General features: G+C 57.9%; 54 protein-coding genes (2 of these 54 cut by a window edge). 32 read left to right on the top strand and 22 right to left on the bottom strand.

Annotated features, from left to right (window positions below):
• The 8 genes from RBB47_RS08110 to recO all read left to right on the top strand — a co-directional run.
• Positions 1-76: the 3' portion of a bifunctional (p)ppGpp synthetase/guanosine-3',5'-bis(diphosphate) 3'-pyrophosphohydrolase gene (locus RBB47_RS08110; RefSeq protein ID WP_305985264.1), read on the top strand. It extends 2,171 nt beyond the left edge of the window; only the last 76 of its 2,247 coding nucleotides appear in the window; its start codon lies off the left edge, out of view; it ends in the stop codon at positions 74-76.
• A gap of 30 nt (positions 77-106) precedes the next feature.
• Positions 107-688, top strand: a complete 582-nt coding sequence (pyrE, locus tag RBB47_RS08115; RefSeq protein ID WP_305985265.1) for an orotate phosphoribosyltransferase — start codon at positions 107-109, stop codon at positions 686-688.
• Between the two features lie 32 nt (positions 689-720).
• Positions 721-1,323, top strand: a complete 603-nt coding sequence (locus tag RBB47_RS08120) for a DUF2062 domain-containing protein (RefSeq protein WP_305985266.1) — start codon at positions 721-723, stop codon at positions 1,321-1,323.
• A gap of 96 nt (positions 1,324-1,419) precedes the next feature.
• On the top strand, positions 1,420-1,851 hold the full coding sequence (gene acpS, locus RBB47_RS08125) for a holo-ACP synthase (protein WP_305985267.1): 432 nt from the start codon (positions 1,420-1,422) through the stop codon (positions 1,849-1,851).
• Positions 1,852-1,967: 116 nt separating this feature from the next.
• The gene (gene lepB / locus RBB47_RS08130) at positions 1,968-2,720 is read left to right on the top strand and encodes a signal peptidase I (RefSeq protein ID WP_305985268.1); all 753 of its coding nucleotides are present in this window, start codon (positions 1,968-1,970) and stop codon (positions 2,718-2,720) included.
• 30 nt (positions 2,721-2,750) lie between these two features.
• Entirely contained in the window at positions 2,751-3,458 is a 708-nt protein-coding gene (gene rnc / locus RBB47_RS08135) for a ribonuclease III (protein ID WP_305985269.1), read from the top strand.
• A gap of 82 nt (positions 3,459-3,540) precedes the next feature.
• Positions 3,541-4,467, top strand: coding sequence for a GTPase Era (era, locus tag RBB47_RS08140; protein WP_305985398.1), 927 nt, complete (start codon positions 3,541-3,543; stop codon positions 4,465-4,467).
• Between the two features lie 15 nt (positions 4,468-4,482).
• Positions 4,483-5,244, top strand: a complete 762-nt coding sequence (gene recO / locus RBB47_RS08145) for a DNA repair protein RecO (RefSeq protein WP_305985270.1) — start codon at positions 4,483-4,485, stop codon at positions 5,242-5,244.
• Position 5,245: 1 nt separating this feature from the next.
• Here the strand turns inward: recO and lepB (RBB47_RS08150) are convergent, their stop codons facing one another.
• Positions 5,246-5,956 carry a signal peptidase I gene (gene lepB, locus RBB47_RS08150; protein ID WP_305985271.1) on the bottom strand — a complete coding sequence of 237 codons (711 nt, stop codon included), beginning with the start codon at positions 5,954-5,956 and terminating at the stop codon, positions 5,246-5,248.
• A gap of 289 nt (positions 5,957-6,245) precedes the next feature.
• Here lepB (RBB47_RS08150) and parC point away from each other — a divergent pair, with 289 nt between their 5' ends.
• A complete protein-coding gene (parC, locus tag RBB47_RS08155) occupies positions 6,246-8,498 on the top strand; it encodes a DNA topoisomerase IV subunit A (RefSeq protein WP_305985272.1) in 2,253 nt (750 codons plus the stop codon).
• A 1-nt stretch (position 8,499) separates the two neighbouring features.
• Here parC and RBB47_RS08160 read toward each other — a convergent pair whose 3' ends face one another.
• Positions 8,500-9,411 carry an AraC family transcriptional regulator gene (locus RBB47_RS08160; protein ID WP_305985273.1) on the bottom strand — a complete coding sequence of 304 codons (912 nt, stop codon included), beginning with the start codon at positions 9,409-9,411 and terminating at the stop codon, positions 8,500-8,502.
• Here RBB47_RS08160 and RBB47_RS08165 point away from each other — a divergent pair.
• The 3 genes from RBB47_RS08165 to RBB47_RS08175 all read left to right on the top strand — a co-directional run bounded on the left by RBB47_RS08165 (position 9,410) and on the right by RBB47_RS08175 (position 11,531).
• Positions 9,410-9,817 (top strand): DUF2000 family protein, encoded by a 408-nt coding sequence (locus RBB47_RS08165; protein ID WP_305985274.1) that lies wholly within the window; start codon positions 9,410-9,412, stop codon positions 9,815-9,817. The two genes, RBB47_RS08160 and RBB47_RS08165, sit on opposite strands and share 2 nt — an antisense overlap.
• Before the next feature lie 95 nt (positions 9,818-9,912).
• Entirely contained in the window at positions 9,913-11,076 is a 1,164-nt protein-coding gene (locus tag RBB47_RS08170; RefSeq protein ID WP_305985275.1) for an iron-containing alcohol dehydrogenase, read from the top strand.
• A complete protein-coding gene (locus RBB47_RS08175) occupies positions 11,073-11,531 on the top strand; it encodes a thioesterase family protein (protein WP_305985276.1) in 459 nt (152 codons plus the stop codon). The genes RBB47_RS08170 and RBB47_RS08175 overlap by 4 nt, the downstream gene beginning before the upstream one ends.
• Positions 11,532-11,715: 184 nt before the next feature.
• Here RBB47_RS08175 and smpB read toward each other — a convergent pair whose 3' ends face one another.
• Together smpB and dapA are read right to left on the bottom strand one after the other, a co-directional pair.
• A complete protein-coding gene (smpB, locus tag RBB47_RS08180; protein ID WP_305985277.1) occupies positions 11,716-12,195 on the bottom strand; it encodes an SsrA-binding protein SmpB in 480 nt (159 codons plus the stop codon).
• 33 nt (positions 12,196-12,228) lie between these two features.
• The gene (dapA, locus tag RBB47_RS08185; RefSeq protein ID WP_305985278.1) at positions 12,229-13,107 is read right to left on the bottom strand and encodes a 4-hydroxy-tetrahydrodipicolinate synthase; all 879 of its coding nucleotides are present in this window, start codon (positions 13,105-13,107) and stop codon (positions 12,229-12,231) included.
• Between the two features lie 275 nt (positions 13,108-13,382).
• Here dapA and RBB47_RS08190 point away from each other — a divergent pair, with 275 nt between their 5' ends.
• A complete protein-coding gene (locus RBB47_RS08190) occupies positions 13,383-14,324 on the top strand; it encodes an alpha/beta fold hydrolase (protein ID WP_305985279.1) in 942 nt (313 codons plus the stop codon).
• Between the two features lie 138 nt (positions 14,325-14,462).
• On the opposite strand, the gene RBB47_RS08195 is transcribed toward RBB47_RS08190, so the two are convergent.
• The 10 genes from RBB47_RS08195 to phnC form a co-directional block, all read right to left on the bottom strand.
• Positions 14,463-15,623 (bottom strand): porin, encoded by a 1,161-nt coding sequence (locus RBB47_RS08195; protein WP_305985280.1) that lies wholly within the window; start codon positions 15,621-15,623, stop codon positions 14,463-14,465.
• A gap of 413 nt (positions 15,624-16,036) precedes the next feature.
• The gene (pbpC, locus tag RBB47_RS08200) at positions 16,037-18,169 is read right to left on the bottom strand and encodes a penicillin-binding protein 1C (protein WP_305985281.1); all 2,133 of its coding nucleotides are present in this window, start codon (positions 18,167-18,169) and stop codon (positions 16,037-16,039) included.
• Between the two features lie 6 nt (positions 18,170-18,175).
• Complete coding sequence (locus tag RBB47_RS08205) at positions 18,176-23,605, bottom strand: alpha-2-macroglobulin family protein (protein WP_305985282.1); 5,430 nt, start codon at positions 23,603-23,605, stop codon at positions 18,176-18,178.
• A 195-nt stretch (positions 23,606-23,800) separates the two neighbouring features.
• A complete protein-coding gene (parA, locus tag RBB47_RS08210) occupies positions 23,801-24,442 on the bottom strand; it encodes a ParA family partition ATPase (RefSeq protein WP_305985283.1) in 642 nt (213 codons plus the stop codon).
• A 131-nt stretch (positions 24,443-24,573) separates the two neighbouring features.
• Entirely contained in the window at positions 24,574-25,746 is a 1,173-nt protein-coding gene (locus RBB47_RS08215; RefSeq protein WP_371932761.1) for a lytic murein transglycosylase, read from the bottom strand.
• Positions 25,747-25,921: 175 nt separating this feature from the next.
• On the bottom strand, positions 25,922-26,446 hold the full coding sequence (locus RBB47_RS08220; RefSeq protein ID WP_305985285.1) for an isochorismatase family cysteine hydrolase: 525 nt from the start codon (positions 26,444-26,446) through the stop codon (positions 25,922-25,924).
• 74 nt (positions 26,447-26,520) lie between these two features.
• The gene (gene phnE, locus RBB47_RS08225; RefSeq protein WP_305985286.1) at positions 26,521-27,858 is read right to left on the bottom strand and encodes a phosphonate ABC transporter, permease protein PhnE; all 1,338 of its coding nucleotides are present in this window, start codon (positions 27,856-27,858) and stop codon (positions 26,521-26,523) included.
• Between the two features lie 11 nt (positions 27,859-27,869).
• A complete protein-coding gene (gene phnE / locus RBB47_RS08230) occupies positions 27,870-28,718 on the bottom strand; it encodes a phosphonate ABC transporter, permease protein PhnE (RefSeq protein ID WP_305985287.1) in 849 nt (282 codons plus the stop codon).
• 169 nt (positions 28,719-28,887) lie between these two features.
• Positions 28,888-29,799: a phosphonate ABC transporter substrate-binding protein gene (gene phnD, locus RBB47_RS08235; RefSeq protein WP_305985288.1), complete on the bottom strand. Its 912-nt coding sequence runs from the start codon at positions 29,797-29,799 to the stop codon at positions 28,888-28,890.
• Between the two features lie 55 nt (positions 29,800-29,854).
• Positions 29,855-30,688 (bottom strand): phosphonate ABC transporter ATP-binding protein, encoded by an 834-nt coding sequence (gene phnC, locus RBB47_RS08240; RefSeq protein ID WP_305985289.1) that lies wholly within the window; start codon positions 30,686-30,688, stop codon positions 29,855-29,857.
• A 394-nt stretch (positions 30,689-31,082) separates the two neighbouring features.
• Between phnC and RBB47_RS08245 the strand changes: the two genes are divergently transcribed.
• The 6 genes from RBB47_RS08245 (at position 31,083) to RBB47_RS08270 (ending at position 34,564) form a co-directional block, all read left to right on the top strand.
• A complete protein-coding gene (locus tag RBB47_RS08245; protein WP_305985290.1) occupies positions 31,083-31,709 on the top strand; it encodes a DapH/DapD/GlmU-related protein in 627 nt (208 codons plus the stop codon).
• 83 nt (positions 31,710-31,792) lie between these two features.
• Complete coding sequence (locus tag RBB47_RS08250; RefSeq protein ID WP_305985291.1) at positions 31,793-32,230, top strand: GFA family protein; 438 nt, start codon at positions 31,793-31,795, stop codon at positions 32,228-32,230.
• Positions 32,227-32,637: a VOC family protein gene (locus RBB47_RS08255; RefSeq protein WP_305985292.1), complete on the top strand. Its 411-nt coding sequence runs from the start codon at positions 32,227-32,229 to the stop codon at positions 32,635-32,637. The genes RBB47_RS08250 and RBB47_RS08255 overlap by 4 nt, the downstream gene beginning before the upstream one ends.
• Before the next feature lie 211 nt (positions 32,638-32,848).
• Positions 32,849-33,421: a helix-turn-helix domain-containing protein gene (locus tag RBB47_RS08260; protein ID WP_305985293.1), complete on the top strand. Its 573-nt coding sequence runs from the start codon at positions 32,849-32,851 to the stop codon at positions 33,419-33,421.
• 49 nt (positions 33,422-33,470) lie between these two features.
• Positions 33,471-34,082, top strand: a complete 612-nt coding sequence (locus RBB47_RS08265) for an HD family hydrolase (RefSeq protein ID WP_305985294.1) — start codon at positions 33,471-33,473, stop codon at positions 34,080-34,082.
• A 116-nt stretch (positions 34,083-34,198) separates the two neighbouring features.
• Positions 34,199-34,564, top strand: a complete 366-nt coding sequence (locus RBB47_RS08270; RefSeq protein ID WP_305985295.1) for an STAS/SEC14 domain-containing protein — start codon at positions 34,199-34,201, stop codon at positions 34,562-34,564.
• 81 nt (positions 34,565-34,645) lie between these two features.
• Here RBB47_RS08270 and RBB47_RS08275 read toward each other — a convergent pair whose 3' ends face one another.
• The 3 genes from RBB47_RS08275 to RBB47_RS08285 form a co-directional block, all read right to left on the bottom strand.
• A complete protein-coding gene (locus RBB47_RS08275) occupies positions 34,646-35,764 on the bottom strand; it encodes a hypothetical protein (RefSeq protein WP_305985296.1) in 1,119 nt (372 codons plus the stop codon).
• Positions 35,765-35,909: 145 nt separating this feature from the next.
• Complete coding sequence (locus tag RBB47_RS08280; RefSeq protein WP_305985297.1) at positions 35,910-36,698, bottom strand: class II glutamine amidotransferase; 789 nt, start codon at positions 36,696-36,698, stop codon at positions 35,910-35,912.
• Positions 36,699-36,713: 15 nt separating this feature from the next.
• Positions 36,714-38,180: an aminotransferase class V-fold PLP-dependent enzyme gene (locus RBB47_RS08285; protein ID WP_305985298.1), complete on the bottom strand. Its 1,467-nt coding sequence runs from the start codon at positions 38,178-38,180 to the stop codon at positions 36,714-36,716.
• Positions 38,181-38,284: 104 nt separating this feature from the next.
• On the opposite strand from RBB47_RS08285, the gene RBB47_RS08290 reads away from it, so the two are divergent.
• Positions 38,285-38,746 (top strand): Lrp/AsnC family transcriptional regulator, encoded by a 462-nt coding sequence (locus RBB47_RS08290; protein ID WP_305985299.1) that lies wholly within the window; start codon positions 38,285-38,287, stop codon positions 38,744-38,746.
• A 34-nt stretch (positions 38,747-38,780) separates the two neighbouring features.
• On the opposite strand, the gene RBB47_RS08295 is transcribed toward RBB47_RS08290, so the two are convergent.
• Positions 38,781-41,495 carry an SH3 domain-containing protein gene (locus RBB47_RS08295; protein ID WP_305985300.1) on the bottom strand — a complete coding sequence of 905 codons (2,715 nt, stop codon included), beginning with the start codon at positions 41,493-41,495 and terminating at the stop codon, positions 38,781-38,783.
• 220 nt (positions 41,496-41,715) lie between these two features.
• Between RBB47_RS08295 and RBB47_RS08300 the strand changes: the two genes are divergently transcribed.
• Positions 41,716-42,147, top strand: coding sequence for a hypothetical protein (locus RBB47_RS08300; protein WP_305985301.1), 432 nt, complete (start codon positions 41,716-41,718; stop codon positions 42,145-42,147).
• Positions 42,148-42,219: 72 nt separating this feature from the next.
• On the opposite strand, the gene RBB47_RS08305 is transcribed toward RBB47_RS08300, so the two are convergent.
• Positions 42,220-43,344 carry a Gfo/Idh/MocA family protein gene (locus RBB47_RS08305; RefSeq protein ID WP_305985302.1) on the bottom strand — a complete coding sequence of 375 codons (1,125 nt, stop codon included), beginning with the start codon at positions 43,342-43,344 and terminating at the stop codon, positions 42,220-42,222.
• A 37-nt stretch (positions 43,345-43,381) separates the two neighbouring features.
• Entirely contained in the window at positions 43,382-44,092 is a 711-nt protein-coding gene (locus tag RBB47_RS08310; RefSeq protein ID WP_305985303.1) for a GntR family transcriptional regulator, read from the bottom strand.
• A 127-nt stretch (positions 44,093-44,219) separates the two neighbouring features.
• Here RBB47_RS08310 and RBB47_RS08315 point away from each other — a divergent pair, with 127 nt between their 5' ends.
• The 6 genes from RBB47_RS08315 to dctP are packed head-to-tail and all read left to right on the top strand — an operon-like array spanning position 44,220 to position 50,013.
• Positions 44,220-45,374 carry an LLM class flavin-dependent oxidoreductase gene (locus RBB47_RS08315; RefSeq protein WP_305985304.1) on the top strand — a complete coding sequence of 385 codons (1,155 nt, stop codon included), beginning with the start codon at positions 44,220-44,222 and terminating at the stop codon, positions 45,372-45,374.
• Positions 45,374-46,264: an aldo/keto reductase family oxidoreductase gene (locus tag RBB47_RS08320; RefSeq protein WP_305985305.1), complete on the top strand. Its 891-nt coding sequence runs from the start codon at positions 45,374-45,376 to the stop codon at positions 46,262-46,264. The genes RBB47_RS08315 and RBB47_RS08320 overlap by 1 nt, the downstream gene beginning before the upstream one ends.
• Complete coding sequence (locus tag RBB47_RS08325) at positions 46,264-46,779, top strand: flavin reductase family protein (RefSeq protein WP_305985306.1); 516 nt, start codon at positions 46,264-46,266, stop codon at positions 46,777-46,779. The genes RBB47_RS08320 and RBB47_RS08325 overlap by 1 nt, the downstream gene beginning before the upstream one ends.
• A gap of 58 nt (positions 46,780-46,837) precedes the next feature.
• Complete coding sequence (locus RBB47_RS08330) at positions 46,838-47,428, top strand: TRAP transporter small permease (RefSeq protein WP_305985307.1); 591 nt, start codon at positions 46,838-46,840, stop codon at positions 47,426-47,428.
• Positions 47,428-48,921 carry a TRAP transporter large permease gene (locus RBB47_RS08335; RefSeq protein WP_305985308.1) on the top strand — a complete coding sequence of 498 codons (1,494 nt, stop codon included), beginning with the start codon at positions 47,428-47,430 and terminating at the stop codon, positions 48,919-48,921. The genes RBB47_RS08330 and RBB47_RS08335 overlap by 1 nt, the downstream gene beginning before the upstream one ends.
• Positions 48,922-48,948: 27 nt before the next feature.
• Positions 48,949-50,013, top strand: a complete 1,065-nt coding sequence (dctP, locus tag RBB47_RS08340) for a TRAP transporter substrate-binding protein DctP (protein ID WP_305985309.1) — start codon at positions 48,949-48,951, stop codon at positions 50,011-50,013.
• A 46-nt stretch (positions 50,014-50,059) separates the two neighbouring features.
• Here the strand turns inward: dctP and RBB47_RS08345 are convergent, their stop codons facing one another.
• A complete protein-coding gene (locus RBB47_RS08345; RefSeq protein ID WP_305985310.1) occupies positions 50,060-50,887 on the bottom strand; it encodes a helix-turn-helix domain-containing protein in 828 nt (275 codons plus the stop codon).
• 80 nt (positions 50,888-50,967) lie between these two features.
• On the opposite strand from RBB47_RS08345, the gene RBB47_RS08350 reads away from it, so the two are divergent.
• Positions 50,968-51,690: a phytanoyl-CoA dioxygenase family protein gene (locus tag RBB47_RS08350; protein WP_305985311.1), complete on the top strand. Its 723-nt coding sequence runs from the start codon at positions 50,968-50,970 to the stop codon at positions 51,688-51,690.
• A 61-nt stretch (positions 51,691-51,751) separates the two neighbouring features.
• Here RBB47_RS08350 and RBB47_RS08355 read toward each other — a convergent pair whose 3' ends face one another.
• Positions 51,752-52,234 carry a tetratricopeptide repeat protein gene (locus tag RBB47_RS08355; RefSeq protein WP_305985312.1) on the bottom strand — a complete coding sequence of 161 codons (483 nt, stop codon included), beginning with the start codon at positions 52,232-52,234 and terminating at the stop codon, positions 51,752-51,754.
• A gap of 69 nt (positions 52,235-52,303) precedes the next feature.
• Here RBB47_RS08355 and RBB47_RS08360 point away from each other — a divergent pair, with 69 nt between their 5' ends.
• The 4 genes from RBB47_RS08360 to egtB form a co-directional block, all read left to right on the top strand.
• A complete protein-coding gene (locus tag RBB47_RS08360) occupies positions 52,304-53,557 on the top strand; it encodes a cytochrome-c peroxidase (protein ID WP_305985313.1) in 1,254 nt (417 codons plus the stop codon).
• A 286-nt stretch (positions 53,558-53,843) separates the two neighbouring features.
• Positions 53,844-55,364 carry a methionine--tRNA ligase gene (metG, locus tag RBB47_RS08365; protein ID WP_305985314.1) on the top strand — a complete coding sequence of 507 codons (1,521 nt, stop codon included), beginning with the start codon at positions 53,844-53,846 and terminating at the stop codon, positions 55,362-55,364.
• 544 nt (positions 55,365-55,908) lie between these two features.
• The gene (locus tag RBB47_RS08370) at positions 55,909-56,106 is read left to right on the top strand and encodes a hypothetical protein (RefSeq protein ID WP_305985315.1); all 198 of its coding nucleotides are present in this window, start codon (positions 55,909-55,911) and stop codon (positions 56,104-56,106) included.
• Positions 56,103-56,774, top strand: the 5' portion of a protein-coding gene (gene egtB, locus RBB47_RS08375; protein ID WP_305985316.1) for an ergothioneine biosynthesis protein EgtB. It continues 594 nt past the right edge of the window; only the first 672 of its 1,266 coding nucleotides appear in the window; it begins with the start codon at positions 56,103-56,105; its stop codon lies beyond the right edge, outside the window. The genes RBB47_RS08370 and egtB overlap by 4 nt, the downstream gene beginning before the upstream one ends.

Here is a 56,774-nt window from a genome sequence, read left to right on the forward strand (position 1 = left end):
GAAACATCTCAATCGAATAATCAACCAATTGCGTTCCAAGCCTAATGTTTCAAGCGTCAGCCGGGTAAACGGCTAGGTTTGGTAACGACTAAGAGGATTGTCTTTCATGACCCGCGATGACGTTTTGTCCATCTTCCGTGAAGCCGGCGCAATTTTGGAAGGGCACTTTATCCTGACTTCCGGTCTGCGCAGCCCGGTTTTTCTTCAAAAGGCACGGGTGTTCATGTATCCGGACAAGACCGAGCGACTGTGCAGCGCCTTGGCAGACAAGATCAGGGAGGCCGGTCTCGGGCAGATCGATTATGTCGTCTCCCCTGCCCTTGGCGGGCTGATCCCAGGTTATGAAACCGCCCGCCACCTGAAGATCCCGGCAATGTGGGTGGAACGCGAAGACGGTGAATTCCGCCTGCGCCGTTTCGAGATGCCGCAAGGAGCGCGGGTTGTTGTCGTGGAAGACATCGTTACAACAGGCCTGTCAAGCCGCGAGACGGTAACCTCGTTGAAAGCTCTTGGTGCTGAAGTCCTCGGTGTGGCCTGCCTGATTGACCGGTCCGGTGGCGAAGCCGATGCATCGGTTCCGATCATCGCACTGGCCGAGTACAAGGTGCCGGCCTACGAACCGGACAATCTGCCGCCGGAACTGGCCGCCCTGCCGGCGGTCAAACCGGGGAGCCGCGGATTGAGCTGAACAACAAAACGTAGCAGGGCTGAAACACATTCATGCTGTTCCAACGCAGAGATAGGCCATCGCGCATTGAGCGCTTGCGCGTCGCCGTTTGGCCTCGGAACAGCTGGGCGCGGTCGACCCGGTATTTCGGCAAGAGAGTGCTTAGGCTTACAGCCACACCGCACGCAATCGCGGTAGGTTTCGCCGCCGGAGCCTTCGCGTCTTGCACACCCCTGGTTGGGTTTCATTTTCTGACAGGATTTGCCCTTGCCTACATTGTGCGCGGAAACCTGATCGCATCCGCGCTCGGCACATCGATCGGCAATCCGCTGACCTTCCCGTTCATCTGGGCCTTCACCTTCAAGATCGGACAGTGGATCCTGCACGGACGGGCTCCCAAAACCGATGCTCATCACGTGCATCAGCAATTCCAGGAAGGCCTTTTTGAAAAATCGTTCGACGCCCTTTGGCCAATGCTCAAGCCCATGTTTATCGGCGCCGTTCCGCTCGGTCTTGTCGTCGGATCGGTGTCCTACGTGATCGTCTATAAAAGCGTTGAAGTCTACCAGCGCCGCAGAAAGCAGACGCTTGCCAAAAGGGGCAAACACCCCTACGCGCAGCCCACATCTACAATGGAAGAAGACCGCAGCGCTTGAGTTTCGCGGCCCGGGACCCACTTTAGGATTGATGGGTTCTGACCCGAGGATACTGACTCATAAAGCTGAGAAGTCTAAAAAAGGGCTCTAATCCAGATGATCTTGGGCATTGGCAGCGACCTGATCGACATTCGTCGAATCGAAAAAACCCTCGACCGTTTCGGCGACAGGTTCACAAACAGAGTTTTTACCGAAATTGAAAGAGCGAAATCCGACAGGCGCAAGCTGCGCGCAGCGTCCTACGCCAAGCGTTTCGCTGCAAAGGAAGCCTGTTCCAAGGCTCTTGGCAGCGGGATCCGCATGGGTGTCGCCTGGCGGGAAATGGGTGTCGTCAACCTGCCTTCAGGAAAACCGACGATGTCGCTCACAGGCGGCGCTGCGCAGCGGCTTGCCGGTATGACGCCAGAGGGCTTCATAACGACCATCGACCTCACGATCACGGACGATTTTCCACTGGCGCAAGCATTCGTCGTGATATCCGCCTGGCCTCAGGATTGGCCATTGCCGCCATCCACAGGCCCTGCTTGAGCCCATTGCCAACTGCATCGCTTGCTGCATTGCTTCCAACGGCGTGAACCGCTAAGAGTTTCGCTCGGTGGCGGCCATGCGGAGCAGGACCGCAAAAACGTACTTTAAGGGATATTATGAGCGTGTCGGAAAACAAGAAGGATAACGAAGGCGGTCTTTACGAGACACTGAAGGTCGTCGTCCAGGCACTGTTGCTTGCCCTCATTGTCAGGACGTTCCTGTTTCAGCCGTTCAATATCCCGTCCGGGTCCATGAAAGACACGTTGCTCATCGGCGACTATCTGTTCGTGTCGAAATACAGCTACGGCTATTCCCGGTATTCGTTCCCGTTCGGACTGGTCCCCTTTTCAGGAAGGGTTTGGGCTGCGGAACCCCAGCGCGGTGACGTTGCCGTGTTCAAACTGCCGACCGATACCTCCATCGACTATATCAAGCGCGTGATCGGTTTGCCTGGCGATACCGTGCAGGTTCGCGACGGTGTCGTCTATATCAACGACGAACCGGTCAAAAGAGAACGGATCGACGACTATATCGAGACCTCTGCTTCTGGAGCCGTCCGGCGCGTGCCCCGCTTCAGGGAAACGCTGCCAAACGGTGTTTCATACGATACGCTCGACCTGACGACACGTGGGCAACTGGACAACACACGTGTTTTCGAGGTGCCGGAAGGCCATTATTTCATGATGGGCGACAACCGCGACAACTCCGTTGACAGCCGCGTTCTGTCCAAGGTGGGTTACGTTCCATTCGAGAACTTCATGGGCCGCGCCGAAATTCTGTTCTTCTCGATCGAGGAAGGCACGCCTGCCTACTATATCTGGACATGGCCGTGGACAGTGCGCTGGAACCGGATCGGAAAAACGCTCTGAGTCAGACCGGCTCGGGGCGTAAACAGGCGCATGACACAGAAACAAAAACAAAACGCGGTTTCGAGCCTGAAGGCGGCCTTGCACTATGAATTCAAGGACCTGGAACTGCTGCGCACCGCGCTGACACATGCCAGCGCTTTGTCACCGTCTGAAACCGTTGCCGGCAGCTATCAGCGGCTTGAATTTCTGGGTGACCGGGTGCTCGGCCTTGTGATCGCCTCCATGCTGCATGCCCATTTCCCCAAAGCGGATGAAGGCGAGCTCGCACGGCGTTTCAATCATATGGTCAAGCGTGAAACCTGCGCCGAAATCGCACAGGAACTCGGCGTCGGCGACGCCATGCGGATCGGCTTGGCGGAAGCGCAAACAGGCGGCCGCAAGAAATCAGCACTTTTGGCCGATATCTGTGAAGCTGTGATCGCGGCTATCTATCTCGACGGTGGTTTTGAAGCCGCGGAAAGCTTCGTCAAGCGCCTTTGGGAACCGCGTATGCTATCCTGGACCGGCCCGCTCCGCGATGCCAAGACAACGCTGCAGGAGTGGGCGCAGTCCAAAAGCCTGCCGACACCGCGCTACGAGGTGAGCGCGCGCGAGGGTCCGGATCATGCGCCCAATTTTACGGTCTCGGTGATTGTGCAAGGGCTGACACCCGGAGCGGGGCAAGGCGGTTCGAAACGCATCGCGGAACAAAATGCTGCCGAAGCGGTTCTTCGCCGCGAAGGCGTCTGGAAGGAATAACGGTCAATTGAGCGACGAAAACGACCCTGGCGATCCGCGCGACGAGGATGACGGCTTTGTACCACCGTCGGGACGGTTCGATATGCCTTTGCCTGAACCCTTGCCTGAGATGCCCGGTGGAACAAAGGCCGGTTTCATCGCGCTGATCGGCGCACCAAATGCCGGCAAGTCCACGCTCATAAACCAGCTTGTCGGCACCAAGGTTTCCATTGTGACGCACAAGGTGCAGACAACCCGATCCATTGTGCGCGGTGTCGCCATGCATGGTTCGGCGCAGCTCGTGTTCATCGATACGCCCGGGATCTTCAAGCCGAAACGCCGCCTTGACAGGGCGATGGTCGATACCGCCTGGGGCGGTGCGCGCGACGCGGACGTAATTGCCCTTCTGATTGACGCCCGCAAGGGCATCGACGAGGAAGCAGAGAATATTCTCAAGCGGCTGAAAAGCCAGCCTGCCCCCAAGGTGCTGATCCTTAACAAGACTGATGTCGCGAAACGGGAAAAACTCCTCGATCTGGCGCAGAAGGCCAATGAGTATCTGCATTTTGAACAGACCTTCATGATCTCCGCGCTGACAGGAGACGGCACCGCGGCCATTCTCGATCACTTCGCCTCGAAAGTGCCGGAAGGGCCGTGGCTTTACCCTGACGACCAGCCGTCCGATCTGCCACTGCGCTTACTGGCCGCAGAAATCACCCGCGAGAAACTGTTCGAGCGGCTGCATCAGGAACTGCCCTATATTTCGACAGTTGAAACCGAGCAGTGGCAGAGCCGCAAAGACGGATCCGCCCGCATTGAGCAGACGATCTATGTGGAGCGGGACAGCCAGAAAAGCATTGTCCTTGGCAAAGGCGGCCAGACGATCAAGGCGATTTCGAAGGCCGCCCGAGAAGAGCTTGCAGAGATCATCGAAGCCCCCGTGCATCTGTTCCTGTTCGTGAAGGTGCGCGGAAACTGGGCCGACGATCCGGAACGTTACAAGGAAATGGGTCTCGAATTTCCTAAGTGATTGGGGTCAGGACGTTTGGAATGGAATAGCCGCGGCGTGGTTCTGACCACCCGCAAACACGGCGAAAACGATATCATTCTGGAGGTCATGACACTCGATCATGGCCGGCACCTCGGCCTTGTCCGCGCTGGCCGCTCGCAACGCAACCGGCCCTTGCTTCAGCCTGGCAACGAATTGGATCTGACCTGGAAGGCCCGTCTTTCGGAACACCTGGGCGTATATCAGTTCGAGGCGGAAAACCTGCGCGCAGCCAATCTCATGAATTCCGGTGTCGGACTTGCCAGCGTGCAGCATCTCGCATTCCTGCTCCGCTTGCTGCCTGAGCGGCACCCCTATCCGCGGCTCTTCGATGCGTTGAACGTTGTCCTGGAGCATCTCGACGCGCCAGACGCAGCTGCCGCCGTGCTGATCCGTTTCGAGCTGGAATTACTCAAAGACCTGGGAACCGGTCTCGACCTGTCGTCCTGTGCGGCGACCGGGCAAACGGAAGATCTTGTTTATGTCTCGCCCAAGTCGGCGCGCGCTGTGAGCCGGGAAGCGGGCCTTCCCTACCATGAGCGGCTTCTACCGCTTCCGTCCTTTCTGGTGGAAGGACAGAGACAGGCCGGGAGTGAATTGACCTGGGTTGACGTGAGCGAGGGTTTTGAGCTGACCAGCCACTTCGTCACACGCTATCTACAAGATCGCGGTCACAGAGACGGCGGGACGAGAACACAACTCCTTGCGGCTCTTGAAAAGCGCTACAAAGAGGCGTTTCCCTGGAATTTCCAGCCGTAGGTCAATCCAGACCCGGTTTCATGGAGCGCCAGACAAATCGTCTCGACGGTCCGGAAAAATAAACGTGAGAAGCGACGCCGATGAGGTTTTCAGCGGGAATATAGCCTATGCGGGCCAGAACACGGCTATCGATGGAATTGTCCCTGTTGTCGCCGAGCACGAAATAGTGCCCCTCGGGAACAAGGTACTCTCGCGTGTCATCGAGCATACCGCTTTCTGTGAGATCCAGCGTTTCATAGTGGACGCCGTTCGGGAGCGTTTCCTGGTAGCGGGCAACCGAAGTGCTTCCGTTTGTCCTGGAGTGGTCACTGTAATCATCCAGGCGTTCGCGCAATATTGGCTCGCCGTTGATGTGCAGCAGCCCCGCCTTCATCTGGATCGTTTCTCCCGGAAGGCCGACAACACGCTTGACGTAGTCAATCGGAGGGTCGGTTGGCGCTTTGAACGTGACAACGTCGCCGCGCCTCACCTGTACACGCGGCATCTGGTCGGGACTGTAAGTGCGCAAAATCTCGTCAAACGGAAACGACACCGGAATTTGGACGTAGAAGCGATCGCCAATTTCAAGCGTTGGTTTCATGCTTCCCGATGGAGAAGAAAACGCCTTCAACCTGTCCGCCGACGCATTGAACCAGACATATCCGGTATCAGCTCCGACAGTTGCGAGTGCCAAAAGAAACGGCAGTCCCAAAGAGTACAATTTCAGTTTCAAGTTTTTGCTCGCACGAAAATGCTTCCGGTCAGGATCGGGACGTATGCATTAAAGCCCGAACTGGGGTGACAACCAACCAATTTTTGACGACGGTAAAAATGACACGGGCGCAAACGGGGGTATCAAGCACATCGGGTGACCTTGCCTCCGACCCACCGGTTCGGATCGGTGCTCTTTCTGCCCCGCACGCGCGGCAAAGCAGTTGAAATCCGTTGAAAATCTGCCGCTTTGGTCGCTGATCCCATGTTCACGAATTGCGTGGACGAGCCGAAGCAGTTAGCTAACAGATATGGGAAAAGAGACGACACCACCTCCGAGCGGCATTGAAGGGATTAACCTGCGGGAAGCGTTGGAAGAACGCTATCTCGCCTATGCGCTCTCAACGATCATGCATAGAGCCTTGCCGGATGTCCGCGACGGATTGAAGCCGGTGCACAGACGGCTGCTCTACGCGATGCGCCTGTTGAAACTTGACCCGGGGGCCGGGTTCAAGAAATGCGCGCGTGTGGTTGGCGACGTCATCGGTAAATACCATCCGCATGGTGATCAGGCCGTTTACGACGCCCTGGTTCGTCTAGCTCAGGACTTTGCACAGCGCTACCCGCTGATCGACGGCCAGGGCAACTTCGGCAATGTCGATGGAGATAACGCGGCAGCCATGCGCTACACCGAAGCACGCATGACCGATACGGCCAAGCGGCTGCTCGACGGGTTGGACGAAAATGCCGTCGATTTCCGCGAAACCTATGACGGTGAAGACAAGGAACCGATCGTCCTTCCCGGAGGATTTCCGAACCTTCTCGGCAATGGCTCTTCGGGGATTGCCGTGGGCATGGCGACATCCATACCGCCACACAATGCCTATGAGCTTTGTCAGGCCTGCCTCCATCTGATCAAGAACCCGAAGGCCGAGGTCGACGAACTGCTTGAATTCATCAAGGGTCCGGATTTTCCGACCGGTGGACTGCTGGTTTCCGATCAGGGTTCGATCCGCGAAGCCTATGCGACCGGGCGTGGCAGTTTCCGGGTTCGGGCACGCTGGGAAGTCGAGGATCACGGCCGCGGCCAATGGTCGATCGTCGTCACCGAGATCCCCTATCAGGTTCAAAAATCGCGTCTGATCGAGAAGATCGCCGAATTGCTGACCGCCCGCAAACTGCCTTTGCTGGATGATGTGCGTGATGAGTCGGCCGAAGATATCCGCATCGTTCTCGTTCCGCGTTCACGCAATGTCGACGCCAACCTGTTGATGGAATCCCTGTTCAAGCTGACCGACCTGGAAAACCGGTTCTCGTTGAACATGAACGTCCTGTCGATGGGCAAGGTACCCATGGTGATGGGTGTGAAACAGGTGCTGCGGGAGTGGCTTGACCACCGCAAGGAAGTCCTGATCCGTCGCTCCGAACACCGGCTGGGACAAATCAACCATCGGCTCGAGGTTCTGGAAGGCTATCTGATTGCCTATCTGAACCTTGACGAGGTCATCCGGATCATCCGCGAGGAAGATGATGCCAAGGCGGAGCTGATCAGAACGTTTGAACTGACCGACGTTCAGGCCGAAGCGATCCTCAACATGCGGCTCAGATCTCTGCGCAAGCTGGAAGAGCTTGAAATCCGCAAGGAGCACGAAAAACTCACCAACGAAAAGGACGAGCTCACCAAGTTGCTTGGGTCAGACGGCCGTCAGTGGACCAAGATCTCCAAGGAAATCGTCGAAATTTCAAAAGTCTATGGTCCTGAAACGGATATCGGCCGACGCCGGACGGACAAGTCGGAAGCGCCCGAAGCCGATCTGGTCGACATCCAGCAGGCCATGATCGAAAAGGAACCGATCACCGTCATCATTTCCGAAAAGGGGTGGATCCGCGCCCTCAAGGGGCATCAGAGCGACCTGTCCACGCTGTCTTTCAAGCAGGGAGACAAACTGAAACTGTCTTTCCACGCGGAGACGACGGACAAGATCCTCATCTTTTCAACGGGCGGAAAGTTCTTCACGCTCGGCGCGGACCGCCTGCCCGGCGGGCGCGGACACGGTGAACCGATCCGCTTGATGGTCGAGATGGACGAAGCCCAGGATGTGGTCAATGCTTTTGTCCACAAGCCCGGCCGCAACCTGCTCTTATCCAACAACGAAGCCAGAGGCTTTGTCGTTTGCGAGGACGACGTGATTGCCAACACCCGCAAGGGCAAACAGGTGCTCAACCTTACAGCGCCGGCGGAAGCTGCGCTGTGTGTCGAGGCAACCGGCGACCATGTCGCAATCATTGGCGAAAACCGGAAGCTGCTGGTCTTCCCGCTTGCACAAGTTGCCCAGATGGCGCGCGGACGCGGCGTCCGCCTGCAACGCTACCGGGACGGCAATATCTCCGATATCCGTGTCTTTGGAAGCGCCGAAGGATTAACCTGGACGGACAGTTCCGGACGCAGTTTCACGCGCACGCTCGAGGAATTGGCCGACTGGCGCGGTGACCGCGGACAGGCGGGCCGCCTGCCTCCGACTGGCTTCCCGCGTTCCAACAAGTTCGGCCCGGGCTCGCTCTAAGTCAGCTCCTGGCGCTTGCAGCAGTCAGCTGCCGCCATGCGCCCGGTGTCATTCCAAATGCGCGCTTGAAGTGCCTTGTCATGTGGCTTTGGTCGGAAAAACCGCTGTTCAATGCGACGTCCGCAAGAGGTTTCCCAAGCAAAAGCAATTGCTTAACATGCGCGAGCCGGCGCATCAGAAGGTACCGGTGCGGGCTTGTCCCGTAGGCCCGTTTGAACTGCCGGGACAAGGTGAAGCGATCGAGATTTGCCAGTTGTTCGAGATCGTTCACAGTTATGGGATCCTTGAAACTCTCCTTGATGAAATCGGTGCATCGCCGGAGCGCTCGCCAGTTCAACACGCCCGCACTGACACCACCGTTTCCTCCAAGGCTGCCAAGGGCGCTCGCAAGTTCGGCCAAAAGCGAACTGCGTTTCAGGTCGCCCATTTCAACGTCGATGTCTTCAAGACAATCAATGAGGATCTTCTGCAATCGCGGGTCGGTGGAAACGGGATCGGCAAGATGAGGCAGGCTGGTGACGCCGGTTGTCTCAAGAGCTGCCTGAATGTCCTCCGGCTGAACATAAATCATGCGGTACTGCAGACCGCTCTCTGTTCCGGCGCCGCCGTCATGCAGTTCATCGGGATGAATGACGATGATTTGTCCGGGCAGCGATGCGTGCACCTGGCCACGATAGCTGAAGGTTTGAACACCACGCAGCGTCAGACCGATTGCATAGGTGTCGTGCCGGTGCGGGTCGAACCCATTGCCCCGAAAACGGGCTTCTATCCGCTCGATCTTGTCTTCAACGGGCGCTATCCGGATTGAGTCCGTACCCGCTGTGCACAAACGTTCAAGACACCGCTCCTCTTCAGGCGCATTGCTTGGTCGAACCCCTACAGATCTCGTTCCTTTCGTGGAGTTCGCGCTCATGTTCGATACCAAATTCGTCATTGTTGTCCGTGAAGACCTGGCCGTCTGGCAGAAGCTGAATGTCACAGCGTTTCTGTCGACGGGCGTTGCCGCAGCCAAGCCGGAGCTTATCGGTGAGGCTTATCGCGACGCAGCAGGAAACAGCTATCACTCCATGAGCGTCCAACCAATCATCATTCTGAGCGCAGACACGAATCTCATGAAGAAAGTCCACCAGCGGGCGCTGCAAAGAGACGTCGCATCAAGTCTTTACATCGAAGAGATGTTTACGACGGGACACGACAGGGCCAATCGGGAGATATTCGGGACGTTTTCTCCCGAAAATGCGGCTGTAGTTGGCATCGCGTTTCATGCCGACAAGAAAGTCGCCGACAAGATCACCAAAGGCGCACGCATGCATGCGTAATCGTCTCCGCCAATTCGTGCAATTTTCCAAGATGTCCCTCTCGACGGATGGTGCCATTCTGGGCAATCTGTGAGGTGTGCGAGACAGGGGAAAACATGATCGGTCCGTTTACGTTCAATACAAGCCAGCGCATCGTTTTTGAGAACGGCGCGGCCGACAAGATCGATCAGCATGCCGCATTCTGCCTGGGGCCGCGCCCCTTCCTCGTTACTGATCCAGGCATTGTTTCACTTGGTCTCGTTGACGGAGCCAAAGACGCCCTTTCTCAGGCTGGGTTTCACGTCGGCAAGTACTCCGAGGTCGTTGCCGATCCACCCAGATCCCTGATTGAGCAGGCACTCGAAGCGGCGAAAGTCCACGGGGCTACGTCTATCATCGGTTTCGGCGGCGGGTCTTCACTCGATGTTGCCAAACTCGTCGCGCTTTTGGCTGGAAGCGGCGAAGACCCTGATAACGCTTGGGGTATTGGCAATGCGACAGGACCTCGCCTACCGCTTGTTCTTGTCCCCACAACCGCCGGAACCGGTTCGGAAGTCACCCCGATCTCGATCATCACCGTTGGTGAGGAGGAAAAACGCGGCGTAGTCTCACCTCTCCTTCTACCGGACTTGGCCATCCTGGACCCGCTTTTGACGTTAGGCCTTCCTGGCCCCGTCACCGCGGCCACCGGGATCGACGCCATGGTGCATGCCATTGAGGCGTATGCCTCGAAATCAGAAAACAACAATCCCGTTTCCAGAAGCCTTGCGATCGAGGCGCTGCGCCTGCTTGGCGCGAACATTGAAACCGCGGTGTTCTCGCCGGCAAACGAAGACGCCAGGAGCGCGATGCTGCTCGGCTCGATGCTGGCCGGGATGGCATTTGCGAACTCACCTGTTGCTGCAGTTCATGCCCTCGCCTATCCGCTTGGAAGCTCGTTCCACATTCCGCACGGGCTATCAAACGCGCTGGTCCTGCCTCATATTCTGAAATTCAACAATTCACTTGCAGCAGACACATATGCCGAGATCGCGCCGCATCTGTTCCCCGATCTGTCAACAACCGGCGATCCGGCCCTGAGAGCTGAGGAATTTGCAGACCGGCTGGCGGCCCTGTCTCACAAGCTCGGACTTCAAACCCGGCTAAGCGATGTTGGAATTGCCGAAGAACACCTTCCGAAACTGGCCAGTGACGCCATGAAACAGACGCGCCTTCTGGTCAACAATCCAAGGGAATTGACAGAAGAAGACGCCTTGGAAATCTACAGGGCCGCCCTATGAACTCCACAAGTTATCCACAGGCTGTGCGCCCATATCCACTTTCGAAGTCCGACTTCAGAGCGTTTCAAACAATCCCCACCCGGTGGATGGATGTGGACATCTACGGACACGTCAACAACGTGCAGTATCTGAGCTTTTTTGATACTGCCGTAAACGGCTGGTATGTCGCCAATGGCTTGCTTGAGCCGCGGAAGAGCTCCGAAATCTTTCTCGTTGTCGAAACCGGCTGCAACTACTTTGCCGAGTTAACATTTCCAACCGTCGTTTCTGCGGGTCTGCGAATCGAGAAACTCGGCTCCAGCTCTGTGGTTTTTCGGGTAGGATTATTTGCCGGCAAAGAAACTGAAACAGCCGCGCACGGGCGCTTCGTTCATGTGCTCGTAGACAGGGAATCCCGCCGTCCAGTCCCCATTTCCGAACAAACCAGAAGCATTTTGGAAACTTTGACGGCTTAGGAAATCGGTGCCTTGCGAGCAACCCGCTGTCCAGCACCTGTCACCAGAAAATCCACGGGAGAACCTACTGAAAACCTGTGTGCGGACCTTGCACGATATACACAGTCGGTCCACATGTTATCCTCAGAATGTCAACGCCTGAACTCAACTGTTCACAGCAATTATTCAGCCTGTGGAAAAGCTGTTAGCCCAGGTTCTTCATGAGACGTGACTTCTCGCGCTGCCAGTCGCGCTTCTTTTCGGTTTCGCGCTTGTCATGCAGCTTTTTACCGCGCGCAAGGGCTAACTCGAGTTTCGCCCTTCCCTTATCGTTAAAATAGAGCTTGAGAGGGACAATGGTTTTGCCCTCTTTTTGAACGGCACCTGCAAGTTTCCCGATCTCGCGCTTGTGCAACAGAAGTTTGCGCGGCCGCCGGGGCTCGTGATTGAACCTGTTCGCCTGAAGATACTCGGGGATGTAGACGTTGTAGATCCAAATCTCGCCGCCATATTCGGCGGCATAGGATTCGGCAATATTCGCTTTGCCGTTGCGCAGGGATTTCACTTCCGTGCCCTTCAGCTCGATCCCCGCTTCCAGCGTATCCTCTATCTCGTAGTTGAATCGGGCTTTCCGGTTGTCAGAAATGATCTTTCGTCCCGGATCGCCTCCCTTTTTCGAAGCCATTTTTGTCCTTCAGGGCAATCGGCCCTGTGTCAATCAGTTGATCAGCCCCGCATGAGCCATTGCGTCGCGAATTTCCGCGCGCGTTTCCTCGGTGACCTTTACAAGCGGCAGCCGGAGTTCTTCCTCGATCTTGCCCAACAGTGAAAGCGCGTATTTCGCTCCGGTCGGATTCGGCTCAAGAAACAGCGCACGGTGGAGCGGTGCCAATCGGTCCTGATACTCAAGAGCCTTATGGTAATCTCCTGCCAGGGTCGCAGCCTGAAACTCCGCGCACATGCGCGGTGCCACGTTTGCCGTCACCGAAATGCAGCCAACGCCGCCATGTGCGTTGAACGCAAGTGCGGAAATGTCCTCGCCGGACAGCTGGATAAAGTCGGGACCACACAAATGGCGCTGCCGGCTCGCCTTTGCAAGGTCGGCGGTTGCATCCTTGACACCTTTGATGTTGTCGCAACTCTCATAGAGTTCCGCCATGGTTTCCGGCGTCATGTCTATGACGGAACGTCCCGGGATGTTGTAGACGATGATCGGCAAGCCAACGGCGTTGCTGACGGCGTTGAAATGCGCCTTCAATCCGGCCTGGTTCGGCTTGTTGTAGTAAGGCGTCACAATCAAAAGGCCATCCGCGCCAGCCTTTTCGGCATAGCGGGCGAAGTCGATCGCTTCCAGCGTGTTGTTTGATCCAGCGCCTGCAATAACGGGAACGCGTCCAGCTGCAGCTTCCACGCACAACTCAATCACGCGCTTGTGCTCGTCATGGCTGAGTGTCGGGCTCTCACCGGTCGTTCCGACAGGCACCAAACCGGTAGAACCTTCGGCTATCTGCCACTCCACGAAGTCCTGAAACCGTTTCTCATCAAGCGCTCCGTCCTTAAACGGGGTAATCAGCGCTGGAATGGAGCCTCTAAACATCTCGGTTTCCTCTTGGACGATTCTTCATGTTCCGGCGAGCGTACTCGACCTGTCTCAATGGTGGCGCAACATACTCATCTGCCGCAAAAGGAGCAATGCTTCCGGTTCGTTTCAGGCACCCCTGCGCGATTTTCTTTCACGTGTTGCGCTCTTTCAGCGACACCTCGCTGCTACGTTGGCTCAAGGGTAAGGACACTTCCTATTGGCAGCTTCTCAAAATCGGCACTATCTTCGATCAACAACATAATGGAATGGAAACGTTTTTGGAGATCGTCATGAGCACTGCGCCGCAAGAAGCGCTGACCGGCACCCTGCCCTCAACAGCATCAGAACCTGTCGAGTTTACCTGGAAGAGTTCTGATGGTCTGCAGCTTTCGGGCCGCGACTGGGCGCCCGCTGAAACCGGCACCGACGAAACCTGCGAGAAAATTCCGGTCGTGTGCCTGCCCGGCCTTTCGAGAAATTCTCGTGATTTCAATGATATTGCACGTTTTCTTCAAGCTTCAGGTCATCGTGTCATCGCCCTGGACTACCGTGGTCGTGGAAGAAGCGACTGGGATTCCGATTGGCGGAATTACGCGCTGCCAATCGAGGAAAACGATATCGCAGCCGCGCTCGACTTTCTGGGTCTGGAGCGCTTTGCGGTGTTGGGCACGTCGCGCGGCGGACTGCACGCGCTTGCCATGTCACTCAGATATCCGGCAAGCCGGATGGCGGCCGTGATCTTCAACGATATCGGTCCGCATATCGAGATGAAGGCGATTCACCGGATTGCGGCAACGCTCGGTCACAAGATGAAGAGCGAGTCGATGGAAGAGGTCGCCACCAACCTGGAGCATACGATCGGTCTTCAGTTTCCCTCATTCGAACGCGAGGATTGGCTCAAACTGGCGGGACAACTGGCGTCTGACCATGCCGGTCAGATCGTGATGGACTACGATCCTGCCCTCGCACACCAGCTGGCCAGTCTTGACGATGCCGCACCGGCGCCAGATCTGTGGCCGCTTTACGAAAAACTGAATGATCGCCCGGTTCTCATCATTCACGGCGAACACTCTGATCTTCTGAGCTCCGACACATGTAAACGCATGCTTGAAACGCATCCGAACGCCCGGCTCAAGACCATTCCAGGCCAAGGTCATGCACCTGTGCTTTGGGAAGCGGAAACGCACGCGGCTGTTGCAGCGTTTTTGGAGCAACTTCAGACTGAAAAATAGGCGAAAACGCCGCTCCGCTGCTTTCGAACTTGGGTTCAGCTCCGACAAAAGCCAAATCGGTTCGCGCTATGCTTCAAACAAAAAGAAAACCCGGCGTTTCCGCCGGGTTTTCCGTCAAACCTCTATGAAGAGGATTGATTAGAAGGTTTTCTGCGCACGTACGCGGAAGACCAACTCGTCCTGATCGCCAACGTTGTCGACGTCGGTGTTGGCATAACCAACGTCCGCACCGATACCGAAGGTGGAGACCGGCTCCCAAACAACCGAACCGTCGATTGCGTAGCGGGTCACGTCGTTGCCAGTGCCGGACATGTCGACTTCAGCGTAAGAACCGTCAAGCGCGAGGCCGATGGTCGGAGTCGCCTGGATGTAGATACCAGAGGACAGGGAGTAACCGCTGTTGGTGTCGTCGCCGGTGTAGTCGGAAACAGTGCCAGCAGCAATCGCGTTAGCGGAAGCCGAGATGCTGTCACCGATGTATTCCAGAGCGCCGTCAGCATAGAAACCCTGGAAGAAGATGTTGGAACCGGAGTTCGCGAACGGCAGGTTGAACACTGCACCAGCACCGATTGCCCAACCGATGTTGTCTTCGCTACCCGGGTTCGTGCTGTTGAATGCAGCATCCGGGTAAACCTGGTGAAGAGCACCAGAGATCTGTGCAGAACCCCAACCCTGGGAGATAGCCAGAGCAGCTACGAGATCCGGAACGCGAGTACCGCCGTAAGCGCCGGTTTCACGTGCACGACGATCTTCGAGAGCGACCGTTGCGGAGAAGCCGTTGCCGAAAGCAGCGGTGTAAGCCAGCTGGTTGACGGTTTCATCGGACCAGTCACGACCGATCGGACCCGACCAAACCTGACCGGTGAAGATGTCGAAGTTAGAACCGAGGTAACCAGCGGTGATGCCGCCCCACTGGATGTAGGCAGCGCCCATGTCGAAGGACTCAACCTGGTTGCTGATCTGACCTTCAAGAGTGAAGTAAGCGCGCAGCGTGCCGAATTCGGTAGCGGTACGAGCGTCGATGTACAGATAAGCTTCGGTCAGCCAGGTGTAACCGTCAGAGTCACGGTTGCTCCAGTTACCATCGTCCAGAACGTTGTTGATGGTGACCTGTGCACGAACACGACCGCCAACACGCAGGCAGGTTTCGGTGCCCGGGATGTAGTAGAAGCGAGCGCCGTAAGCGTCACAAATACGTACGTAGTCAACCGGCTCCGGAGCAACCGGCAGATCGGCCGCCTGAGCGGTGGTAGCGGTAGCAGCGGCTGCTACGCCGAGCATCAAGCTCTTGAGTTTCATTTTGACCTCCAATCAGTCATTTCAATCGGCACAAACAGAAGTGCCACTTGTCCCCGCGAATTTACTCTGCGTTTGCTTCCGACCGGAGGTTGGACGTCCGAGGCATGCAAACCAGTGCGGCGCGAAGCCGCTCGCAAGATGACCATACGCATCCGCATTGGCGGTTCAACACAGAATGCACTCTGTCGGGGGTCCCGGTGCTGTTTTCAAAAACCGGTGTTGCGCGAATGTCACAAAATCGGGGTCGATCTTTAGAAACTGTTAGGAAATGAGGGCTGTAACGGCCTGATTGCGTGGTGTGGACAAGCATCGAGGCGACCTGTTTGGCAGTGCATATCGGGTCGAGATTCGTGTTCTGTCGGCGCGGCAGACATCCCATTTCGGCGTAGTCGCGACTCTCGAATCGAATGTTTCTAGCGCATCAGGACGGTCACCGCCGCGCTCTTGCCACTTGCGTCAACAATGGTGACATCCGCAAAGCCCGGTGCATCAGGTTGCCATATAAGCTGCCTGCCACTTTGACCGGTTGCGGGTAATGGAGCACCGTTGACGAGAATCGAAAACGGCGCCGTTCCCCCCTTGAACTTGACCACGAGCGGTTGGGCCAACTGGAAACCACCTGAGTCGTTTGACAGCCCCAGATCCAGCTCGGCGCCGTTCGGGGGATAAGCTATTTCAAGGGCATTGTTTGAGATCCGCCGTTCGATGCGCTGCGGGATCCGGGCAAACTCAAGCGAGCTCGGCACGTCGCCCTCAAGCGCCGACTGGGCCTCCGCCGGATAGGCAGGCAACGGCGCCCTATTCAGTCCGAGAGACTGAAAAACCGAAAAAAGGACAGGCACGGCCGCCTTGGCCCCTGTTTGACCGGGAACGGGAGAGCCGTCCGGCCTGCCGACCCACACGGCGGCAACATGGCGGCCATCATATCCGACCGCCCAAGCATCTCTGTAGCCATAAGAGGTACCCGTCTTGTAGGCGATATGCTGGGTCTCGGCACTGTTGATCTGCGGCATCCCGATCAGAATGTCGCTCACCAGGGCGGATGCCTTCGCTGTAAGAATCGGCGTCGCCTGCGGGCCTCCGGCTTCAGGAGCGCAGTCGGAGCGGCAAGAGCGGAGCACGACAGGCGCGCCTCCTCTGGCAACGGCGCCATAGGCCTGAGCAAGATCTTTCAACGACAGGCCAAGACCGCCGAGACTGATCGCAAGCCCGATGGACTTGCCCTTCTCCAGCGCAGGCTGAACGCCCGTGCGCTTCAGCCGCGCGATCAGCCTTGCAGGCCCGACTGCTTCAAGCAATTGAACGGCGGGCGTGTTCAAAGAGAGCTGCAAGGCTTCACGAAGCGTCACCGTTCCCTGATAGGCCTGGTCGAAGTTCGTTGGCCGGTAACCGCCGATATTGGTCGGCCGGTCGATGATCAGGCTTTCCGGAACACCGATCCCCTCTTCAAAGGCCAGCCCGTAAATCAGTGGTTTGAGAGTCGACCCGGGAGAGCGAACTGCGCGTGTCATATCCACATGACCAAGACGGGTCTCGTCGAGAAGGTCTGGAGCTCCGATGCTCGCCAGGATTTCACCGCTTCCATGGTCGGCAACCACAACGGAAAGGGAAATGGGAGCCGGAAATTCCGCTACACGTTTTTTTGCAACGCTCTCAAGCGTCGACTGCAGATCGCGGTTGAGCGTCAGCCGATGAACATTTCGTTCTGGATGTTTCGACAGTGCGTCGCGGCTTTCGTGTGCTGCGATCAGAGGCATTGCGAATCGTTTGGTACGCACTGGCTCTGCTGCCGACGCAGCGGCCTCGTCCTGCGAAATCACGCCTGCAGCCTCAGCCCGCATCAAAACCCTGTCGCGAGCTTTCCGCGCATTTTCGGGGAACCTGTCCGGCCTCCGTGCTTCCGGGCTCTGCGGCAAAGCCACGAGGAGCGCGGCCTCGGCGGCCGTCAGCCGGCGCGGTTCCTTGCCGAACCAGGTGAGGCTCGCCGCACGCACGCCTTCCAGATTGCCACCGAAAGGCGCGCGCAAGACGTAAATCCTGAGGATATCCTCCTTGGAGAAGGCTTCTTCAAGCTGAACGGCCTTCAGGACCTGCTCGTATTTGCGCCGCAGGCTCTTGGTCGGTGCCTCATCCAGCAGTCTTGCGACCTGCATGGTGAGGGTCGAGCCGCCAGCAACAATACGGCCATGTCTTACGCTTTGCAGCGCTGAGCGGACAAACGCACGTCCATCTACTCCGCCGTGTTCGAAGAAGCGCTTGTCCTCAAAGGCAAGCAGCATCTTTACGTAAAGCGGGTCGATATCTTCCAGTTCAATAGGGAGCCGCCATTTCTCGTCATGGCTTGTAAACGCCCTTAGTAACCTGTCGTCGCGGTCGAGCACCACGACCGACAGCGGCAGGTCGCTGATCTCGGGCAGCGGCGGAAGTCGGACATAATCGTGCCGTACCTTGTAGGCTCCAGCCACTAGCAACACGACAAGGCAAAGCCCGGCGACCGCAACAGATCGCCGGTACGTCAGCCAGAAGTGCCGCAACCGCCTTTGCATGGGCGCTTACCGCGTCGGACCGAGCACCACGAAACGCGTCGTGTCGGTGATTGCACGCCGATCCGGCAGATACATGTCCTCAACCGAAGCCGGAGGATGAGCGAATTCTCCGGGAACAGCCGCGCGGGCGAGATAGGCGAAGGTCAATTCCTTCCCGCCTTGCCTTGTCTGATCGACGGCAACTTCGAACCTGTCCGAATAAAAGGCTGCATGCTGAGGCGAGTCGATCGTTGACAGGAAGGAGAGCCCTCCCAGGTCGCCGGAACGCACCAGACGCGGATTGTCGATCACCAGCCCGGCGGGCAAACGGTCAACGACCATCAGCCGGCCTGGACGATCCGTCAGCGCACGCACGGTGACAACAACTGCGACACGCGTGTTGACCGGCACCGCCGAAGCGTCCACCGGATTGCCGTCGAGATCATAGATCGTGCGTTCAACAGCATAGTCCTTGCCGCCAGCCGGCTCCGGTGTCGAAGGCTGACCAACCACGGAGACCAGCAGATCAATGGCTTTGGTTCCGTTGTTGGTCACCTGTGCCGAGGTTTGAGCAACGTCGCCGCCGGCAAGAGACCAGGCCAGCCTTCCCGGTGTTTCCTCACCGCGAACCGAGATTTTTGCTTCTTCTGCCGACTCGTTGAGCGACTGTGCCGCCAAAAGCATCCAGGCCATATCCTGTGTCGACAAGTGCGAATTGTTCCGCTGTGCCGACTTCAGGAAATCGATTGCTTCGTCCGTCAGGCGTGCACCCATGGACGCCGAGACCACATAGTCGGTGACACCGGCACTGTCGCGCAGCGGGGAACCATAGTCGCTCCTGTAAGTCTGCTGCCTGTCATCCGGCAGCGCGGCGAGCGCCGCGGTGAAACCGGTGGTCGCCCGATCCCGTTCGCCATATAGCGCCAGACTGGCGGCAACCTGTGCTTTTGCCAACGGCGTTGCAAAGCTCTGCAGCTTTGCATCGAGGTAGTAGCGCAGATCGCCCATCGAAGCGCGGCCGTTGCGGGCCAGCACATAGAGCGCATAGGCGATCCCCTCGCCCCCATTCTGGAAGTCGGACGCATAGGCGAGCCGGTTCTCCAGATTGTCCAGCGCGGTCGTGAAGGCGATGTCGGGAACCTTGTAGCCTTTCTCGCGGGCCCGGGTCAGGAAGTCTGTAACGTAGGCATCGAGCCAAGTGTCGCCGTCGCCATAGCTGTTCCAGAGACCGAAATCGCCCGAGGAGGACTGATTGGCAAGAATTGCCGCAATCGCCTTGACCACCCTCTCGCGGATCGCGTCGTCCCCGCCCAACCCGGCAGCTTCTGCGACTTCGCTTAAGTAAAGCAGCGGCAAGGCACGGCTGGTGGTCTGTTCAGTGCAGCCATAAGGGTACCTGTCGAGCGCAGCAAGAAGACCTGCAACATCAATGCTCGCTGCGCCACCTGCGGTCAGCGTTATGTCGACCGTGTCGGCCCGCAAGCCGTCGAAACTGTCGGCACTCAGGTTCAGGTTCCCACCTGCGGCAAGCTGAAATGCGGATCTGCGCACCACCGCAGGCTGGGTATCCTTGATATCAAGAGCAATCCGCTTGACCGTGCTTTTGCCGTCAGGACCGGTTAGCGATGCCACAAGTTCGCTGCTCATGGGCGCCGCACCGGCACTGACTGGCAAGAGCGCAAGGGCTTTCTTGCCGTTTTCAATCTCCAGGCTGCGCACCTGACGTGGCGCATTGTCGAGCGAAAGTCCTTCTGCAGCGGTGACTTCGAGTTCGTAGCTTCCCGAGGCGCCATCTACATTGTCAATTTCAATGGCGATTCGCGATCTGTCACCGGGAGCAAGGAAGGCCGGGGCGCTCGCGGTCATCACGACGGGCGACCGTACTTCGACTTCCTGGTCGGCATGGCCGACACCGTCCTTTGTCCAGGCCACCGCAATCAGCTTCAGCGCGCCGTTGAATGCCGGCACATCAAATGTGACGGTCGTTTCTCCGTTCGTGCCGACATCTACGAGACCGGAGAACAGGGCCACGGGTTCATCGTCGGGAGGTGGAGAATCAAGACGCAGCGACATGGCGTCGCCACCTGAGCGAACCCGGCCAACGCTGCCGGCCATCCTGTCGATCAACTGTCCGTAAAGATCCCTGATGTCCGTGCCCAACCGGCGCTGGCCGTAGTACCAGCCATCGGGGTCCGGTGTCTTGTAATCGGTCAGGTTCAAAATGCCCACATCAACGGCGGCAACCGTCAGATAAGCCTGGGTTCCAGCTTCCAGGTTGGCAAGCTTCACAGGCACATTCAGTGTTGTTTCTGGCAGGATCCGGTTCGGCGCCGACAATTCGACGTCAAGCGCGCGATTTCCTGGATCCACTTTCAGCCAGGACACTCCAATGGCTCTTGACGGCATGCGCTTTTGCGTGAGGTCCATCGGACGGTAAAGGCTCGCTGTGACATAAGCACCTGCTCCCCAATCATCGCTGACGGGAATATCAACCTCGATTTCTTCCGCGGAAACTTCCACAGTCTGGCTGGCCAGCAAGCCGCCGGCGACGACATTCACCACCGCGATCCCGGCCATTTGCGGTTTCAAGCGCAATTTGGCCGTCTCGCCGGGGCGATAGCTTGCCTTGTCCAGACCTACATCAAGATAATCCGGCGTATCGGATGTCGCGTCGGCCGAATACCAGCCGGCATTGAAGGAAACGCTTGTCGCAGTTTGAATGGGACCGCTTCCCTTCACATCCAGACGGTACTCGCCCCATTCGACCGGAAGCGACAATTCGGCGGGCTCAGTCGCTGTAACGGTCAAATCACCGTTTGCAACCCGCGTCGAAGACGTAATCGGTTCAAACGACCAGCGGCCGTCCGAGCGGTACCACTGGTACCTCCGGTTGACCTTGGAGAGCGTCCAGCTCAGGCCGCTCGCATCCTGCTGCGTACCGTCGGCACCAACGACAATGACAGAGAATGCGGCCGGCCCACCTTCGTCGACACCCCCTTCGAATGCCGGTTTGACGCCAATACGTGGCCCATTCAGCGCGACCGGCAAGTCCAGATCGCGTTCGACATAGCGTCCGCCGGCTTCGACGAGCCGGGCAACCAGCTCGCCGTCATAAAGCGCCGTCGTTTCCGGCAATTCGGGCAGCGTCACGTCAAAGGACAGCTTTCCGTCCTCGTCCGTTTTCAAACCCGACGGAAGACCGCCCCGCTGGGAATAACTCTCCTCGCTTTCAAGGCCGAACTGATATCCCGGGAAGGCTTCAAGCGTGCGAACGGGCCGCACGATGACGTCGCCTTCGAGCGACTGGCCGCTAGCCGGTGACCCGTAGAGAAACTTTGCATCCAGAGAGACAGGTGTCGGCGACGTTCTACTGAAAGTCGACGCTGACGTTTTCAGCTCGAAATCAACCCGCTCGGGCTGGTAGTCCTCGACAAGAAACGTCTCTTGCGCGAGCGAGCGTCCCTTCGGATCGGCAAAGACCTGCCAGGACCAGATGCCCTGCTGCGCGGACTGGTCCAGAACGAGATCCTGCAAATGTCCGCCAAGGCCACCATCAGCGACCGTAAAGCGCGCATGTTCAACACCGTCCGGGCGGCTGAAGACGAATGTCAGCGGGAAGTCTTCCTGCGCGATGGCTTTTGCATTGCGCAGAAGCGCCTGTGCATGAACCGTCTCTCCGGCCTTGTAGATACCCCGATCCGTCCAGGTGAAGACGTCCAACGGCCCTGGCGCCGGACGCCCCTCGACACCGCGGTCAGACAGATCAAATGCGGGTTTGCGCAGATCCAGGAAGGCATAGTCGCCCTCGCCTGTTTCGGCGATCAGGACGCCCGGCGCTAGTCCTCCGCGTCCGCGAGTCAGACCGGCTGCGAACTCGGCAAACCCTTCAGAGTTTGTGGCGACCTCGCCAAGGATCTCGTTGTTGACCGCAAGAAGCCTTACATTGACACCCTCGACCGCCTTGGCGGTCGAAAGAGATCGAATATTCGCGGCAATGCCACTGTCGCCCGTCAATGCCGTCAGGCCGAGGTCGGAAACCAGGAACCATTGTGTTGCGAGCGTGCCCCACTGGTTCTGAACATCCAGTTTCGAGCGGGCAGTCATGGCGTAGATGCCCGGTTTCAGCTCGACGCCGGTCTGTGAAATCGGAATTGCCGTGGTTATGTCCTGGTTGAGGCTGCTTTCAGTCTCGACGATCCCGGACCAGACTTTTTCCCCCAAGTCCTCTTCGATCCGGTCAGCCTGCCAGGAATCCAGTTGGCGCAGGAACCGGTTATCGCGCAAGACATCGGCCACTGACCGGCTGCCAACCCTGTAAATCGTTGCCTCGACTTCGGTCGTGTTGACCGACACGATCGGTATCGTCGGCTCTCCACCGGAGGGCAGCACGTAGGAACGTGACAGGAAATTCACCGAAGGTGAGCGGTCTCTTACATAGATCGACAACTCTGCGGTTTTCTCGAGCTTTTCACCATCGGCCGCCGGCAACCCGCTTCGAGCAGTCACCTGATAGCGCGCACCATGCTCAAGGCCGTCGGCGCAAATCTGCGATCCTTCCGTCTCGATCGAAACCGTGCCTGTTCCCCTAACCGTCACATAGGGGCTGAGATCTTCGCCAAGGGGAAGTTTTTGGGAGAAAACCAGGCAAATTCGCGGGGAAACGCTGTCTGAATCGACCTGATGATCGACTATGCGAAAGCCATGTTTTGCCACCAGGTCGTCGTAACGCTTGCGAAGATCCGGGTTTTCTTCAAGGACGAGTGACGCCCGGAGAGATCTGATCGCCGACTTGAATTCACTGCGTCTTTCAAGAGCGCGCCCAAGAAGGTCGAGAGCAAAGGCCCGCTCCTGTGGATTGATCGCACGCAGATAGGAATTGATGGCCGCCGAGATCGCGTTTTTCTGCTTGGATTCGCGATCCTGCCAGTTGTCAGGGTTCTGCAGAAGAAGCGCTGCGGTCAGATGGGTCCAGTCGTTGAAGTCGCCCGGTTCCAGCGCAAGCAACTGAACAAAATCGGCCTCTGCAAGCGCGCCGTTCCGATTGCTGAGGGCAGTCAGGCCGTTGTTCCGGATCTGCGCCACTGTCTGTCCGGTCGAGCGGGCGCCATTTGCAATGCTTAGCGAATATGTCTCTGCGCTTTCCAGTTGCGTATCGGGCAGGAAGGTCAGTTCGGCTTTCCTGTCGGCGCTCATGTCCGCGCGCGGCGCGTTGACTTCGACCACCCGGCCGGCAACTGCACCATTAAAACTTTGAAGCTGGCCGAAATCTGATTTCAGGAAACACCAACCGGCAGAGGTATTGAACGTGAACGCTCGGCACTGGTTGTCTTGCAGACACGCAGACTTGCAGCCCTCCAGATCGACATCCTTGACCGTCTGATAGTCGCCACCGAAGAAGTCCGCGTCATCAATTGTCACGATCCGCCGGTCTTGCGCGTGGCCTTGAGGCGTCAGCATGGCCGTCACCGCAAGGGCTAGAAGAACTGCGGAAACCGGTGATTTTCTTCGCTGTTTGCCTGCTTGTGTGAAACGAATGGATTGTAAAACTGTCGAAAAAAGAAACATTGCCTGTCCTCCCGGACCGAGTAGTTCCTCTATCAAGGCACCGGAACGTGACAAGGACAAGGCAGAAAATGCCGTCAGGGTTTACGATCAGCCGATCCGATCGACCAATTCATCGATCAGTGAAGCGACTTCCAGTGCTGCCTTGCTTGAGGGCGCTTCTTCGGTCACAGCGACCCCCCTGCCCATGGCCGCGGCAAAGACAGTCCTGTTGCCGAGGCGCGAATTCAAGGTGTCGTAGCCGGATTCGGCAATGGCTTCCGCCATCTCACCGGTCAGCGACGCACGCGGGGGGACACGGTTCAAAACCAGCAAGGCAGGCGTGCGTTCGCGTGCCGCTAGGTCAATCGTCTGGGATGTGGCCCACAGGTCCACAGGTGTGGGCTGAACCGGGACGATGACGAAATCAGCTGCGTCGATGGCCGGTTTTGCATCGGTGTCCGTCTTCGGCGCCGTGTCGACCACGACATAGCCGTGTGATCTTGCGAGCGACCTCGCTTCGCGGCGCGCTCCCCATCCGGAAGCGGTCCGGAACTCAAGGCCGGTCTCGTCTTCGCCCAGGCTTTCTTCGCGCGCTTCATACCAGGTGCCGAGCGATCCTTGCGGATCGACATCGAGGATGGCAACCGGTTCTCCGGATTGCTTCGCAAGCGCCACAGCCAGATGCGCCGCCAGGGTTGTTTTACCCGAACCGCCCTTTTGCTGGGCGACAGTCAAAATCCGACCGGACATCGCAAACCTCCAGAATTTGCGCCGTATATTGCGACGTCGCTTTTCGCAGTGCAACAAAACAATGCTGCGTGACAAAGAATTTCACTGGATTGCTCACAAAACCGGCTTGCGGCAACAAGCCGCGAGGCCGCTCATTTGCCTCCGAGCGCGTTGTAGACGTTCCAGGAAGGTCTGCCTGTCACCGGCATGCCATATTTGGCTTCCGCCTTGCGGATGCCGGCACGTGTGGCCGGTCCAACCTTGCCGTCTGCCTCGCCAACATCAAAGCCGTTTTTGTTGAGCAGTTTCTGCAATTCCAGGCGCTGTGCGCGGGACAGGCCCGGGTTGCTGGTCGGCCATGGGGTCACGAAAGGCTCGCCGCCGGAGACGAGCTCCGACAACAACGCGATCGCAAGGCCGTATGACGTTGAAGCGTTATAGGATCGCAGCGCGTTGAAGTTCCGGGTCACCAGAAACGCAGGACCGTTTGCACCGGCTGGCCTGATGAGAGCGGCTTCCGTCTTGCCCGAAAGATTGCCTCCGCCGATTTTCTTGAAACCGCGCTGTCCCCAGGTTGACAGGGCTGCACGTTTCTTGAGCCCGGACGGGCCGGAATACCCGGAGGGGACCTTGACTTCGTACCCCCAGGGTCGGCTGTCCCGCCAACCTGCATTTTTCAAGAAGTTGGCGGTCGATGCCAGCGCATCGGGAACCGAATTCACCAAATCCTTGCGCCCGTCGCCGTCAAAATCGACAGCCAGGCTGTTGTAGGTGCTCGGCATGAACTGTGTCTGGCCGAACGCTCCGGCCCAGGACCCCTGAAAATCGCTCACCGGGACGTCGCCGCGGGAGGCAATCTGCAGCGTCTTGATCAGCTCGCCCCGGAAATATTTCTGCCGCCGTTTGCCGGCGCAAACCAGGTTGGCAAGCGCATGAGGCGTATAGAAATCGCCTTTGAATTGCCCGTAGTCGCTTTCAATGCCCCATACGGCCAGAACAACGTGCCGATTGACGCCGTATCGCTTTTCGATAGCCGACAGGGTATTGCGATGTTTCTTGAGGTTTTTATTGCCGTCCTTGATGCGTTCGGCGTCGACAAGGAACGCCATATAGTCCCAGATCTCGGTCTTGTATTCCGGTTGAGATGTGGAAAAACGGATCACCTTTTCATCGAAAGATGCGCCTTTGAGCATTCGTTCGGCGATTTCCGGCCGAACGCCGGACGATATGGCCTGCTGTTTCAGGGATGCAACGCAGCTTTCAATCGCAAGCGCGCCGCCGGTTGGCGCCATCAACCCCATGCTCGAGCCGAGCGTTACCGCCATCAATCGTTTCCAGCCGCTTCGCTGCATCTGCTCCTCCACGAGCGTTGAATCATCTGCCAGATTTGGTGACCATCGCACGACGGAAATGCGGCAAAAAAGGGTTCAGTGCGGACTTAACCACATGGAACGCACGTTTATTCAAGTATTGAGCTGTCCAGCTGGGGGAAAATTCCCTTCAGTTCGAAGCGAAATAACTGGTGCCCGACTGGTCTGCCCAGACGTTGTTCTTTCCGATCAACCTTCGAAGCGCCAACAATCCGGCCGCGTGACTTTCACTGCCCCCTCCGGACGCACAGGCCCATGCAAGGACGACCGGCTTTATGGAGACTTCGAAGAGCGCGGTTGCAGACGTCAGGACGCAGACTTCGGTATCAATTCCACACACATGCACTTCCGATAAGCCGTTCACGTGGATCCACCTGAGCAGGTCGTAGGATACGGCAGAATATTGCGGCTTTTCGAACACAAAAGCGCTTGGCACCGGTTTGAATGCCAATTCGGTTTCCCGCGAGCCCGGTAAAAGGCGCTCCCAGTTCAGAAAGCGCCGATGTGGCGAATTCGGGTTGTTGATGAACCTGGATGCGGCGACATGCCGGTACTCGGCCTGCAGGTCTTGAGCGATCTTCGGGATATGTGTGGTTTCAGGGCCAACAAAACCCTTTTGAACATCGATTATCAGCAATCCGGTGTGGGCCTGCATGGTTCCCTTCTCCTGGAATGCCAGCCGACCACACCAGACCCCACCGCGCAAGCAGCAAGCTCGGAAAAGGCTGCCTACCGGCCTTCGATTAGCTTTCGGCGCAGCCAGCCGGAGGTTTGGTCCATTAGGATCACGACCACAATGGTCAAGATGATGATGTAGCTGGTGTTTTCCCAGTCGCGTGACGTTTTCATGGTCTCCACGAGCATCAGGCCGATGCCCCCTGCCCCCAAGGCGCCGATCACCGTCGCAGACCGGGTATTGGATTCCAGATAGTAAAGCACCTGGGACACGAACACCGGCAGGATCTGCGGGATCACGCCGAAGCGGTAGCGCTGGATCTGGCTGGCTCCGGTCGCCCGAACGCCCTCAACCTGCTTGTTGTCTATGTTTTCCAGCGCTTCGGAAAAGAGCTTGCCGAGAGAACCCGTGTCGGTGAACGCGATTGCAAGTGCACCGGTGAGCGGGCCAAGCCCGAACGCACGAATGAAGATCAGCGACCAGATCAGCATGTCGATGCCGCGCAGAAAATCAAACAGGCGCCGCGTGCCGAAGCGCAGGATCTTGGAAGGCGTGAAGTTGCGCGCAGCCAGGAATGCCAGTGGCAGGCCGAAAAGGGCCGCAGTGATCGTGCCCAGAACGGCCATCATGATCGTCTCGAAAAGGGCAATGAACACCTCGCCATGCTGCCAGTCCGGATTTTCCAGAAAGTCGTGCATGATCAGAGACATATTGGATTGGGTGGGGTCTATGCGCTCGTTGGACAGCGCGATCGCCCAGAGCTGGCTGAAGGACATGCCATAGAGTTCGGAATGGAACGGGAACCAGAAGTTTTCCCAGCCGCCGAAATAGTTGTGGACCTCGATCTTTGTCCGGGTGACCTGCACCCGCCTGTCCAAGGTGGGCCTTGCGTCGAATTTCTTCGGATCGTCCTTGATCCATTCCGGCACCGGCCCGGGCGGCAACTCAGTGTCGACACCGCTGTTGGTGGCCGTAACCTTGATCGTGCCGTAGTCGGGCACCGCGAACTCCATCACCTTGCCGGTAATGGTGATCTCATACCCCTTGCCGAGATCAACGACGGCATCCGTTCCATCCACTTCCACCCACTCGGGCAGGTCTTCTGCATCGTAGGTCGCCCTGCGCTCGCCTTCGATCGCGACTTCCATGATGTCGCGGCGAAGCAGCTTGGTCACGTGGACCTTGTAGGCGACGGAATCGGTGGCAAGGATTGCAGCGCGTTCCGGCTCTGCCTTGGCCAAGAGGTTGGGAACACCGAAGGCAAACCAGGTGTAGGTCAGGTAGGCAAGGATCGCCAGCGGAACCCCTATGGTGACCCAGGCACGCCTGCGGACATTCTGGAAGACGGTTTCCCGGTTGAAAACGGGTTCATTGAGCGTATCGACAGCCATCTCGTTTCTCCTCAATGAGCCCGGCCAGCGCCAACAAGCTTGCCGCGCAGATAAGAAGACACCTGATCGATCAGCATGATGGTGAGGAACAGCAGCACGAAGATCGCCGCGGTTTCATCACCCGCGCCCTTGCCCCAGCCGATCGTACGGCGCAGTTCCTGGCCGATGCCGCCAGCACCGACAAAGCCGAGAATTGCCGAAGCGCGGACGTTGATTTCGAGGCGAAGCAGGAAGTAGCTGAGATAATTCGGCGCGACCTGTGGCATCACCGCGAAACGGATCCTCTGCAGCCAGCTTGCACCGCATGCCGACAGGCCTTCGATCGGTTTTCTGTCAATGTTTTCATTGACTTCGGAAAAGAGTTTGCCGAGAGCACCAGCGGTGTGAAACGCAACGGCAATCATCGCGGGAACCGGGCTTGAACCGAGGACAAAGATTAGGAAGAGCGCAATGATCAGTTCGGGAAACGCCCGCATGATATCCATCATGCGCCGGACAACTGGTATGAGCGGGCCCCAGCTGTCGACATTCCTGGTTGACGCCATCGCCAGAACGACGGCCATCGCTCCACCCAGCAGCGTCGCGACACCGGCAATATTGAGCGTTTCCAGCATCGCTGGAATGTATTGAATGATCAGTCCGAAGAAGGCCGGACCCGCCTCCCACGCCTCAACTACGATTTCGCCGGGATAGTCAAAGAACTTGGAAAGACCTTGAAGGAAACCGCCCGAATTCATGTCATTCGATTTCGAGTATCCCGAAACCAACACGGCAACGACCAGCAGCAGCCCGATGAGCGAGTAAAGCTGGCGGCGTTTGCGAAGGGTCAGGATTTCCTGTTCGAGAGCGGCGACGGCCATATTCGAGAAACCTTCCGTGGAGCAATTCTGGCGTGTCAGCCAAAGTGGGCCGACCGGCTCATTCTCAGGACTTACCGGCTTTGCGCTTCGCCTCTGTCCAGATGACAAGGAGCGACGCACAGACAAACGCGGGCCGAGATAGGCCCGCGTCCAGGGCCAAGTGAACGGATTAGTTTTTCGCTTTACGTGCTTCAATGATGTTCACGTAAGCTTCGTGCGTGATCGGCATGAAGCCCTTCGTTTCGCCGGCAGCGATGTTGTAAGCGCAATCCGGATCGATGGAGTTCATGGACGCGATCAGGCCGGTCATCTTGATCTTGACGTCTTCCGGCAGCTTCTTGGACAGAACGATCGGACCTTCCGGAATGACCGGGGACTGCCAGATCTGACGCAGTTCGGTCATGTCGACGAGACCGGCATCGGACGCCTTGCGCAGTGCGCCGGAGTTGTAACCGTCTTCCCATTCGCCGAGGCCGTCGGCCCAGGTCACGCCTGCATCGATATCACCGTTGGAAACGGCGACAATGGTCTGCTCATGACCACCGGTAAACACCACGTCGCCGAAATATTCGCCGGCTGCCATGGAGTAGCCTTCCTGCGGGATGGCGATGGACGGGATCAGGTAGCCGGACGTGGAGTTCGGGTCACCGAAGCCGAAAACCTTGCCCTTCATGTCTTCCAGCGAGTTGATTTCGCTGTCGTTGCGGGCAAAACCGATGGAGTAGTAACCGTAGCCGCCGTCAACGTTCACCTTGACCAGAACCGGGTCAACAGCTTCCGGGTCGGTGATGTAAACCTTGGCGTAGCCGGACGCGCCGAGCCATGCGAGGTCGAGATTGCCGCCGAGAAGGCCTTCGATCACACCGTTATAGTCAGCCGGAGCAAAGAGCTTGACCGGAACACCGAGCAGCTCAGCGGTCTTTTCTTCCAGGCATTCATAGGCACGCAGGCGGTCAGAGGCGTTTTCACCGCCCAGAATGCCAATGCGGAATTCGGTGATTTCTTCTGCACCGGCGACAGAAGCGTTGAGAGCGATCATGCTGACAGCAGCAAGCGCAGCAACTTTGGAAACGATTTTCATTTGGGACACTCCCCGAAGGTCTGAATCAGATGACGTCTAAAGGTGCGCAGGCGGTTTAGACCGCTGCTGCCGCCGGGGTCATCGCACCGGCGGATTCCTGGAGGCCGGGCTTGCCGGCATCAATTGCTGTGGAGGTGGCTGCTTCGTTGAAGCTTTCGTCCGCACCGTAAATCTCGCGCGCAGCGCTGGTGGTGAGCTCTTCCGGTTTTCCGTCGAAAACGATGAAACCATCCCGCATGCCGATCACCCGGTCACAATAACTGCGTGCGGTGTCGAGCGTGTGGAGGTTGCAGATGACCACCTTGTTGTCGCGTTCGTGGATTTCGCGCAGCGCGTCCATCACGATCTTGGCGTTCATCGGATCGAGCGAGGCGATCGGCTCGTCCGCCAAAATCATGTGCGGGCTCTGCATGAGTGCCCGTGCAATTGCAACGCGCTGTTGCTGTCCACCCGAGAGTTCCTCAGCGCGTTTGGTCGCTTCCTGGACGATGCCGAGCCGGTCCAGGGCAGCCAGAGCGTCGCTCACGTCGCTAGCGCTGAAAATGTTGAAAAGGCTCTTCAGCGTGCCATGACCGTTCAGGCGGCCCAGCATCACATTTGTGACGACATCGAGACGGGGAACGAGATTGAACTGCTGGAAGACCATCGCGCAGTCGCGCTGCCAGCGGCGCATCATGGCACCGCGCAAACGCAGAATATCCCTGCCCTCAAACAGGATTTCACCCGACGTTGCCGGCGTGAGCCGGTTGATCATCCGAAGGAGTGTTGATTTGCCTGCGCCCGACCGGCCGATAATGCCGACCATCTGCGGTTCATCGATATTAAAACTGACATTATTGACGGCAGTCCGAGACCCGAAGGTCTTGGTTACATTCTGAAAAGCAATCACGCGCCAGCCCTGTCGTGTTGGTTCATTTCGCCCGGCGACAAGGCCACTGCAGGATTACAATCGGATGACAGGATTTTGACTTTAAGGTCAAAGATTTATGTCAGTTCGGTGACAAGGCGATTCAGCGCGCTCCTGTCCCCATGCAGGAACGCGAAAAACCGCCGGAATTTGCAAGGCTTACGACAATAAGACCGGTTTTTGCTTGCCCTGGCTTCATGACGCTGAATTCCAGACTTTCGGGAGACAAAACCCGGTTGTTTTTGTTTTCCCCGCTGTAAAACACTCAAGAAAAATGCTGCTTGCGTCATCGCAACGTCATCAAACCTTCACCAATGCTGTTTCCCGGCTCGCTACAAAGCCATGCCAAATCATGCTGAAGATCCATGGAGACCCGATGTCCGCCCCCACTCAAAAACCATCCCTCACCGAAGCGCCGAATATCCATCCGCAAGCAAATGTTCTGAGCTGCGAGCTGGGTGTGTGGACGGAGGTCGGAGCGCGGACCGACATGCGTGAAAGCCGGATGGACGACTATTCCTACATCGTGCAGGAATGCGACGTTGTCTGGTCAACCATTGGCAAGTTCTGTTCGATCGCGCGGCGTGTTCGCCTCAATCCGGGAAACCATGCGACCTGGCGGGCTTCCCAGCATCACTTCACCTATCGCGCGGCTGCCTATGATCTCGGAGAGGACGACCAGGACTTCTTCCAATGGCGCAAGGACGACTGGGTGACGCTCGGGCACGATGTGTGGATCGGTCACAACGTGACGGTGCTGGCAGGTGTCACGATCGGAACGGGCGCAATCGTTGCCGCCGGTGCGGTCGTTTCAAAGGATGTTGCCCCTTACACGGTTGTCGGAGGTGTTGCCGCCAAGCCAATCAAACGCCGCTTCAGCGAAAACCAGGCAGACGCACTCATGGAAATTGCCTGGTGGGACTGGAGCCACGCAGAGCTGAAAGAGCGCCTGCCTGACTTTCGCAACCTGTCGATCGACGCGTTTATTGAAAAATATCGATAGGTGTCTTCGAGAAGACCCCTATTGAACATTTGCACTCCTGGATGCTTTGGTTGTTCCGTGTGAACGAAATTGGACCCGGGACCATGGTGAAACGAGTTGCCACATGCAGATGCGGACAGTTGCGCGCCGTTTGCGAAGGTGAGCCGGTGCGCATCTCCGCCTGCCACTGTCTGGAATGCCAGAAAAGAACCGGTTCCGTTTTCGCCGTCCAGGCCCGCTGGCCGGACGAGCAGGTCACCCTCTCCGGCAAGTTTTCGGAATGGAAAAGAGACTGTGACAGCGGCCATGTGGCGACCTACAGGTTTTGCCCGAACTGCGGGTCGACGCTTGCCTTTGTCATCGAGGGCTGGCCCGGCGTCACCGCCATCCCGGTCGGCGCCTTTGCGGACCCGGAGTTTCCAAGTCCGCGTTTTTCCGTCTATGAACACCGCAAGCATGCGTGGGTCACTGTTCCGGGCGACGAGGTCGAGCATTCATCAGACCCCTCGATTGCCTTCACCCAAGGAGAACTCAGGAAATGAAGGATGACGTGCGGCCGGCCGCCAACGGCGCAGACGTTCCAGCGGCACTCGGTCTCAACCGCATCATCATCTACGTGCGCGACGTGGACATCAGCGCATCCTTCTACGCGTTTGTCTTCGGCTTCAAAGTGCTGAACGTTCCGACGGACCGTTTGACAGAGCTTGTGTCGGAAAACGGCGGGGCGACACTCTTGCTGCACAAGGCGGGAAAGGCACAAAAGCTTGGTCAGGTCGCCGTCAAGCTGGTCTTCGATGTTGAGAACGTACGCGCCTTTTCCAAGGCAGCTGCCGCAAAGGGCCTCAAGTTCGGAACCGTTCACAAGGCGGACGGCTATGAATTTGCAAATGCCAAGGATCCGGACGGCAATTCCATCCAGATCTCCAGCCGGGCCTTCAAGGCATCCTGATCCGCCCTCACCTTCTTTGCTACGTCATCCGAATCTGAAATTCGTCGCCTTGTACGGCTCCCTCCGAACCACCTTCGAAGCCAAATGAGTGACTGGCAAGTTTATGTTTCTAGGGTGATTTTCGAGTTTGACGAACGCTCCGGCGAGCGCCGCAGCAATGTGGCGTATTTCACATTCGTCACACCAGCCGTTTTGTGGCTACACTCACTCCATGACGATCGAAACGGCAGTTCTTCAATCCAGCCTTGGTCCTTCCCTGCGGCGCTGGCGCATTCTCAACCGGGTCAAGCAGCAAGCGCTTGCCGAAGACCTCGGTGTGTCGCAAAGCAGGATTTCCCGCTGGGAGAGCGGGCACTCTGAACCGGACGCGTTCGCACGCCGGAAGATCACGCAGCTGTTGCGTGCACGGCCGGAGACCGCGTCGGACCGGGCCCTGCTTGATCTTGTGACCGGAGCTTCCAACCCGGTGCATCTGGTCTGTGACCTCACGCACCGGCTCCTTGCAGCCTCGCCCATGCGAACCCGGTTTTGGCATGTTCCCGTTTCGGATCTGATGGACAGGCCCCTGTGGCGGTTTGCGTCCGAGAGCATACGAAGTGTCGAGCACGAGCTTGGCGACAGAGGCTGGTATGAACCGCTCGGCCCTGACATCCTTTATCGGACCGAACGTGCGGATTTTGCCGAGTTGACCATCCCCGAAAGCCAGATCCGGATATCGCGCCTCGCGCTTTCCGACGGCCGCTTTGCGCGGCTGGTCAGGGACGAACCGACAAAGCTTGCATAAATTATTCGACCCGTCGCATGGACGGATTTTGCCCGCTATCATCGGACCCATGTCGCAGTCCGATTCAATTCCAGCCATACCCGCGCACCGACTGGCCGGCATTCTGAAGTTCCTTCAGGCGGCCGAAAAGCTGAAAGATACCTTGCGATCAGGGTCATCACGCCAGGGCCGGCCCGAAAGCACCGCAGAACACAGCTGGCGTCTCGCCCTGATGGTTCTTCTGTTCGAAAAGAACCTGGACGGTGTCGACTTTCTGAAACTCCTCAAGCTCTGCCTGATCCACGACCTCGGCGAAGCGATTTCCGGCGATGTTCCAGCGCCTTTGCAACAGGAGGGCGACGACCGTGAGGCACGCGAACGCAGGGATTTTCAGACTCTTTGCGAAGATCTGCCGGCCGATCTGGCCACTGAGCTGCTCGCACTGTGGGACGAGTATGCCGGCGCAGCGACGGCCGAAGCGCGTCTTGCCAAGGCATTCGACAAGCTGGAAACAATCCTGCAGCATCAACTCATGCCGCCGCAAAGCGCGGAGTTTCACGCGTTTAACCTCGGCTACGGACGCAACCGTACGGATGCGTTTGAACTCACCCGCCAGATCCGCGACATCGTCGACGGCAACACGCACGACATCATCGCAAAGACGCAGGATCGTGCCGATTGAACATCATTGCGAACGCTTCGAGCCGCGAACGCCGCCGCATCTGCCGGACGCCTTGATCGCCTTTGGTAAGGTAAACTAGGCTGCAGGTCAGATCGCTCATTTCGGAGGAAACGACAATGTACTCCATCCTGCCTCGCAGCAACGGTCCGGTTCTTGGTGTCGAGGTGTCCGGCAAGATCGATATCGAAGAAGAAAAGTCGCTGATTGCCAAGGCCGATGAGCTGATCGAAACCTTCGACAAGATCGATGTCCTGGTTGTTCTCGGCGATCACGTCGGGATCTCGTTCGAAGCGGCCGTTTCAGACATCAAATGGGTGCTGACCCATATGCCGCATATTCGAAAAGTCGGGATCGTGGCGGACGGCAAGTTGCTCGCCGCGCTCATCACGGTCGACGCGACTTTCGCCAAGATGGCCGGCATTGAGGAAAAGCACTTCGACCGGGACGAAATCGAAATTGCCTGGCACTGGATCGAAAGCTGACACGCCTTCTGACAGGAAAACGAGCCGCTGCAGCTTGAGAGCAAAGGGGCCGGTCACACCAGGTGCGACCGGCCCTTCCCGTCAGGAGAGCCCCGACTTTCTTTTCCGCAGAACCATCGTGAGGATACGCTTGCGATCGACATGACGCCTGTAAGGCCCGGCAAGGACATCCTGACGGATCGCATCTTCAAGCCGCGAGAAAAACTCATCCGACAGGCGGTGAGCGTCCCTTGCACTTGCGGCGCACCGGTTGAACAGCTGCGCTTCCAGCGTGTTCTCAAGAACCGCCCGGTCCGCCTCCACCTTGTGGCGGGCATAGAGTTCGGGTTGATCCAGCAGATAGGCTTTCGGATCACTCTCTTCTCTTGAGCGCGAAGTCACTGCAAGGTGGTCAATCTCACAGGCTTCAGCCAAAACCTCGTTCTGCAAAATCGCATCGCGGGCATCTTCTTCAGTCAGGAACCAGATCGGGAACAGAAAGTTCTCAACGTGGTGCTGCTGTAACAAGCCGTCGGACACCATGTCATGCATGACTTCAGTCGACATCGCGATCACCGCGTTTTTAGACGGAATGATCCCGTTCCGTGCAGAAGTGTCCTGCGCTGCGCCCATTGTGGAAACAACCAGACAGCCACCCGGCATCAGCTCCTCCATGCGTTTTGACACGAAGAGCGCAAAGTCGTCCTTTGCCACCTGCCTGAGAGCCTGATATTGCCGAGACGGCAACTCAGAGAACCACAGGGCTTTTGGAGACGGCATGAATACCTGATGCCTCAGCCAGTGCGTTGCATTGAATGCTGTTGCAAGAGCAACGGAGCCACTGCACAGCATCTGATTGTAGAAATTGCCGGCAAGCATCTCGACCTGCGGGCCCCTGTCTTCGTGTATCAGGCCATCCTTGCCCAATACCGTAGCGCGCAGGGATCCCCAGTCGTTGCCGGGCAGGTCCGCAAAACATGCCGAAAGTTGCTTTTTCGGGTTTTCGTTCGACCAGGCGTCCAGCACAGGACGAACGATGTTCAATGAACTCTGTCCCGGGCCACAACCGAAATCGGCCACTTTGGGGGCGTCCGTGTGGTTGAACGTGCGCAAAGCGAGCTCTTCGAGCATCCCGGTGTGCTCGTTTATATCCCTCAACCCGAGCGTTGGCTCCTGGTTGAAGTCGACCTGTTCGCCGGTCGTTGCCGCGAGAATTCTCATCCCGACTATTCTCCGTGTGTCTTATGACAATCTGCCTCTAAGGAGAATTTGGGGATGCTTTGCCAGCGCACAAATTAAGGCTTTGTAATCTTTATTTTACTTGCCGTGAAGACCACCCTGCAGGCGCGATTTCTGCCGGAAATCTTCAGCCTGCGGCAATTTGTTCCTCACTCAGGAACGCGACTTGTTTAACGTCGCCGTCCCGGACCTCGATCATGTGACCGTGCGGGACTTCAACCCAACAATCGCGTGCCTCGTCCAGAGGCTCGGAGACGACCACCACACCATCCTTGAACTGGCGGTAATAGAGCGTGGGCGGCAACTTGTCAGACGCGTAACGGGCCGCGTAGAGCGTTTCGCCGTTGGACCAGGCGGACGCAAACCGCATGTGCGGTGTCGAGCCTGCGTATTTGGACAAGGCTTCGGCTTCATGGACTGCGCGTGCCATTGCCGCGCGCGGATGCAATTTCAGGCCATAGGCCAGCGCGATCAGGAACAGGCATTCGCTGTCCGTTCCCCCCAAACGCTGGCGGTAGAGATCGTCCGGGATCATGTTGTCGAGACGCCGGCGAACCTTGTCGTAGCCACCGACCTGACCGTTGTGCATAAACGACCACTCTTCATGGGTAAACGGATGACAATTGTCCCGTGTCGTTGCCGTGCCGGTGGAAGCCCTGACATGGGCGAGGAAATGGCCGGAACGAATGTTGTGCGCAATCTGCAAAAGATTCGGGTCCGACCACGCAGGCCGTACGTCCTTATAGAGGCAAGGTGTTTTCCGGTCGCCATACCAGGCAACCCCAAAACCGTCCGCATTGACGGAGGTCTTGCACGACAGCGCGTTGCGGCTCTGGTCGATCAGCGAATGTTCCGGATCGCAAATGACCTCTTCAAGATATCTCGGAGCCCCGCTCCAGGCTGCCCAACGGCACATGTTCGACTTGTCTCCTTATGCGGCGTCCTTGACTGCCTTGAACCGCGCGGTTGCCTCGTCACAGGAATAAAGATCCGCAAGGGGATAAGGCGCACGGGCCAAGGCATCCACTGCTTCAATGATCTTATCCGCCTTTTCCGGCGTGAGAAGCACAGAAAAGTTGAGCCGGGTCCAACCGGGCTTTTTCAGTTCCTCGCCAGACAAGATACCTTCGCGAAGCTTTTCCGACTCATCCTGTGCGATCCCGAGCAGCCGGTGTGCGTAGGGTCCTGCACAGGCGCAGCCGCCGCGCGCCTGGATACCGTGAGCATCCGACAACATCCTTGTTACCAGCTGCTGATGGATGTAACCGCCACGTTCAAAATCGCGTATGCGGAAGGAAAAAACAGGCAAGACCCGACGAGCATTGCAATTGCCCAGGAGTTCGATCGCAGGATTGGCCTGCCAGACGGAAAGCGCCCTCTCCCGCCAGGCCGCGTTGCGCTGATCCATCAGCGCCTGGCCGATCGCCTCCTTGACGAGAAAAACAAGCGCTGAGCGTATGTCGCCGACCACATTCGGCGTTCCGGCCTCTTCGCGTGCGGCGATGTCCGGAGTGTAATCGTGCCCCCAGGGCGAGACGAAGCGCACTGTGCCTCCCCCCGGAAAGACGGGTGCGTCCATGCTGACAGCCTTCTTGCGGACGATCATCACGCCGGATGCCGCAGGGCCACCGATAAATTTATGCGGCGAGACAACAACGGCATCCTTCTGCTCCTCTGTCCCGGTGCCCATGTCGATGGGTAGATAGGGACCTGACCCCGCGCAGTCCCAGACACTCAGCGCACCATGCTGCTTGAGAAGGCGGGTAACCGCCCGGTCGTCCGTGACGATGCCGGTCACATTGGACATCGTAGAAAAGGCGCCGACGATCAACCGCTTGCCACCGGCTTGCTGCAACACGGCGCTCAGCTCGTTCATGTCCGGCCCGCCAGACGGATCTTCGCCGATCTCAACAACGTCCGCGCCGCTTTCGCGCCAGGGAAGAATGTCGGAGTGATGCTCGTACGGTCCGAGCACGACTAGCGGCTTTTGTCCCCGCCGCGCCGCATCCGTCACGCCTAGAAGGTGCACAAGCCGGTTCAGCCCAGCCGTTGCGCCCGACCCGCAAAACACCGTTGCGTATGTTTGATCCGCGCCGCAAATGCGCGCAATCTCTGCACGTGCCGCTTCCCGCATCCGTGTCATCGCGCTGCCGCAATAAGACGCTTCGGTGTGACTGTTGGCGTAAACGGGCAGAACTTCCTCGAGAACGAAATCCTCGATCTGTCGAAGAGCCCTGCCGGACGCGACATAATCCGCGTAGATCATCTCGCGATCTCCAAGGGGACCGGCCATGCTCACCCCTTCGCCGATCAAACCGGCTCGCAGGCGGCCAAGCAGATCCGGTCCGCACAGTGACTTCTTGAAATGATCGATTGCGGTACCGGTTTCCTGCACCATTTACCCCTCCAATACGCTTTCCAGCAATCATATGACCATCTGAAATGGGAGATGTTCACCTAATCCGATTGTATTCAGAAATATTTTGTGTCATTTGATCGCTCATGCAGGCAAAACTCGATCAGATTGACAGGTCCCTCCTGCGCGCGCTTCAGCGAGACGCGCGGCTGTCGCAGCGTGAACTGGCCGATATTGTCGGTCTTTCCCAGAATGCATGCTGGCGGCGACTTAAGGCTCTTTATGAAAGCGGACTGATTGAAGGCCATACGATCAGACTGGACCCGGTCCGACTGGGGCTCAATCTCACGGTCTTTGTCATGATCCGCACGCGGCATCATTCCAAGGATTGGCTGGAAACGTTCCGGAGTGAAGTCTCGGCGATCCCGAATGTCATCGACTTTTACAGAATTGCTGGTGACTACGACTACATGCTGAAAGTCGTCGCGGAGGACATGAATGCCTTCGACCGTGTCTACCAGCGGCTGATCGAGAAAGTCGACCTGGACACCGTCACATCCTACATGACGATGGAGGCGATCGCGGATGCCCGCGATCTGCCAATCTAGGTCATTTCCTCACCGCATCCAGTAACCGGCACGATTAACGGCGGCGATGTCCGCCACCTCTGTGCTTCTTGGCGGCACCACTGCTTCTGTTCGGCCGCGCCTGTTGCGGTCTCGCCTGTTGCGGGCGTGAACGATTAACGTTGCGCTTCCGGTTGACTTGCTTGTTGCCTGCCTGGCGTGCCTTGCGGTCTCTGTTGAGGTGCGCAGGTGCCTGTCTGGTCTGCCTGGGCGGGCTGGCCGCCGGTCTTTGAGCAGGTCTTTGCGTGCTCGGCCTTTGGGCGGGCCTTTGCGTCGCTGGTCGATTGACACTGGGCTGCTGCGCAGGCCGCTGGACGTTCGGTCGTTGTCCGGCCGGCAGGTTGGTCGGACGGTTGCCAGCAGGGCGATTCACGTTTGGCCGCTGGACGTTGCCCTGCCCTGCATTCGGCCGGTTTTGTATCCGGTCTCCTGCTGGCCGGTTCGCAATAGCGGCACCTGCTCCCGCACCGATGGCAGCCCCTGCCCCCGCGCCAATCGCGCCTCCATCAAGATTGCCCAGCCTGTCCTGGATATTCTCCCGGGATGGTGCTGCAACGTCACCCCAGCGGCCACCTTCGAATTTTTTCCAGTTCTCGCCGTCGCGGCGATAGACAGATCCGTCCCGTCCGGCGAAAACGTCACCACGGCGGTCGAGGCTCGCCACGCGGCCAAGGTTACCGTCCTGTTTCCACTGTCTCGCGACATTCGCCTGGAGGTCGCGCGTGCGAGACCATTGCGGTCCGGAAACAACAGCCCCGCCCCAGGACCCGTAGATGCCGCGGGCACCACCTGCAACGATGCGGTTGCCGGTGCGCGGATTGTAGGCCGTGATGAAGCCTGCGCTGCCGCGCGGACCACTGATGGCTGCTCCCCGGATATAGCCACCCGTCCGCGGATTGTAGATCCCACCACCGGCAATGCCCCGGCGCGGGCCATAAGCATAGCCATAGCGCCCGTATGTGCCGCGGATCGGGTTGTAGAAGGCACCGATGCCATAGGTCACCGGGCGCGGGAAATAGATCGGACGAATGCCCGGGCGATACCAGGGCCGATAATACCAGCCGGATCCATAGACGAAGACGCCCCAGGCCAGGAAGCCGGTCAGGTAACCCATTGTGTACCCGTACCAGACAGCGTTCGGTTCGGTCTCGTAAACGCGGACGTAGGTGGTGTTGTAGACCGGAGACGACGGCGGGATGGTGTAGATCTCATCCGGAACAGACGTTGCGACGACAAAGGGGCCTTCCGGGCTGTCGCCAACAAACCAGACACCGTCCTGAAGAACGTAGTATTTCGCTCCGACCTGGATGACCTGATCGTTCGTGTTGACCGCATAGGACATTGAGGTCCCTTCGATCGGTTCGAACTCCGGATCGCCGGCATAGGCGATATCGGCACTCACTGATCCGACTTCAACACGTGCGGTCGTGGGAATACTCGCCTTCAGGCGCGCCTGGGCTGCCTCGGAAGTTCCCGGGATCGATGACAGCACGGAGTAATAAGGTGCATCTTCCGGAATGTTCTGGAATTCGGGCGGCAAGCTCGGTGTTGTGAACTCCCACGGACCGTCGAGCGAAGCCGACTTGAACCAGCGGCCGGACACAAGGATGTACCAGGTCGACGTGCTTTTCAGAAAGAACACGTCGCTATCCGTGTTGGACGCCCATTCCAGGTCAGTTGTTCCCACCGGCTCAAGTTTCGGCTCGCCTTCAAAGACGATCATTTCAGCGGGTTTGTCCGAATAAACGACCTTCGGCGGCTTGTTGTCGGCGAATGGCTCTGGCGGGATCGCCTCGCGGGTCTCCGACCAGTTGTCATCGTCCGGCAGGTTCTTGATCAGGTCCGGCAGCTCCGAGACCGGTTGCCAGCCGCTCGAGACGTCCTTGGTGGTGAGCCAGGATTTTTCGTCCCGCAGATAAAACTCTTCGGTGTCGTCGATCTTCAGGATGTCCCAGTTGGTATTGACCACGAAACTCAATCCCTGGTCACCCTTGACCGGTGCCATGATCGGCGCGCCTTCGGTCTGAACGAGGATCGAAGGTTCGGTCTCGATGAAGATCGGTGGTGCTTCTGCGTTCAGACCATCGACGTCTTCCATCCGCTGGTACTCGGCAAGACCGGCAGTAATCCGGTCCTCTTTCACCGTGATTGTCCCGGTCGGCATGATCTTGCCGACCTGCAATGTCAAATCGGTCAGGGAGGACCGGTCCAGCGAGGAAAAGTCCAGCTGGGTCACCTGAATATCACTGACGGCAACCTCGCCATTTTGAGGATCTGCAACCGTTTTCCCGCTGACGCCGATCACCCCGAATACCGGCTGGGCGTCCTTGTCCTTGACGTACTCGGCAGCGACCAACGCCTTAAGCGTCTGGAAGTTGTCCCATTCGGTGAATTGCGGCTGATAAAGGATCAAGGTCGCGCCACCGTCGGTCTGGAACGACCGGGGCCAGCCCGTTGTCTGTTCGGGCTCGGTCAGCTGGAGATACTGGCCGCTTACAAAACCGTTCTGGCCGTTGAACGTAACCGAACACCAGGCCCCTGTGTCGTCGCAGTCCTGCAGTTCGACCTGAGTGCCGTTCGGCACAGTACCGAGCGTTCCGAACCCAGTGCCCGGCCCTTGCCGGAAATTCACGTTTGCGGTTGTGACCGCAGGCGCCGCGAAGGCGCCATTTACGAAAACGGTTTGTAAAATCAGAGCTGAAGACAAAATAACAGAAACAGTCTTGCGCATCTGGCCCTCCCAAAGGCGGAAAATGCATTCATTTGCAAAGTACTGGCACGCTGCACGATGCCAGGACACGAACAGCGGACCCAAAGCCGGAACACGTTCTTGCGCGGTTTTCTTTCCCGGTGCCGTGCGTCACAGGTCTCGAAAAACGAGCGGCGTTAAGGTGTTCTCACTGCACCATGACACAGTTTTTCCAACCTCGTAAGGCTCGGAGATTTTTACAATGACGTATGGGAAACTCTCGATCGGAACCTGCCTGGTCGGCATCTTTCTTGGCCTCGCCGCGACAGTGGGAACGCCTTCGCAAGCGTCTGCAGCAACATTTTTCTGCGAAAGCACCAAATCGAAAAACGGCAACAAAAAGTACTGCAATTTCCTATTGTTCGATTCGAGTTTCAAACGGCACCGGCAGATTGTCGTCGCCCAGGGCGCGCGGCGGAACTTCAACGTCAATGGGCGTTACGATCTCTTTTGCGTGCTCGTACAAGACATCAAGGGTGTGCCGCGCAATATCGCGTATCGCAAGCAGCAATGCCGGAAGACCGACACGGGCATTGAATACAAGGTGCCGATCCGCGATCTCAATATGCGCCGCGGCATCGCCGGTTTCAGCACCAATGCGGCACAGGTTGTCCGGCCGGCTGACCGATGGTGACGAAAAACCGGCGCGACAACGGTCGCGCCGGCAGGTCTGGGCAAAAACGCCCCGGAGGAACTCTCAAAAGGATCAGCAAGCAACCGACGACAGCGCGGACGACGTGAGGGTGACGGCCTGACCCGTGCGCGCGGACTGCTGAGCGGCAAGCCCCATCTCCACAGCGCGTCTACCGTCTTCCAACGAAACCTCAGGCAGATCCATTTCGCCGCGAACGACAGCAAGGAAACGCTCATGCTGATAGTAGGTGGACCCGTTGTGATCACCGGCATCGAGGAGCGCGGGATCGACAGGAACCTCAATGCTTCGCGGCCCCTTTGGATTACGAGGCGAAATCACAAGCTGCGCAACCGGTGGATCGCCCAGCTCTAACGGCCAGAACCGGCCCGGGCCCGGCACAAAGGCTTCGATTTTTCCTTCCGGCCCGATCGCGACGACCTCTTCCTGATACCTCGCGCCTTCGGCGAACATGCAAAGATCCAGCAAAGCACGTGAACCGTTTTCGAAGTCGACGATCACAAAGCCGTTGTCGAGCACGTCAGGCTGCTCGCCGTCATACATTTCGTCCTTGTAGTTGGCATCCTGCCCCGCGGACGCCATGACCCGCACGGGTTCGGATTTCATGATCAGCCGCATCAGATCGAAGAAATGGCAACACTTCTCGACAAAGGTACCGCCCGAATAGCGATTGAAACGGTTCCAAGCGCCGACCTTGTCGAGAAACGGGAACCTGTGCTCACGGATCGTCAGCATCTTGATGCCACCAGTGGTTTGTTCCACCTGGTCGATCAGCGCGGCAATTGCCGGCATGTACCGGTACTCCATGGCCACCCAAATCGGTGCAGGATACGCGGCCTTGAAAGCCTCCAGTTCCGCCGATTCCTTGGGATCGGTGAAGAGAGGTTTTTCAACGAGCAAGGGCAGCGGCCGTTTCTGTCGGATTTCCTGCATCTGCGGCACGTGGCAATGGTTGGGACTGGCAATCAGGATGCAATCCATTTCCTCAACGTCGAGGAGTTCGGACACCGATGCGACCAGTTTCGCCGAGGGTGCGATCTGAGCGGATTTTGCAGCCATTTCCGCGTCCGGCTCAAAAATCGCCGTGACCTCGGTGTCGGGCAAAAGCGCAATGTTATGCAGGTGCTCCTGGCCCATCATTCCGCACCCGATGACACCGTATCTCACCTTTTCAGGCATTTAAGTCTCCTTTTTCGGCAGGTTTCTTGCGACCTGCCTATTTCAATCGCTGTACGTAATGCGCCCTGTCCGTATCAAACCAGGTGCGCGAGTATTCGATCGGCTCTGAGCGATCCGCCCAGCTGAACCGTTCGATAAATCCTGTGAGACTTCCCGGCGCCTTCGAAAACGCTTCGGGCGCCCAGTCCGGCACCTTCCCTATCGTTACGCGATCCTCAGCGCGCAAGATCCAGAAGCCGAGCTGTTTTTGATAAAATCTGTAGAGCGAATCCGAAAGCAGGTCCCGTTTCACAATTCCGCAATCGCCGTCGAGCCAGATTTCCTCAACTGCGATCATGGTATCATTGAGATAGCGCAGGCGACGGATGCGTGTTCCGTCCTTGCTCGTGCCGAATTCCGGCAGGTCCCGCGGCTTTCGCGTGCGCTCGACATTCAGGATATCCGCCCGCGGTAATCCGCCTCCTGTCAGCAGCTCGAGGCGGAACATGGCGTAGATGCTCTCCTGCGTCCCTCCCTGGCGTATGTAATTTCCCGAACCCTGAATTCTTTCAAGTAAGCCTTTATCCGTAAGATCCGCTAAGGCCTTGCGCAGGGTGCCGATGGAAATACCGAGCTCATCGGCCATGTCCCTCTCCGGTGGAAGGCGCTCTCCATCGATCAGTCTGCCCGCGGCGATATCCCTGATCAGAAGCTCACTTATCTGCAGATAAAGAGGCAGTGCATTTGCCGACTGCGACGTGGATTGCATGGCGATTTTGGGCTCGGCTTTTTTAAATTGATACACTATTGATTTACATCAATGCGGATGATAAGCAAGAATAAATCGACGGTAAAGTGAAGCCGTTCGAAAACAAATGAAACCCAGGGAGTTTTGAATGACCGTCGTGCCCGTGACATCGCCGGATCTCGATGCAGCGGAAGTTTCCTGGTTTGCCGCCCTTTGCTCCGACGACTACCAGTTTCTGGGCGTTCCGGAGGGCCACCTGCGCTCTTCCTGGGAGCATTGCTCGAGCATCGTGAAAACCGCCGAAGAGCAGGGTTTTCGCAATATCCTGTGCCCCTCGTCCTATCAGGTGGGTCAGGACACGTTGAGCTTCGTTGCAGGCTGCGCGCCGATCACAGACAAGATCAATCTCCTGGCGGCGGTTCGCTGCGGTGAGATGCAGCCGATCATGCTTGCGCGCACCATCGCAACGCTCGATCACATGCTGAAGGGTCGCCTGACCGTCAACATCATCTCCTCGGACTTCCCGGGCGAACAGGCTGACAGCGGCTACCGCTACCAGCGTTCACGGGAAGTGGTTGAGATCCTGAAGCAGGCCTGGACCCGTGATGAAATCAATCACGAGGGTGCAATCTATAATTTCAGCGGCCTCACCACAGACCCGGCACGGCCTTACCAGACTGGCGGACCTCTTCTTTACTTCGGCGGCTACTCGCCTGCTGCGCTCGAACTGTGCGGGCAGCATTGCGACGTCTACCTGATGTGGCCGGAAAAGATCGAAGAACTGGAAGGCCGCATGAAAGCGGTCAATGCGGTTGCTGAAACCTACGACCGGACGTTGGACTACGGCCTTCGTGTGCACATGATCGTGCGAGACACCGAAAAGGAAGCCCAGGAATACGCTGACTACATTGTCTCCAAGCTGGACGACATGCAGGGAACAGCCATTCGTGAGCGCGCGCTCGACGCGAAGTCGCTTGGTGTCAGCCATCAGGCCAAGAACCGCGAAGTTGCAGACGAGTTCGGCTACATCGAACCAAACCTTTGGACCGGTGTCGGACGGGCGCGTTCTGGATGCGGTGCCGCACTCGTCGGCTCCACCGATCAGGTCATGTCCAAGATCGAGGCCTATCAGAAGATGGGCATCCGGGCGTTCATCTTCTCCGGCTACCCGCACCTGGAAGAAGCCAAGCACTTTGGCACGCGCGTTTTGCCGAACCTGAAGACTTGCTCCCTTCCGCACGCTTATGGCCGCGTTCCGGCCGAAACACCTGCAACACCGCTTGGCAATGGAGTCCGCCGCTAATGGAACGTGTCACTCTTTCCGACACTCTGGAATTTTCCCGTCTGATTTATGGGATGTGGCGCCTCGGCGACGACACCGACACCTCGCCGGCTTATGTGGAGCGGAAAATCCAGTCGTGCCTGGACCAGGGGATCACGACCTTTGATCAGGCCGACATCTATGGTGGCTATACGGCAGAAGCGGTTCTCGGTGGCGCTCTTAAGGCGAACCCGTCCCTTCGCGATCGCATGGAGATCGTTACGAAGTGCGACATCGTTGCGCCCGTCGGCCGTTATTCCGATGTGAAAGTGAAACACTACGACACTTCCCGTGCGCACATTGAAAAGTCGGTCGAGACCTCGCTCAGCGAAATGGCCATTGAGACGATTGACCTTCTGCTGATCCACCGCCCCGATCCATTGATGGATCACTTTGAAACCGGGGCGGCACTCGATGACCTCATCAAGAGCGGCAAAGTCAGGAACGTCGGCGTTTCCAATTTCCGTCCCTGGGACTGGGAGCTTCTGGATTCGGCCATGTCGAACAGGCTCGTGACGAACCAGATCGAAATCTCACTCGCCGAAATCTCACCTTTCACCAATGGAGATCTTGCCTTCCACCAGCGCCTCGGAACCAAGCTGATGGCCTGGTCCCCGCTCGGCGGCGGCTCGCTGATCTCCAAGGGCGGTAAGCTTGGTGAAACCATGGACGAAGTCGCCGGTGCCTTCGGCGTCGACAGATCGGCGGTAGCAGTCGCCTTTCTGCTTGCCCACCCGGCCAAGCTCTTGCCGGTGATGGGAACGAACAATCTCGGGCGCATCGCCACAATTTCGGATGCGCTGAAAGTCAGCCTGGATCGAGAAACCTGGTTCCGGCTCTACGAAGCCGCTCTTGGGCATGAGGTAGCCTGATGACAATGCAAAATGCCAATCATCCCGTCACCTTTGCGCCGCAGACCGACAACACCCGGCTGCTGCGCGATGCATTCGGCCGGTTCGCGACCGGTGTAACCATTGTGACAACCGGGTCCGAAGACGGACCGGTCGGCATTACGGCCAACAGTTTCTCGTCCGTTTCTCTCGACCCGCCGCTGGTTTTGTGGATGCCGGACAAGGGGTCCCGGCGGTTCCGCTATTTCGAGACGGCGGAAAACTATGCCATCCACGTTCTCAGCCACCACCAGGCTGAGGTTTGCAACGGTTTTGCCCGCAATGCACATGCGTTTGACCAGTTGCCGCACAAGATTGACGATAATGGCGTACCATTGATCGAACACTGTCTCGCCCGTTTCGAATGCAAACGTTTTGCGGCCTATGAGGGCGGAGATCACCTGATTGTTCTGGGCCAGGTCATGCAGGCAGAAATGCGTCACGGGGAGGCGCTGACATTTTTTGCAGGCAAGCTTGGGCAAATCGCTCCAAAGTGAGAGCGCAAGGCAGGACGGTAAACGCCCTGCCGACAAGAAGAAGTAGGGAGGAGCCCGGATGGGGGCATTGCTGGCGGTCCTAGCACCGCTCGCTTTCGTCAATTCGCAGTTGCTGCGAATTGGCCGAGCGATAGGCATCATAGCCGTGGCCTTGATGGTCGTCGCGATCCTGATTCAGGTCGTGTTCCGATATGTTTTGAACAACGCGCTGCCCTGGCCTGACGAGGCGGCGCGTTTTTGCATGTTGTGGATGGCCGGCCTGATGGCGCCGACCGCCTTCCGGCGCGGAGGTTTTGTGGCGATCGACATGGTCAGCCATGCCCTGCCCCGCGTCCTTGGCGGCATTTTGTCCCTGTTCCTCTTGCTTGTCTCGCTGGTCGTGCTCGTTGTGGCGGTCCAGATCGGATATGCCGAGGTCACCGGCTTTGGCGGTACTTTCGCCACCGCTTCTCTTTACGTCCCGGGCAACTTCACGCTCACGGAGTGGATCCGCGTCCCGCGCAGCTGGATGATGTATTCGATGTTTCTCGGTGCCGTGCTGCTGACGCTGGTCAACATCGAACTGATCTTGCGCAACCTCATCGCGATCCTGGGCGGACAGGAACGTTTGCCGACTATTCCCGATGCAGACATGGCGGGGGCTGACTGATGCTTATCTGGTTTCTTCCCGTCTTCCTGTTCTTCCTGGTTATTGGCCTGCCGGTCTTTTTCGGGCTTCTCGCCGCCCCCGGCCTGCTGCTCTACCTGAATGGTCAGGAACGCGATATCGTTCTGCTTTACCGTAACGTTTACAACGGTATGGACAGTTTTCCTCTAATGGCGATTCCGTTCTTCATGCTCGCGGGCGAGCTGATGAACAAGGGCGGCATCACCATGCGTCTCGTGGAATTCAGCCAGGCGCTGATGGGCCATCTGCGCGGTGGTCTGGCCCACGTGAACATCCTGTCCTCGATGCTGTTTGCCGGCCTGTCCGGTTCGGCGGTCGCCGACACGTCCGCGCTCGGATCCATGCTGATCCCGGCCATGGAAAAACAGGGCTATACGCGCAGGTTTGCCGCTGCCGTGACGGCCGCCTCCTCGGTCATCGGTCCGATCATTCCACCATCCGGCATCATGATCATCTACGCCTATGTCATGGGCGAGAGCGTCGCCGCGCTGTTCCTTGCAGGTATTGTGCCCGGCGTCATGGTGGGCGTCGGACTTATGCTCATGGTCCGGTTCATGGCCGACAAGTACGATCTGCCGAAGGCGCAGCGGATCGTCAATCCGGGCCAGACGATGAAGCCGGTGGAATACTGGTTCTCCTTCGTCGTGCTCCGGATCAATATTGCGGGCTTGCTCACTGCGATAGCAGTCATGATTGCCAGCGCAGCGGGCTTCGCCGGTTTTTCCGGCACCATGACGCTCATCCTGTTTGCCGTCATGATGGTGCTGTCACACATCTTGCTGATAAACCTCAGAAGCGCGGTTTCGGAAGACTTCCGAGTTGTCTGCAAAAAAGCCGTTGCGCCGCTGCAGACGCCGATCATCATTCTTGGCGGCATCCTGCTTGGCGTGTTCACGCCAACCGAAGCTGCGGCTGTTGCAGTGGCCTATGCGCTGATCATCGGGTTCTTTGTCCTGCATTCCCTGAAACCCAGTGAAATCCCGGGTGTTTTGAACCGTGCCGGGATCACCTCCGCAGTTGTTCTGCTGCTTGTTGGTGCCGCGATGGCCTTCAAGACGGTCGTCAGCCTCAGCTATGCGCCACAGATCATGGCGGACTTCGTTCTGTCCTTGTCTGAAAACCCGCTGATCCTGCTGTTCCTGATCAACCTGCTGCTGTTTATCGTCGGCATGTTCCTGGATGCAGGCCCGGCAATCATCATCCTTGGACCGATCCTGGGACCGATTTTCGCCTCCATGGGCGTCGACCCGATCCACTTTGCCATTATCATGAGCGTCAATCTGACCATTGGTCTGGCAACGCCACCGATGGGGCTTGTTCTGTTTGTCGCGGCGTCGGTTTCAAAGGAACGGGTTGAAACCATTGCCAAAGCGATTCTACCGTTCCTGGCGGTGGAGATAGCGGTGATCTTCCTGGTCACCTACATTCCGGCAATTTCGATGACGATCCCGCGATTGACCGGATTTGCCAATTGATCTTGAGCTTGAAATGGGAGGTACCTGATGCTCAAATCTGCACTGAAATCACTCACTGTCGCGGCGATGCTTGCCGGATCCGCGATGAGTGCCGTTGCCGCCGATTACACCTTGCGCGCGACGGCCAACTCCAACGAAAACGACGAAGACTATGACGGCCTCATTGTCTTCAAGAACTATGTCGAAGCCGCTTCGAACGGCGCGATCGAGGTCGAGCTGTTTATCGGCACGCAGCTGTGCTCAAACGGCTCCGAATGCCTTCAGGGCGTCGCTGACGGGTCTATCGACATCGTTATCCAGACGTCGGGCGGTACCGCTGGCGTGTTCCCGTTCGTTCAGGTTCTCGACCTGCCCTACCTGATGTCTGACGACCGCGTTGCCGAAGCTGTGCTTGCCAACGGCTCTTCCTTCGTCCGCAAGCTGCAGCAGATGACCAAGGACCGGTCCGGTGGTGCTGTGCGCCTCATGACTGTCGGCAACACCGGCGGCTGGCGGAATTTCGCCAACACCCAAAGACGGATCCAGGGCCCAGCCGACATGGACGGCCTGAAAATCCGGACCGTCGTGGCAGACCTGCCGCAGGAACTCGTCAAGGCGCTCGGTGCTTCCCCGACCCCGATCCCGTGGCCGGAACTCTTCACCTCTTTCCAGACCGGTGTTGTTGAAGGCTCCAAGAACGGCATCACCGACATCATGAGCATGAAATTCCCGGAAGCCGGCCTGCAGTACGTGACGCTGGACGGTCACGCCTACATGGGTGCGCTCTGGTTCATGAACAATGAGCGTTTCATGTCCATGCCGGAAGACATGCGCCGCGTGATCCTGGACGGTTTCTACCAGCTCCAGCAGGCAACCTTCGCGTCGCCAAAGCGCAAATCGATCCAGGCTTACGAAGAATTCGTTGCCGGTGGTGGTGATCTTTACGTGCCGACGCCGGAAGAAAAGGCTGCCTTCAAGGAAGCGGCTGCCCCGGTCTATGACTGGTTCAAGGCAAATATCGATGGCGGCGAAGAGATCTTTGAATCCCTGACCGCTGCAGTTGGTGAAGCCGAAGCCCAGATCAACGAAGTCTACGTCGAAGAGTTGAACTGACCCATTGGCCCCGGCGGATGTCAATTCGCCGGGGCTTCTTCCGGTTTCAGGGACCGGTGGACTTGAAATAGCTGCGCGGTGATTGGCCCCGCGCTTTCATGAAAACCCTGAAGAACTGAGAATAACTGCCAAAACCGGCAGCAAGGGCGGCAGAGGTCAAGTCCCTCACCTTTCCCCGTTCCACCAAGTGGTCGACATGGTCCAGTTTCAGTCCGGTTCTAAATTCCTGAAGCGTGCGCCCGACTTCCTTTTTGAAAACCTGGGCAAGCCTGCTTTCACTCAGTCCCGCTTCCCGTGCCAACCGGTGCAGCGGCATGTTCGGATCCGCTTGCAACAGCACCGCAGCCCGGTCCACCGCCGGATGAAGGCGCCGCGACGCCAGGTTGGCAGCGCTCTGCCAATGCACCCATGCCCTGGCAAGCCACCAGCGCAAACCAGCCAAACGCACCGAAGCTTCCCCCGCCTGGGTGACGCCTTGTGCAATCACATCCAGTTCCGTCGCAGCCGAGCGCGTAATCACACGCGGCGGCAAGCCGTCACCCGCATCCGAGATGGCCAAGGGGGGTATTTCCGGCGAGCCTCGCAGATCATCCGGCAAGATCCTCGCGGAGATGAGAAACACCCACATGTCGAAATCGGGTTGGTCGCTCAAAAGGAAGTGCGCCTGTCCCGAAAGGGCCCACAACAAGGTTCCGGCCCGCAACTCGACGAGCGTCCCGTCGACAACGTACTCGGCGCTTCCAGTGAGAGCATGCAAAACGACGAGTTCCGCGTGGCGACCCGGCTCCGCCGCATGGCGGCGCCGGGCCGAGCGTTTCCAACACGTGCCACCCGGAGCATCGATGACCAGAGGATGAGGCGCCAGTTCAATCATATCTGCAATGTATTTGCCCGTTCATGCAAAGATTTCCTTGAATTTTGCGTTATTCTGCAATCAATCTCAAGGAGGAACACATGAGCGAGACGACAATGGCGACCTTTCGCAAAAACGGCTACGCCGTTTTTCCAGGCGCTCTTTCAGAAGAAGAACTGACGCTGCTGAGAAAAACCTGCAATACCTTGCTGGACGAGCCGGTGGACGACGGCGGACACAGCGGACGGCACAAGATCGGTCTCGGTCAAAGCCGTCGCTTCCTGGCGCATCGGCATGCAGAGTTCCCGGACGTGGAGACGTTTTTGCTCGGCGAGAAAATCTCGGGCATCACCAATGCCTGCCTGGGTGTTTCCGGGCAGCTTTTCAATGAGCAGTTCGTTGTCAAAGGATCCGGCACCGGCGCCAGTTTCGCCTGGCATCAGGACGGGGCCTATGTCGGCTTCGACCATACCCCCTACCTGACTGTCTGGATTGCGCTTGACGACACCACGGTCGAAAACGGATGTGTCTACGTCCTGCCGCGCAACCTGGATGACAAGCCGGATCTCGACCGGCACGAATGGCAGGAGGACTCTAACGAGCTCAACGGGTATTTCGGCGACGAAACCGGTGAGCCCATGACGTGTCCTGCCGGAACGATCGTTGCTTTCTCTAGCCTGACGCTTCACCGCTCCGGCCCCAACACCACTGACAACCCGCGGCGCGCCTACGTGTGCCAGTACTCCGCAGTTCCGATAAAGGATCCTGAAACAGGTGAGCTCAAGAGGTTTGCAAAACCGGTCGCCGAAATCGAGGCGGCGTAGCAAAAGTTTATCAGCCTTCCCAACGCCCGGAGCGTGTCGTTCCGGGCTGACGGGGGCTATGTCACCTGAACGGGTACATCCAGACCCTATAGTCATCGACAAGGGTCAACGACCTGTCGATTTCTTCTTGGGTCATCTTCTTGACCACTTCTTCAAGCGAAATCGCAGCGTCAGGGTCTCCGCCGATAGCGGACAGCGTGTACCACATATAAGCGCGCACAAGATCCGGAGCGGGCATGCCACGGCCGACCTCGTAGTACCAACCGACGCCGGACTGCGCACCCGGATGCCCCTTCATGGCGCTTCTGAGATACCATTCGAAAGCCCGCTCGTCGTCGCGCTCGACGCCCAGTCCCATCGCGTACATGACACCGATCAGCTCCTCGGCATCGGCGTTGCCGGACCGCGCCGCCGGCCACAGCTCCTTCATAGCCTCCTCGAACTGCCCGGCCTCCATCATGTCGCGCGCCTCTTCGATTTCGGCATGGGCGGGAAGTGCCACAAGCACAAGCCCAAGGGCGGCAGCCAGCATGGTCTTCTTCATCGGCTCAGGTTGATCCCTCTCGTTGTTTTTCTGTCTGCCCCCGCTTTTGCAGCGGAGCTCCCTGCCCCTATGACCGCGGACGATTTCATCGCCTTCGACAAGAAACAGGCAGCGCTCGGTCAGCTCCTCTTTTACGACAGGATCCTGTCCGGGAACAGGAATATCGCATGCGCAACCTGCCATCATCCAACGCTTGGAACAGGCGACCGGCTCTCCCTCGGCATTGGCGAAGGTGGCGAGGGTCTCGGCAAGGCACGAACGGCAGGGACTGGTGCCGACAAGATTAAGAAAAGGATTCCGAGAAACGCGCCAGGTCTCTGGAATCTCGGCGCAAAAGAGCTTCATACCCTGTTTCATGACGGACGGCTCTCCATCGCCGACACTTACGAGAACGGGTTCAACTCACCCGCCGAGGAATGGCTGCCGGAGGGATTGAATTCGCTGCTGGCGGCGCAGGCGATCTTCCCGCTGGTCGCCCAGTTCGAGATGGCCGGCAATCCGAAGGAAAACGAGATTGCTGGTGCTGTCCATGACCGGATCGATGCCTCCTGGCCGATCCTTGCCAAACGTGTCCGCGTGATCCCGGAATATGGCGCACTGTTTGTTGACGCGTTCGATCATATCGAGAAGCCTGAAGAGGTTACGATCGCTGAAGTCGCCAACGCCCTTGCTGCTTTTCAGGCCGTCGAGTGGGCGAGTTTCGACAGTCCGTTCGATCAATACCTGGCAGGCAACGCGAGTGCCCTGACACCTGAGCAAAAGCGCGGCATGGACCTGTTCTACGGAAAGGCCAACTGCGCAAGCTGTCATTCCGGCCCGCTGCTGAGCGACCAGAAATTCCACGCAATCGGCCTGCCACCCTTCGGGCCGGGACGGACGCGCCGCTTCGATCCGATGGTGCGCGATGTCGGCCACATGGGAGAAAGCGACCAGCTGGAAGATGCCTACCGGTTCAGAACCCCCATGCTGCGCAATGTCGAGTTGACCGCACCTTATGGTCACAACGGCGCCTACCCGACACTTGAAGGTATCGTTCGGCACCATCTGGATCCGGACGGTATGCTGGTAAGATGGCAGCCGGAGATGGCAGCGCTCCCTGATGCGCCCTGGCTGGCACCGATCGACTTTGTGGTTTGGAAAGACAAACGCGAGATGGCCAGACATGCCCGTTTCCGGGACATCGAGCCTCTCGACCTCTCCGACCTGGAAGTCACCGCGCTTGTTGCTTTCCTGAAGGCGCTGACCGGCACTCAGTCCGTAACCGCGCCGCCCTTCGGCATTCCAGAAGACGTTCCAAGCGGTCTCCCGATAGACAAACCCTAAACAACCGGATTGCAAACAAAAATGCTTGCGGTCAGATTTTCGTCATTCCAGACGGTGTGGCGCAGCAACGCCATCACGTGATCCGGAAGATTGCATTGCGATTCATCGGTCGCAGGCTCGGGTCGAGTGGCTGGAAGTCCCTCCGGTCACCTGCAAAAGCACTTCGATTACGTCGTACAGGGCTTTCCATGAAATGGCGACTGTGAAATATAGCGTGCAAATACTATCTATTGGGCGGTTCCCCTTTGGGTTTGGCCAGCCCCATTGCATCTTCGAAAGCGTTTGGATGAAAAGCTACATCACGACCCCGATCTACTACGTCAACGGTTCTCCGCATATCGGTCATGCCTTCACGTCCGTGATGGCCGATATCCTGAAGCGCAACCGCCAGGCACTCGGGTGTGACGTGATGCTGTCCACGGGCGTTGACGAGCACGGTCAGAAAAACCAGGAAGCGGCCGCAGACCTGGGCATGAGCTACCAGGACTTTCTCGACATGCGCGGCAAGGAATTCCGCGAGGTCTTCGACCTTGTCGGGATCTCGTATGACTACTTCGTGAGAACAAGCCGCGAGGGCCACAAATCCGCCGTTGCCGAGATGGAGCAGTCGATCTTCGACAAGGACCTGATCGTCAAGAAGAACTACACCGGCATCTACTGCAAGGGCTGCGAGGAGTTCAAGAAGGAGTCGGACCTGACCGAAGACGGCCAGTGTCCACTGCATCCGACCATGCAGGTGGAGCACACGGAAGAGACCAACTACTTCCTGAAAATGGAGCCGTTCCGCGAACGGCTGCTGCAGCATATTGCCGATAATCCTGATTTTGTTCAGCCGGAAGCGTTCAAGAACGAGCTGAAACAAATGCTTGCGGAACCGCTCGACGATCTTTGCATCTCGCGGCCGAAAACCCGCGTGACCCTCGGCGTCGACCTCCCCTTCGACACCGATTTCGTGACTTATGTCTGGTTCGATGCTCTGGCCAACTACCTGACCAACATCGACTGGCCCAAGGAAGGGTACGAAGGCTGGTGGGCGGAATGCGAACACCTGATAGGCAAGGACATCCTGAAGCCGCACGGTGTCTACTGGCCCATTATGTTGATGGCTGCCGGTCTGCCTCTGCCGAAGAAACTCTCCGTGCACAGCCACTGGGTCGGTGCCGGCGGGGTCAAGATGTCGAAATCGATCGGTAATGTCGTCGATCCGATTGAGGTCGTGGACAAACTCGGCGTCGATGCGTTGCGCTGGTACCTCGCGCGGCACATGCGCGCCGACAGCGACAGCCAGATCTCCGTGGACCTGATCACGCAGAGCTACAACAGCGAGTTGGGCAACAAGATCGGCAACCTCTTGTCGCGCGCCGCGAAGTTTTCCAAGGCCCGTTTCGACGGAAAACTGCCTGCACCGGGACCGCTGTCTGCAGAAGATGAGGCGATCCGCAAGGCAGTGGTTTCGGCGACCGAAGACATGGGCGCGTGGATCGATCTTGCCGATATCCCGGCACGGGTGCAGTCGATCATCACGGTTGCCGACGAAATGAACAATTATTTCGCCGAGCAGGCCCCTTGGGACCTTATCAAGAATGAAGAGACCAGAGAACGCTGCCAGACTGTGATATACGTGACGCTCGATTGCCTTCGCGTCGTCATGGAAGCTCTGAAGCAGGTCATTCCGGGTTCGGCAAACAGGGCGCTTGCGATGCTGAACGCACCGGAAACCTCCTGTCCCTGGACACCGGAACTCGACAAGCTGCAGGGCAACAGCGACCTCGGCGAGATCGAGACACTGTTCCCCAGGGTGCAGTAACCGAACGGCTACCAGCATGCGGTCCCCGGCCTGATCCGGGGGCCACACACTTCACTGTGTGCCTTGGTCTAAGCCCGAGGTGTCCAACGCACAATTGGACTCCCTTTTTCTGCGGTCGCGCCACGGCGCAACTATAGGGTCCTTGCTGCGACTTTTCCCTCATCGGCAATATGTTTTCGAAGCAAAGGCACTGCTAGGGCTGCCGGATCAAGTCCGCTGCTGCCTGACTGTCCAAAGGTACGCGGTCCATCAACTTGAGCCGGACTGCAATGGTTTATTTCACCAAACCACTAACACGTCGGCTCTGACCGCCGGACAAACACAGGGCTGCACCACGAATGCGCAAGGCGTAGGCGATTGCCCCTGGCTCCGCACCCCTGCTCACGCGCTTGTGAACACCTTCCCGGTCCAATCCTGACGGGCAGGTGTCAGGAGCTGTCTCCTAGTTTGAACGGTGCCGAGTGTGGTCGATCCCCGCTCAGGCAGATCAATTGTCCGCTGAAAATCAAAGATTTGCAGATAAAATACCCATGGAACGGCAAATATGATGCTTGTTGAAACATTGCTGAAAAAAATCAACAAGGGCCTGATTCAGGACTGCACCGCGCATTTATGCACCGGTGCGGTGCATTTCCCAACGTTGGATTTCGACCGTCGATCCTTACCTTCAACCCGCTTGGTGGCAGTCACAGGGCGGGCCGGAGGCATCAACGCCGCCGCCCTTGTGGAGGGAAATACATGACCTACCTGGATCATCGGAGCGAACCGGCTCCGGCTTCCGATCTGTTGGACTTCTTCGACGCAACAAGAACGCAAACAGAGCACCTTGTCTCGCCGCTCAACGACGAGGACATGGGTCTCCAATCCATGGAGGACGCAAGCCCGCCGAAGTGGCATCTGGCGCACACGACCTGGTTCTTTGAAGAATTTATCCTGAAGCCGTCCCTGCCCGGTTATCGTGCCCGGGACGAGCGTTTTGCAGTGCTTTTCAATTCCTACTACGTTCAGGCAGGCCCGCGTCACACGCGGTCGAAACGCGGGCTTCTCTCACGTCCGACCGTTGCCGACGTCATGGACTACCGGGCGCGGGTTGAGGACGCACTTCGCAACGGCCTTGAGCAGAACAGCTTCGCATTGGAGGAAAACCGGCTTGAGGAGCTGGTCACGCTCGGCTGCCATCACGAAATGCAGCACCAGGAATTGCTCGTTACCGACCTCCTGCACGCATTTTCCTTCAATCCACTCCTGCCGACCTACATTTCGAAATCGCCCAGCGCGGTTCTGCCGGTTCAAGAAGCCGAGTGGACCAGTCATGACGGCGGCCTCGTTGAAGTCGGTCATGACGGCAACGGTTTTGCCTATGACTGTGAAGGCCCGAGGCACAAGGTCTGGCTGGAACCTTATCGTCTG

Origin of the sequence: Roseibium sp. MMSF_3544 (assembly GCF_030732845.1) — a bacterium.
In the GTDB taxonomy this organism is placed as follows: Bacteria; Pseudomonadota; Alphaproteobacteria; order Rhizobiales; family Stappiaceae; genus Roseibium.

Excerpts from the sequence above, each read along its gene's own strand:
- era (WP_305985398.1), top strand. The coding sequence starts at position 3,541 with ATGCCTTTGCCTGAACCCTTGCCTGAGATGCCCGGTGGAACAAAGGCC.
- dapA (WP_305985278.1), bottom strand. The coding sequence starts at position 13,107 with ATGTTTAGAGGCTCCATTCCAGCGCTGATTACCCCGTTTAAGGACGGA.
- pyrE (WP_305985265.1), top strand. The coding sequence starts at position 107 with ATGACCCGCGATGACGTTTTGTCCATCTTCCGTGAAGCCGGCGCAATT.
- RBB47_RS08255 (WP_305985292.1), top strand. The coding sequence starts at position 32,227 with ATGAAGGATGACGTGCGGCCGGCCGCCAACGGCGCAGACGTTCCAGCG.
- parA (WP_305985283.1), bottom strand. The coding sequence starts at position 24,442 with ATGTCCGGTCGGATTTTGACTGTCGCCCAGCAAAAGGGCGGTTCGGGT.
- RBB47_RS08205 (WP_305985282.1), bottom strand. The coding sequence starts at position 23,605 with ATGCTGACGCCTCAAGGCCACGCGCAAGACCGGCGGATCGTGACAATT.
- acpS (WP_305985267.1), top strand. The coding sequence starts at position 1,420 with ATGATCTTGGGCATTGGCAGCGACCTGATCGACATTCGTCGAATCGAA.
- RBB47_RS08270 (WP_305985295.1), top strand. The coding sequence starts at position 34,199 with ATGTACTCCATCCTGCCTCGCAGCAACGGTCCGGTTCTTGGTGTCGAG.
- rnc (WP_305985269.1), top strand. The coding sequence starts at position 2,751 with ATGACACAGAAACAAAAACAAAACGCGGTTTCGAGCCTGAAGGCGGCC.
- RBB47_RS08315 (WP_305985304.1), top strand. The coding sequence starts at position 44,220 with ATGACCGTCGTGCCCGTGACATCGCCGGATCTCGATGCAGCGGAAGTT.
- RBB47_RS08305 (WP_305985302.1), bottom strand. The coding sequence starts at position 43,344 with ATGCCTGAAAAGGTGAGATACGGTGTCATCGGGTGCGGAATGATGGGC.
- lepB (WP_305985268.1), top strand. The coding sequence starts at position 1,968 with ATGAGCGTGTCGGAAAACAAGAAGGATAACGAAGGCGGTCTTTACGAG.
- RBB47_RS08120 (WP_305985266.1), top strand. The coding sequence starts at position 721 with ATGCTGTTCCAACGCAGAGATAGGCCATCGCGCATTGAGCGCTTGCGC.
- RBB47_RS08175 (WP_305985276.1), top strand. The coding sequence starts at position 11,073 with ATGAACTCCACAAGTTATCCACAGGCTGTGCGCCCATATCCACTTTCG.
- RBB47_RS08345 (WP_305985310.1), bottom strand. The coding sequence starts at position 50,887 with ATGATTGAACTGGCGCCTCATCCTCTGGTCATCGATGCTCCGGGTGGC.
- RBB47_RS08335 (WP_305985308.1), top strand. The coding sequence starts at position 47,428 with ATGCTTATCTGGTTTCTTCCCGTCTTCCTGTTCTTCCTGGTTATTGGC.
- RBB47_RS08290 (WP_305985299.1), top strand. The coding sequence starts at position 38,285 with ATGCAGGCAAAACTCGATCAGATTGACAGGTCCCTCCTGCGCGCGCTT.
- dctP (WP_305985309.1), top strand. The coding sequence starts at position 48,949 with ATGCTCAAATCTGCACTGAAATCACTCACTGTCGCGGCGATGCTTGCC.
- parC (WP_305985272.1), top strand. The coding sequence starts at position 6,246 with ATGGGAAAAGAGACGACACCACCTCCGAGCGGCATTGAAGGGATTAAC.
- RBB47_RS08285 (WP_305985298.1), bottom strand. The coding sequence starts at position 38,180 with ATGGTGCAGGAAACCGGTACCGCAATCGATCATTTCAAGAAGTCACTG.
- RBB47_RS08310 (WP_305985303.1), bottom strand. The coding sequence starts at position 44,092 with ATGCAATCCACGTCGCAGTCGGCAAATGCACTGCCTCTTTATCTGCAG.
- RBB47_RS08355 (WP_305985312.1), bottom strand. The coding sequence starts at position 52,234 with ATGAAGAAGACCATGCTGGCTGCCGCCCTTGGGCTTGTGCTTGTGGCA.
- phnD (WP_305985288.1), bottom strand. The coding sequence starts at position 29,799 with ATGAAAATCGTTTCCAAAGTTGCTGCGCTTGCTGCTGTCAGCATGATC.
- RBB47_RS08215 (WP_371932761.1), bottom strand. The coding sequence starts at position 25,746 with ATGGCGGTAACGCTCGGCTCGAGCATGGGGTTGATGGCGCCAACCGGC.
- RBB47_RS08360 (WP_305985313.1), top strand. The coding sequence starts at position 52,304 with ATGACCGCGGACGATTTCATCGCCTTCGACAAGAAACAGGCAGCGCTC.
- RBB47_RS08245 (WP_305985290.1), top strand. The coding sequence starts at position 31,083 with ATGTCCGCCCCCACTCAAAAACCATCCCTCACCGAAGCGCCGAATATC.
- RBB47_RS08280 (WP_305985297.1), bottom strand. The coding sequence starts at position 36,698 with ATGTGCCGTTGGGCAGCCTGGAGCGGGGCTCCGAGATATCTTGAAGAG.
- RBB47_RS08190 (WP_305985279.1), top strand. The coding sequence starts at position 13,383 with ATGAGCACTGCGCCGCAAGAAGCGCTGACCGGCACCCTGCCCTCAACA.
- RBB47_RS08260 (WP_305985293.1), top strand. The coding sequence starts at position 32,849 with ATGACGATCGAAACGGCAGTTCTTCAATCCAGCCTTGGTCCTTCCCTG.
- RBB47_RS08250 (WP_305985291.1), top strand. The coding sequence starts at position 31,793 with ATGGTGAAACGAGTTGCCACATGCAGATGCGGACAGTTGCGCGCCGTT.
- RBB47_RS08195 (WP_305985280.1), bottom strand. The coding sequence starts at position 15,623 with ATGAAACTCAAGAGCTTGATGCTCGGCGTAGCAGCCGCTGCTACCGCT.
- RBB47_RS08170 (WP_305985275.1), top strand. The coding sequence starts at position 9,913 with ATGATCGGTCCGTTTACGTTCAATACAAGCCAGCGCATCGTTTTTGAG.
- RBB47_RS08275 (WP_305985296.1), bottom strand. The coding sequence starts at position 35,764 with ATGAGAATTCTCGCGGCAACGACCGGCGAACAGGTCGACTTCAACCAG.
- RBB47_RS08370 (WP_305985315.1), top strand. The coding sequence starts at position 55,909 with ATGATGCTTGTTGAAACATTGCTGAAAAAAATCAACAAGGGCCTGATT.
- pbpC (WP_305985281.1), bottom strand. The coding sequence starts at position 18,169 with ATGCAAAGGCGGTTGCGGCACTTCTGGCTGACGTACCGGCGATCTGTT.
- RBB47_RS08320 (WP_305985305.1), top strand. The coding sequence starts at position 45,374 with ATGGAACGTGTCACTCTTTCCGACACTCTGGAATTTTCCCGTCTGATT.
- RBB47_RS08165 (WP_305985274.1), top strand. The coding sequence starts at position 9,410 with ATGTTCGATACCAAATTCGTCATTGTTGTCCGTGAAGACCTGGCCGTC.
- metG (WP_305985314.1), top strand. The coding sequence starts at position 53,844 with ATGAAAAGCTACATCACGACCCCGATCTACTACGTCAACGGTTCTCCG.
- RBB47_RS08350 (WP_305985311.1), top strand. The coding sequence starts at position 50,968 with ATGAGCGAGACGACAATGGCGACCTTTCGCAAAAACGGCTACGCCGTT.
- RBB47_RS08220 (WP_305985285.1), bottom strand. The coding sequence starts at position 26,446 with ATGCAGGCCCACACCGGATTGCTGATAATCGATGTTCAAAAGGGTTTT.
- smpB (WP_305985277.1), bottom strand. The coding sequence starts at position 12,195 with ATGGCTTCGAAAAAGGGAGGCGATCCGGGACGAAAGATCATTTCTGAC.
- RBB47_RS08265 (WP_305985294.1), top strand. The coding sequence starts at position 33,471 with ATGTCGCAGTCCGATTCAATTCCAGCCATACCCGCGCACCGACTGGCC.
- RBB47_RS08330 (WP_305985307.1), top strand. The coding sequence starts at position 46,838 with ATGGGGGCATTGCTGGCGGTCCTAGCACCGCTCGCTTTCGTCAATTCG.
- RBB47_RS08325 (WP_305985306.1), top strand. The coding sequence starts at position 46,264 with ATGACAATGCAAAATGCCAATCATCCCGTCACCTTTGCGCCGCAGACC.
- phnE (WP_305985286.1), bottom strand. The coding sequence starts at position 27,858 with ATGGCTGTCGATACGCTCAATGAACCCGTTTTCAACCGGGAAACCGTC.
- RBB47_RS08160 (WP_305985273.1), bottom strand. The coding sequence starts at position 9,411 with ATGAGCGCGAACTCCACGAAAGGAACGAGATCTGTAGGGGTTCGACCA.
- phnE (WP_305985287.1), bottom strand. The coding sequence starts at position 28,718 with ATGGCCGTCGCCGCTCTCGAACAGGAAATCCTGACCCTTCGCAAACGC.
- RBB47_RS08300 (WP_305985301.1), top strand. The coding sequence starts at position 41,716 with ATGACGTATGGGAAACTCTCGATCGGAACCTGCCTGGTCGGCATCTTT.
- RBB47_RS08295 (WP_305985300.1), bottom strand. The coding sequence starts at position 41,495 with ATGCGCAAGACTGTTTCTGTTATTTTGTCTTCAGCTCTGATTTTACAA.